The 56,238-nt window shown below is 67.7% G+C and carries 49 protein-coding genes and 1 pseudogene (2 of these 50 only partly in view); 19 read left to right on the top strand and 31 right to left on the bottom strand.

Going from position 1 to position 56,238, the window contains the following annotated elements; all coding sequences use genetic code 11:
- Positions 1-443 carry the 3' end of an esterase-like activity of phytase family protein gene (locus DFO45_RS14355; RefSeq protein WP_133865408.1) on the top strand. It extends 946 nt beyond the left edge of the window, so 443 of the gene's 1,389 nt are visible here — the last part of the coding sequence; its start codon lies off the left edge, out of view; it ends in the stop codon at positions 441-443.
- A 153-nt stretch (positions 444-596) separates the two neighbouring features.
- Here DFO45_RS14355 and DFO45_RS14350 read toward each other — a convergent pair whose 3' ends face one another.
- Positions 597-2,231 (bottom strand): glycosyltransferase family 39 protein, encoded by a 1,635-nt coding sequence (locus DFO45_RS14350; protein ID WP_245518099.1) that lies wholly within the window; start codon positions 2,229-2,231, stop codon positions 597-599.
- 344 nt (positions 2,232-2,575) lie between these two features.
- The gene (locus DFO45_RS14345; RefSeq protein ID WP_012171577.1) at positions 2,576-3,172 is read right to left on the bottom strand and encodes a superoxide dismutase; all 597 of its coding nucleotides are present in this window, start codon (positions 3,170-3,172) and stop codon (positions 2,576-2,578) included.
- A 195-nt stretch (positions 3,173-3,367) separates the two neighbouring features.
- On the opposite strand from DFO45_RS14345, the gene DFO45_RS24940 reads away from it, so the two are divergent.
- Positions 3,368-4,489: a hypothetical protein gene (locus DFO45_RS24940; protein ID WP_166657132.1), complete on the top strand. Its 1,122-nt coding sequence runs from the start codon at positions 3,368-3,370 to the stop codon at positions 4,487-4,489.
- Between the two features lie 22 nt (positions 4,490-4,511).
- Here DFO45_RS24940 and glyA read toward each other — a convergent pair.
- Positions 4,512-5,744, bottom strand: a pseudogene (gene glyA, locus DFO45_RS14330) (serine hydroxymethyltransferase); the annotation flags it as partial.
- 160 nt (positions 5,745-5,904) lie between these two features.
- A complete protein-coding gene (locus DFO45_RS14325; RefSeq protein ID WP_133865404.1) occupies positions 5,905-7,257 on the bottom strand; it encodes an L-serine ammonia-lyase in 1,353 nt (450 codons plus the stop codon).
- Positions 7,258-7,554: 297 nt separating this feature from the next.
- On the opposite strand from DFO45_RS14325, the gene DFO45_RS14320 reads away from it, so the two are divergent.
- A complete protein-coding gene (locus DFO45_RS14320) occupies positions 7,555-8,607 on the top strand; it encodes a GlxA family transcriptional regulator (RefSeq protein WP_133865403.1) in 1,053 nt (350 codons plus the stop codon).
- 29 nt (positions 8,608-8,636) lie between these two features.
- On the opposite strand, the gene DFO45_RS14315 is transcribed toward DFO45_RS14320, so the two are convergent.
- The 10 genes from DFO45_RS14315 to DFO45_RS14270 all read right to left on the bottom strand — a co-directional run bounded on the left by DFO45_RS14315 (position 8,637) and on the right by DFO45_RS14270 (position 22,236).
- Entirely contained in the window at positions 8,637-9,755 is a 1,119-nt protein-coding gene (locus DFO45_RS14315; protein ID WP_133865402.1) for an FAD-binding oxidoreductase, read from the bottom strand.
- A 571-nt stretch (positions 9,756-10,326) separates the two neighbouring features.
- Positions 10,327-11,700: an NAD(P)/FAD-dependent oxidoreductase gene (locus DFO45_RS14310; protein ID WP_133865401.1), complete on the bottom strand. Its 1,374-nt coding sequence runs from the start codon at positions 11,698-11,700 to the stop codon at positions 10,327-10,329.
- The gene (locus tag DFO45_RS14305) at positions 11,697-11,972 is read right to left on the bottom strand and encodes a (2Fe-2S)-binding protein (RefSeq protein ID WP_133865400.1); all 276 of its coding nucleotides are present in this window, start codon (positions 11,970-11,972) and stop codon (positions 11,697-11,699) included. Before DFO45_RS14305 ends, DFO45_RS14310 begins: the two co-directional genes overlap by 4 nt.
- The gene (locus tag DFO45_RS14300) at positions 11,969-12,664 is read right to left on the bottom strand and encodes an SDR family NAD(P)-dependent oxidoreductase (RefSeq protein ID WP_133865399.1); all 696 of its coding nucleotides are present in this window, start codon (positions 12,662-12,664) and stop codon (positions 11,969-11,971) included. Before DFO45_RS14300 ends, DFO45_RS14305 begins: the two co-directional genes overlap by 4 nt.
- Positions 12,657-13,682 carry an oligopeptide/dipeptide ABC transporter ATP-binding protein gene (locus tag DFO45_RS14295; RefSeq protein ID WP_133865398.1) on the bottom strand — a complete coding sequence of 342 codons (1,026 nt, stop codon included), beginning with the start codon at positions 13,680-13,682 and terminating at the stop codon, positions 12,657-12,659. The genes DFO45_RS14300 and DFO45_RS14295 overlap by 8 nt, the downstream gene beginning before the upstream one ends.
- The gene (locus tag DFO45_RS14290) at positions 13,679-15,553 is read right to left on the bottom strand and encodes a dipeptide/oligopeptide/nickel ABC transporter permease/ATP-binding protein (protein ID WP_208299798.1); all 1,875 of its coding nucleotides are present in this window, start codon (positions 15,551-15,553) and stop codon (positions 13,679-13,681) included. Before DFO45_RS14290 ends, DFO45_RS14295 begins: the two co-directional genes overlap by 4 nt.
- Positions 15,550-16,503, bottom strand: a complete 954-nt coding sequence (locus DFO45_RS14285) for an ABC transporter permease (RefSeq protein WP_133865397.1) — start codon at positions 16,501-16,503, stop codon at positions 15,550-15,552. The genes DFO45_RS14290 and DFO45_RS14285 overlap by 4 nt, the downstream gene beginning before the upstream one ends.
- Positions 16,504-16,838: 335 nt before the next feature.
- Entirely contained in the window at positions 16,839-18,365 is a 1,527-nt protein-coding gene (locus DFO45_RS14280) for an ABC transporter substrate-binding protein (protein ID WP_133865396.1), read from the bottom strand.
- 149 nt (positions 18,366-18,514) lie between these two features.
- Complete coding sequence (locus tag DFO45_RS14275) at positions 18,515-20,167, bottom strand: hydantoinase B/oxoprolinase family protein (RefSeq protein WP_133865395.1); 1,653 nt, start codon at positions 20,165-20,167, stop codon at positions 18,515-18,517.
- Positions 20,164-22,236 carry a hydantoinase/oxoprolinase family protein gene (locus DFO45_RS14270; RefSeq protein ID WP_133865394.1) on the bottom strand — a complete coding sequence of 691 codons (2,073 nt, stop codon included), beginning with the start codon at positions 22,234-22,236 and terminating at the stop codon, positions 20,164-20,166. The genes DFO45_RS14275 and DFO45_RS14270 overlap by 4 nt, the downstream gene beginning before the upstream one ends.
- A 159-nt stretch (positions 22,237-22,395) precedes the next feature.
- Between DFO45_RS14270 and DFO45_RS14265 the strand changes: the two genes are divergently transcribed.
- Complete coding sequence (locus tag DFO45_RS14265; protein ID WP_133865393.1) at positions 22,396-23,196, top strand: IclR family transcriptional regulator; 801 nt, start codon at positions 22,396-22,398, stop codon at positions 23,194-23,196.
- 6 nt (positions 23,197-23,202) lie between these two features.
- Here DFO45_RS14265 and DFO45_RS14260 read toward each other — a convergent pair whose 3' ends face one another.
- On the bottom strand, positions 23,203-25,593 hold the full coding sequence (locus tag DFO45_RS14260; protein WP_133865392.1) for a patatin-like phospholipase family protein: 2,391 nt from the start codon (positions 25,591-25,593) through the stop codon (positions 23,203-23,205).
- Positions 25,594-25,610: 17 nt separating this feature from the next.
- Between DFO45_RS14260 and DFO45_RS14255 the strand changes: the two genes are divergently transcribed.
- Positions 25,611-27,101, top strand: a complete 1,491-nt coding sequence (locus DFO45_RS14255) for an argininosuccinate lyase (protein ID WP_245518097.1) — start codon at positions 25,611-25,613, stop codon at positions 27,099-27,101.
- 113 nt (positions 27,102-27,214) lie between these two features.
- On the top strand, positions 27,215-28,327 hold the full coding sequence (locus DFO45_RS14250; protein WP_245518096.1) for an ionic transporter y4hA: 1,113 nt from the start codon (positions 27,215-27,217) through the stop codon (positions 28,325-28,327).
- Between the two features lie 53 nt (positions 28,328-28,380).
- Here DFO45_RS14250 and DFO45_RS14245 read toward each other — a convergent pair whose 3' ends face one another.
- From DFO45_RS14245 to DFO45_RS14230, 4 genes are all read right to left on the bottom strand, one after another.
- Positions 28,381-28,680, bottom strand: coding sequence for a hypothetical protein (locus tag DFO45_RS14245; RefSeq protein ID WP_012171559.1), 300 nt, complete (start codon positions 28,678-28,680; stop codon positions 28,381-28,383).
- Between the two features lie 65 nt (positions 28,681-28,745).
- On the bottom strand, positions 28,746-28,991 hold the full coding sequence (locus tag DFO45_RS14240) for a hypothetical protein (protein ID WP_043879451.1): 246 nt from the start codon (positions 28,989-28,991) through the stop codon (positions 28,746-28,748).
- Positions 28,992-29,229: 238 nt separating this feature from the next.
- Positions 29,230-29,760: a chromate transporter gene (locus DFO45_RS14235; RefSeq protein ID WP_133865390.1), complete on the bottom strand. Its 531-nt coding sequence runs from the start codon at positions 29,758-29,760 to the stop codon at positions 29,230-29,232.
- On the bottom strand, positions 29,757-30,326 hold the full coding sequence (locus tag DFO45_RS14230; RefSeq protein WP_133865389.1) for a chromate transporter: 570 nt from the start codon (positions 30,324-30,326) through the stop codon (positions 29,757-29,759). Before DFO45_RS14230 ends, DFO45_RS14235 begins: the two co-directional genes overlap by 4 nt.
- A gap of 141 nt (positions 30,327-30,467) precedes the next feature.
- On the opposite strand from DFO45_RS14230, the gene DFO45_RS14225 reads away from it, so the two are divergent.
- The 3 genes from DFO45_RS14225 to DFO45_RS25415 all read left to right on the top strand — a co-directional run bounded on the left by DFO45_RS14225 (position 30,468) and on the right by DFO45_RS25415 (position 32,701).
- The gene (locus tag DFO45_RS14225; protein WP_133865388.1) at positions 30,468-31,373 is read left to right on the top strand and encodes a LysR family transcriptional regulator; all 906 of its coding nucleotides are present in this window, start codon (positions 30,468-30,470) and stop codon (positions 31,371-31,373) included.
- A gap of 76 nt (positions 31,374-31,449) precedes the next feature.
- Positions 31,450-31,656 (top strand): hypothetical protein, encoded by a 207-nt coding sequence (locus DFO45_RS14220; protein ID WP_133865387.1) that lies wholly within the window; start codon positions 31,450-31,452, stop codon positions 31,654-31,656.
- 163 nt (positions 31,657-31,819) lie between these two features.
- Positions 31,820-32,701 (top strand): peptidoglycan-binding protein, encoded by an 882-nt coding sequence (locus DFO45_RS25415; protein ID WP_166657131.1) that lies wholly within the window; start codon positions 31,820-31,822, stop codon positions 32,699-32,701.
- 18 nt (positions 32,702-32,719) lie between these two features.
- Here the strand turns inward: DFO45_RS25415 and DFO45_RS14210 are convergent, their stop codons facing one another.
- The 5 genes from DFO45_RS14210 to DFO45_RS14190 all read right to left on the bottom strand — a co-directional run bounded on the left by DFO45_RS14210 (position 32,720) and on the right by DFO45_RS14190 (position 38,476).
- The gene (locus DFO45_RS14210; protein ID WP_133865385.1) at positions 32,720-33,781 is read right to left on the bottom strand and encodes an alpha/beta fold hydrolase; all 1,062 of its coding nucleotides are present in this window, start codon (positions 33,779-33,781) and stop codon (positions 32,720-32,722) included.
- 226 nt (positions 33,782-34,007) lie between these two features.
- A complete protein-coding gene (locus tag DFO45_RS14205) occupies positions 34,008-34,826 on the bottom strand; it encodes a class I SAM-dependent methyltransferase (protein ID WP_133865384.1) in 819 nt (272 codons plus the stop codon).
- Positions 34,827-34,833: 7 nt separating this feature from the next.
- Positions 34,834-35,736 (bottom strand): metal-dependent hydrolase, encoded by a 903-nt coding sequence (locus DFO45_RS14200; protein ID WP_012171550.1) that lies wholly within the window; start codon positions 35,734-35,736, stop codon positions 34,834-34,836.
- A 201-nt stretch (positions 35,737-35,937) separates the two neighbouring features.
- Positions 35,938-37,206: a phosphoglycerate dehydrogenase gene (gene serA, locus DFO45_RS14195; RefSeq protein ID WP_043880380.1), complete on the bottom strand. Its 1,269-nt coding sequence runs from the start codon at positions 37,204-37,206 to the stop codon at positions 35,938-35,940.
- Positions 37,207-37,459: 253 nt separating this feature from the next.
- Positions 37,460-38,476, bottom strand: coding sequence for an MBL fold metallo-hydrolase (locus tag DFO45_RS14190; RefSeq protein ID WP_133865383.1), 1,017 nt, complete (start codon positions 38,474-38,476; stop codon positions 37,460-37,462).
- A gap of 252 nt (positions 38,477-38,728) precedes the next feature.
- Here DFO45_RS14190 and DFO45_RS14185 point away from each other — a divergent pair, with 252 nt between their 5' ends.
- Both DFO45_RS14185 and DFO45_RS14180 read left to right on the top strand, forming a co-directional pair.
- A complete protein-coding gene (locus tag DFO45_RS14185; protein ID WP_133865382.1) occupies positions 38,729-39,541 on the top strand; it encodes a uridine kinase in 813 nt (270 codons plus the stop codon).
- Positions 39,542-39,550: 9 nt separating this feature from the next.
- Complete coding sequence (locus DFO45_RS14180) at positions 39,551-40,384, top strand: molybdenum storage protein subunit alpha (RefSeq protein ID WP_133865381.1); 834 nt, start codon at positions 39,551-39,553, stop codon at positions 40,382-40,384.
- Positions 40,385-40,460: 76 nt separating this feature from the next.
- Here DFO45_RS14180 and DFO45_RS14175 read toward each other — a convergent pair whose 3' ends face one another.
- The 3 genes from DFO45_RS14175 to DFO45_RS14165 all read right to left on the bottom strand — a co-directional run bounded on the left by DFO45_RS14175 (position 40,461) and on the right by DFO45_RS14165 (position 43,961).
- On the bottom strand, positions 40,461-40,814 hold the full coding sequence (locus DFO45_RS14175) for a hypothetical protein (RefSeq protein ID WP_012171545.1): 354 nt from the start codon (positions 40,812-40,814) through the stop codon (positions 40,461-40,463).
- A 226-nt stretch (positions 40,815-41,040) separates the two neighbouring features.
- Positions 41,041-41,586, bottom strand: a complete 546-nt coding sequence (locus tag DFO45_RS14170; RefSeq protein ID WP_012171544.1) for a GNAT family N-acetyltransferase — start codon at positions 41,584-41,586, stop codon at positions 41,041-41,043.
- A gap of 17 nt (positions 41,587-41,603) precedes the next feature.
- Entirely contained in the window at positions 41,604-43,961 is a 2,358-nt protein-coding gene (locus tag DFO45_RS14165) for an Orn/Lys/Arg decarboxylase N-terminal domain-containing protein (RefSeq protein WP_133865380.1), read from the bottom strand.
- 374 nt (positions 43,962-44,335) lie between these two features.
- Here DFO45_RS14165 and DFO45_RS14160 point away from each other — a divergent pair, with 374 nt between their 5' ends.
- A complete protein-coding gene (locus DFO45_RS14160) occupies positions 44,336-45,058 on the top strand; it encodes a hypothetical protein (protein WP_133865379.1) in 723 nt (240 codons plus the stop codon).
- Positions 45,059-45,164: 106 nt separating this feature from the next.
- Here DFO45_RS14160 and DFO45_RS14155 read toward each other — a convergent pair whose 3' ends face one another.
- The gene (locus DFO45_RS14155) at positions 45,165-46,109 is read right to left on the bottom strand and encodes a hydrogen peroxide-inducible genes activator (protein WP_133865378.1); all 945 of its coding nucleotides are present in this window, start codon (positions 46,107-46,109) and stop codon (positions 45,165-45,167) included.
- A gap of 101 nt (positions 46,110-46,210) precedes the next feature.
- On the opposite strand from DFO45_RS14155, the gene DFO45_RS14150 reads away from it, so the two are divergent.
- The 3 genes from DFO45_RS14150 to DFO45_RS14140 all read left to right on the top strand — a co-directional run bounded on the left by DFO45_RS14150 (position 46,211) and on the right by DFO45_RS14140 (position 47,989).
- Entirely contained in the window at positions 46,211-46,438 is a 228-nt protein-coding gene (locus tag DFO45_RS14150; RefSeq protein WP_012171541.1) for a YdcH family protein, read from the top strand.
- Positions 46,439-46,645: 207 nt separating this feature from the next.
- The gene (locus DFO45_RS14145) at positions 46,646-47,629 is read left to right on the top strand and encodes a TerC family protein (protein WP_133865377.1); all 984 of its coding nucleotides are present in this window, start codon (positions 46,646-46,648) and stop codon (positions 47,627-47,629) included.
- Between the two features lie 72 nt (positions 47,630-47,701).
- Positions 47,702-47,989: a sodium-dependent bicarbonate transport family permease gene (locus tag DFO45_RS14140; protein WP_133865376.1), complete on the top strand. Its 288-nt coding sequence runs from the start codon at positions 47,702-47,704 to the stop codon at positions 47,987-47,989.
- 54 nt (positions 47,990-48,043) lie between these two features.
- On the opposite strand, the gene DFO45_RS14135 is transcribed toward DFO45_RS14140, so the two are convergent.
- Positions 48,044-49,384 carry a dicarboxylate/amino acid:cation symporter gene (locus DFO45_RS14135; protein ID WP_133865375.1) on the bottom strand — a complete coding sequence of 447 codons (1,341 nt, stop codon included), beginning with the start codon at positions 49,382-49,384 and terminating at the stop codon, positions 48,044-48,046.
- Positions 49,385-49,720: 336 nt separating this feature from the next.
- Here DFO45_RS14135 and DFO45_RS14130 point away from each other — a divergent pair, with 336 nt between their 5' ends.
- Positions 49,721-51,484, top strand: coding sequence for a cache domain-containing protein (locus tag DFO45_RS14130; protein WP_245518095.1), 1,764 nt, complete (start codon positions 49,721-49,723; stop codon positions 51,482-51,484).
- 3 nt (positions 51,485-51,487) lie between these two features.
- Complete coding sequence (locus tag DFO45_RS14125) at positions 51,488-52,828, top strand: sigma-54 dependent transcriptional regulator (protein ID WP_133865374.1); 1,341 nt, start codon at positions 51,488-51,490, stop codon at positions 52,826-52,828.
- Positions 52,829-52,834: 6 nt separating this feature from the next.
- Here the strand turns inward: DFO45_RS14125 and DFO45_RS14120 are convergent, their stop codons facing one another.
- The gene (locus DFO45_RS14120; RefSeq protein ID WP_133865373.1) at positions 52,835-53,188 is read right to left on the bottom strand and encodes an ArsC family reductase; all 354 of its coding nucleotides are present in this window, start codon (positions 53,186-53,188) and stop codon (positions 52,835-52,837) included.
- Between the two features lie 28 nt (positions 53,189-53,216).
- Complete coding sequence (locus DFO45_RS14115; RefSeq protein ID WP_133865372.1) at positions 53,217-54,137, bottom strand: LysR family transcriptional regulator; 921 nt, start codon at positions 54,135-54,137, stop codon at positions 53,217-53,219.
- A gap of 90 nt (positions 54,138-54,227) precedes the next feature.
- Here DFO45_RS14115 and DFO45_RS14110 point away from each other — a divergent pair, with 90 nt between their 5' ends.
- Complete coding sequence (locus tag DFO45_RS14110; protein ID WP_133865371.1) at positions 54,228-55,190, top strand: NAD-dependent epimerase/dehydratase family protein; 963 nt, start codon at positions 54,228-54,230, stop codon at positions 55,188-55,190.
- Positions 55,191-55,295: 105 nt separating this feature from the next.
- Positions 55,296-56,238, top strand: the 5' portion of a protein-coding gene (locus DFO45_RS14105) for a Na/Pi symporter (protein WP_133865370.1). It continues 671 nt past the right edge of the window; 943 of the gene's 1,614 nt are visible here — the first part of the coding sequence; the start codon lies at positions 55,296-55,298; the stop codon falls past the right edge of the window.

The following is a 56,238-nucleotide window of genomic DNA, read 5'->3' as shown; positions in this document are numbered from 1 at the left end:
CGGGCAATGCCATCGGCGACTTCAACATGATCGATGCCACCAGCGGCCTTATCATCGAGCGCGACGACGTCTCCGAGGGCACGCCGTCCAAGCGCTGCCCCGAGGGGAAGGTCGCTTCCGACTGCTTCGACAAGACCGCCCAGTTCAAGCGCGTCTACAAGGTGGAGTTCAGCCCCGAGACCGCCAGCCAGCTGGTGCGCAAGGTCGGCTATGTCGACCTGATGGCGCTGAAGGACCCCAACGGCAAGGCCAAGCAGGGTGGCAAGGACGGGATGCTCGACTTCCCCTTCATCACCATCGAGAACGTGGTGATGGTGGACCCCACCCACATCGTGGTCGGCAACGACAACAACCTGCCGTTTTCGGCCGGTCGCGACCCGAACAAGGCGGACGACAACGAGTTCGTCCTGCTGGAAGTCGGCGAACTGCTGAAGGCGAAGTGATCGCTCCGGGCGGCGGGCCAAGGCGCGCCGCCCGGACATCATGCCTTCTGCGGTCGGGTTGCCCGGGGGACGCCGCGGCGGAAAACAAAAGAGCCGGAGGGCGCAGGCCCTCCGGCTCTTTTTGTTGGCGGTCCTGTCCCTGTCGGGGCGACGTCACTGCCCGCGTGCGAACACGCTCGGGAAGCTGCGGCCACGCACGTCATAGACCTTGGCGTAGGTGACGCCCTCGCGTTCCACCTTGCCGATCACCGGCGCGGGGACATTGGCGCAGTAGAATTCACCCAGCATGAGGGCGAAGTCCGCGTCCTTGGTCTCGTAGGTGGTCTCGAAGCGGGGGCCCAGCTCCTGCGCCGCCGCATTGTGCGGGCCGCAGACGGCCACCTTGAACTTGCGGCCCTGCGGCAGCGACATGCGGTGCAGGTCCACATATTCGTCGAGCTGTCCGGCCGCCTGCTTGAAGGCAAGGCCCCAGTAATCGAGCATGAACTGCGAGTCCGCGCCACGCACGCCACCCACCAGATGGTTGTAGTAGGTGTACTGATAGGGGTGGAGGCTGGCGAACTCCTTCATCGGCATGCCGAAGCCCACGAGGACGAGGGCCGCCGCCGCACCGCGCGCCACTAGGGGCGCGTTGGCGAGGAGGCGGAACAGCCACACCAGCGCCGCGCCGCCGAGCAGGGCCATGGCCGGCGTCACGAACACGAAGTGCCGGATGCCGTTGTACATGACCGGGCGCATGGCGACCGTGATGAGGACGGGGACCGTCGCCGCCGCCACCAGCAGGATGAAGCGGGCGCGCTTGTTGGCCGGTTCGGTGCCGTAGAAGGCCTGGACCACGGCTCCGGCGATGCCGCCGACCACGCAGGCGAGGAAGAGTTCCGGCATCTGGATGCCGAACAGCACGGGCACATAGGTGCGCGGCATGTCGGGCACCAGCACCGGGCGGCCGTCGAACATCTCGCGCCACGGCACTTCCCAGAAGTGGGAATAATATTCGAGGGCGCGGATGGGATTGAGCGGTTCCACCACCGCCCAGGGCCACACCACGCCGAGCACGAAGTAGGCGAAGGGCAAGCCGATGGCGAGGAGCACGGTGAAGCGCGCCAGACGCAGCGCCGCGCTCTTGAAGCCGAGCGAGCGGCTCTCGGAAGCGAGCAGGAAGGCTGCGGCGGCGAAGCAGTAGGTGGAGGCGAACACGCCCAGCACGCGGGTGCCGATGGCAAGGCCGAGGCTGAGGCCGAACCAGGCCACGGTGCGCGGGGTCGGCGAAGGATATTCGTCGAGGGCGCGTACCAGGCAGTAGAGCAGGGCAGCCATGGCGACGGCGAAGGGGGCATCCTTCGCGTTCATGAACATGTGCCCGTAATAGAGCGGGCAGATGGCCAGCAGCACCATGGCGGCAAGGCCGCCCCACGGGCCGGACAGCCGGCGGCCGGTGCGCCACACGATGGCGAGGCCTGCGAGGCCGAACGCGGCGCCCAGCAGGCGGCGGACGTTGAACACGTCCACGGGCAGCAGCTTGGCGATGCCGGCGGCGATCATGTCGAACCCACCACCGTAATAGTAGAGGTTGACGAAGGAGAACACCCGCTGGTTGGTGAAGTCCGAGCTGTAGTACTTCAGCAGCAGGTTGCCGTACTGCGAATGCGTGAAGTCATCCCACCCGAGACCGTAGTCCTTGAAGGTGAGAAGCGACACGGCGGCAACCGCGAGCAGGAACAGCAGCGCGACGGTATCCACGGGGGTGTGAGCGGGGGAGCGACTGGGACGCGGTACTTCGGTGCGCATGGAGGCGGAATCCAACTCGAACGAGACGTATCAGCCCTGAAAACGTGTCCACCGCAGGGCGCCTCGACGGCACCGCGCGTTCACATGAATGTGAGACCCGATTGATTCCCGACGCGTAAGGGATTTGCAACAAATTTATGCACCGGGGTGGAATGATACTTAACCTTCCGCTCCAAAACGGGAAGTCTTACCGGCTACGCCTAAAACGTGTGCGTCCGCGAAGGCAAAGTTTAGGCAGCGAACATCTTCGGCGTTGCATGGTAACGCGAATGTGCAGGCCCCAAAAGAAAGGGCCGGCACGCGGTTTTGCATGCCGGCCCGAAATATATCGTAAACTATGGAGTTCAGATGGCCTTGCCGTAAAGCTCCGCCACGTACTCCCAGTTCACGAGATGATCCACGAACGCCTTCAGGTAGTCCGGACGGCGGTTGCGATAATCGATGTAATAGGAGTGCTCCCACACGTCGACGCCGAGGATCGGCGTGGCGCCGGAGACCAGCGGGCTCTCGCCGTTCGGGGTCTTGGCGATGGAGAGCTTGCCGTCCTTGACCGCGAGCCAGGCCCAGCCCGAGCCGAACTGGCCGACGCCAGCGGCGATGAAGTCTTCCTTGAACTTCTCGACCGAGCCGAAATCCTCGACGATCTTCTTCTCAAGCTCGCCCGGAATGGCGCCGCCGCCGTTCGGCTTCATCCAGTGCCAGAAATGCAGGTGGTTGTAGTGCTGGCCGGCATTGTTGAAGAGGGGGGCGTTCTTGCCGAACGAGCCCTTCACGATCTCCTCGAGGGATTTTCCCTCGAATTCCGTTCCCTTTAGTAAATTGTTGCCATTATTGACGTAAGCGAGATGGTGCTTGTCATGATGGTATTCGAGGGTTTCGCGCGACATATAGGGCGCGAGGGCGTCGTAAGAATAAGGCAGGTCGGGAAGCGTGAAGGACATCTGGGGTCTCCGCGTTCGATCCGGCTGGGGTCGATGGGCCGCTGGCGTCCTGAGGTCCGCCGCACCGACCCGCCCCAACTTCGCCCTAGATAGGGCGCGAGAGGGGGTCGGACAACTTCCTTTGTCCGATTTTCTGTTTATGCGGCAAATATGTTCCCTGGCCTGTGGCCGTGGAGCGGGGCTTGGAGTGCGGACATGTGGCGTTTCCTCGTAGCTCTTGGCGGTTTCACACTGCTGGCCGGGCTTTTGGCGGTGGCTTTCGGCAGCGTCATTTTCGTCTCGACCATCGGCAATGCGCTGATTTCCACAGGCGCGATCGGTTTTACCGGGGGTGTGCTTATCCTTGCGTCCGGTCTGATCCTGCGGGAGCTTGAGCGCATCCGTGCAGTGCTTGCCGAGGGCGCCCGTCCCGCCCGCGCCGCGCCGCGTGTCGAGGCGGTGCTTGATGATGCGGCCCTGCTTGCGGTGTCCGACGCCGTCTCCGCTCCGCCGCCGCGCCGCCAGCCGCCGCCGGTTGCGCCCGAACCCGCCCCCGAGGAACGGCACGCGCCCGCTCCGGCCGCCGAAGCGCCGCCCGCGCCCGAACCCGAATATGCGCCCATGGTGCCGCCCGCTCCGGAGCCGCCGCAGCCCGCACCCGCGCCTGAACTTCCGACGCCGCGCCTGCGCAGCCCGTCCTTCTCCGATCGCCTGCGCCGTCCCATGCCGAGCCTTTCGCCGGAGCGGCCCGCACCCGCGCCCGCTTCAACGCCCGGCGCCCCCACGGATGCCGCTCCGCAGCCGGAACCTCCGGCTGTGACCGAACGGCGCGGGCGTATTCTGGGACGTCACGGCGAGGCGGAGATCGCCCCGCCCGTTCCGCGTCCGCGTTCCCTGCTGGAACGGGTGGCCCTAAGCCGTCCCGCGCCCGAGCGGCTGGAACCCGTGGCGCCGCCGGCCCCGCCCCAGCCGGAGCCCGAGCCCGCCCCGGCCGTAGCGGAAGCCGCGCCTGAGCCGGCCCCCGCGCCCGAACCCGCTCCGGCGCCTGAGCCAGCGCCCGAGCCGGTGCACGCTCCTGAACCCGAGGCGGTGTCCCATGAGACGGGGCCGGAACCGGAGCCTGCTCCGGCTCCCGATTTTGCGCCCGAGCGTGCGGCTCCCCGCGCCAGCCCCCGGCCGGAGCCGGTGGTTCTGAAGTCCGGCATCGTCGGCGGCATGGCCTATACGCTCTATTCGGACGGCTCCATCCAGGCCGAGCTGCCCGACGGCGTGGTGCGCTTCGGTTCGCTTCAGGAACTGCGCGACCATGTCGCGCGGGCGCATCCGCCCGCGCAGTGAGAACGGGGCCTTTCAACCGCCTTCAGAGGGCGGGGTAGAGCGGGAAGCGCCGGCAGAGCGCTTCCACCTCGCCCCGCACCCGCGCTTCGGTAAGGCTGTTGCCGTGATCCCCGCTCTGGGCGAGGCCCTTGAGCACCTCGGCGATCATGTCGCCCACCTGCTCGAATTCCCCGAGGCCGAAGCCGCGCGTCGTGCCTGCCGGCGTGCCGAGGCGGATGCCGGAGGTGACGGCAGGCTTCTGCGGATCGAACGGAATGCCGTTCTTGTTGCAGGTGAGGCCCGCCCGTTCGAGCGCGATCTCAGCCGCCTTGCCGGTGACGTTGAAGGGGCGCAGGTCCACCAGCACCATATGGCTGTCGGTGCCGCCCGAGACGATGGCGGCACCCTTCTCCGCCAGCCGCGCCGCGAGCGCGCGGGCGTTCGAGACCACCTGAAGCGCATAGGTGCGGAAATCCGGCTGGAGCGCTTCGCCGAAGGCGACCGCTTTCGCCGCGATCACATGCATCAGTGGCCCGCCCTGAAGGCCGGGAAAGACCGCAGAGTTGAGCTTTTTCGCCAACGCCTCGTCATTGGTGAGGATGAGGCCGCCGCGCGGCCCGCGCAGGGTCTTGTGGGTGGTGGTGGTGACAATGTGGGCGTGCGGGAAGGGGGAGGGATAGGCCCCGGCCACGATGAGCCCGGCATAATGGGCGGCATCCACCATCAGATGCGCGCCCACGGCATCGGCAATGGCGCGGAAGCGCGCGAAATCGATGATGCGCGGGTAGGACGAGCCGCCGGCGATGATGAGCTTCGGCTTGTGCGCATGGGCGAGGCGCTCCACCTCGTCATAATCGATGAGCGCAGTCTCGGGGCTGACGCCGTAGCCGACCGCGTTGAACCATTTGCCCGAGAGGGTGGGCGGGGCGCCGTGGGTGAGGTGGCCGCCGGCGGCGAGCGACATGCCGAGCAGGGTGTCGCCGGGCTGGAGCAGGGCCATGAGCACCGCCGCATTGGCCTGCGCGCCCGAATGGGGCTGCACATTGGCAAAGCCGCAGCCGAAGAGCTGCTTCGCCCGGTCGATGGCGATCTCCTCCACCACGTCCACATGCTCGCAGCCGCCATAATAGCGCTTACCCGGCAGGCCTTCCGCATACTTGTTTGTCAGCACCGAGCCCTGGGCGGCCAGCACCGCCTCCGAGACGATGTTCTCCGAGGCGATGAGCTCGATCTGGTCGCGCTGGCGGCACAGCTCGCGGGCGATGGCGTCGAACACCGCGCGGTCGGCGAAGGGGGCGGGCGCGGGCTTCACTTGCACGTTCATGGGGCGTCCTCTTCTTCTGGAAGGCATGTTCTGGAAGGCATGGCACGTCGTTCACGCCGGAGGGCCGGCGCGTCGGTCTCGTGAAGACGAAAAAATCAGGCGGCGTGCCGCCTCAGCACTCGGGCACGTTCACGGCGAGGCCTCCCTGGGAGGTCTCCTTGTATTTGGACTGCATGTCCGCGCCGGTCTGGCGCATGGTCTCGATCACCTGATCCAGCGACACGTTGTGGATGCCGTCACCCCGCAGCGCCAGCGAGGCTGCGGCGATGGCCTTGTTGGCGCCGAAGGCGTTGCGCTCGATGCAGGGGATCTGCACCAGGCCGCCGATGGGGTCGCATGTCATGCCGAGGTGGTGCTCCATGGCGATCTCGGCAGCATTCTCGATCTGCTCGGGACTGGCCCCCAGCACCGCCGCAAGGCCGGCGGCGGCCATGGAGGCAGCGGAGCCCACCTCGCCCTGACAGCCCACTTCCGCGCCCGAGATGGAGGCGTTGCGCTTGATGAGCCCGCCCACCGCCGCCGCTGTCAGCAGGAAGCAGCGCACCTGCTCGGGGCCCACATCGGGGCAGAAATCGCGGGCATAGCGCAGCACCGCCGGCACGATGCCCGCCGCGCCATTGGTGGGGGCGGTTACCACCCGACCGCCGGCCGCATTCTCCTCGTTCACGGCGATGGCGAAGACCGACACCCAGTCCATGATCTCGTGCGGCGGGCGCTGGTTGAGGCCCCGGTCGGCCTCCAGCTTCTCGCGGATGGCTTTCGCCCTTCGCTTCACCCGCAACCGGCCGGGGAGGCTGCCATCCATGGAGAGGCCGCGCTCGATGCAGCCGAACATGGCGTCCGCAATGGCATCGAGGCCGCCTTCCACCTCGGCGCGGGACCTGAGCGCGCATTCATTGGCCATCTGCACGCCCGCGACGTCGAGGCCCGTGCGGGCGCAGACGGTGAGCATGTCGGCGGCGCAGTCGAATGGATAGGGCACCTCGGCGGTGCCCACCGGCGCTTCGTTCTCGCCGTCCTCGACCACGAAGCCGCCGCCGATGGAATAGAAGACCCGCTCCTGCGTCAGGGCGCCGAGACGGTCGTAGGCGCGAAAGCGCATGGCGTTGGTGTGGCGCGGCAGCAGGGTCTTGAAGTCGAAGACGAGATCGGCTTCCGGATCAAAGGCCGCGCGCGTGCCCTCCGGCGTCTCGATGGCCTTCTCGATGGCGAGGCGGGCGATGAGGGCGGGCACGTCGTCGGGCTCCAGCGTCGCCGGCACGGCGCCGATGAGGCCTAGGCAGAGCGCCCGGTCCGTGGCGTGGCCCTTCCCGGTCCAAGCCAGGGAGCCGAAGATCTCGGCCGTGACATGTGCGGTGCCCACCGGCAGTTCGTCCCGGAAGCGCTTGGCCGCCACCATGGGGCCGACGGTGTGAGAAGAGGAGGGACCCACACCGATCTTGAAGAGATCGAACACGCTGATCATTTTTTCGACCTCTCCTTCGTTCTGCCGGGCCGCACACGGTTTAAGCGGGGCGAACCGGGCAGCCATAGGGCAGGCGGTGCGCGCCTCCACCAGAAGCCGGGGATTGGCATGCCGCTTCTGGGGATGAGGCAGCATGCCTCACCCGCGCGCTTGCATCTCGGCCAACTGCGCCTAGCATCTGGAACAAATGCGACATCCTGTTCCGATGCCCCCTTCCCACTTCCAACCGTTCAATGGTCTTCGCGAGTGCCGTTCCATTGCGCGGGCTGGCGGGACGGCCCCGCCGGAGCGGCACCCATGAGCCTCGCACCGCATTCCGTCTCGTCCCGTCCCGCCTCCGGCGCCAAGCTTCGCGTCGGCTTCCTGCCGTTGCACAACTTCACCCTCACCGCCTTTTCGAGCTTCCTCGACGTGCTGCGCCTCGCGGGCGACGAGGGCGACCGCTCCCGGCCTATCGCCTGTTCCTGGGCGGTGATGGCGCCCGGACGCCGCCCGGTGCGGGCCTCCTGCGGCATCGAAATCCAGCCGAGCGCGGATCTCTCCGATCCCAAGGGCTTCGATTATATGGTGGTTGTCGGCGGACTTCTCCACGGCATGCCGCCGCTTGCACCGGCGCTCGCCACCTATCTCCAGCAGGCGGCGCAGGCGGGCGTGCCGTTGATTGGCGTGTGCACCGGCTCTTTCGTGCTCTGCCGCCTCGGCCTCATGGCCCAGCGCAAATGCTGCGTGAGCTGGTACCACTATCGAGACTTCCTGGAGGAGTTTCCCGCCCTCGTGCCGGTGGCGGATCGCCTGTTCGTCATCGATCGCGACCGCATCACCTGCTCCGGCGGCGCAGGGGTGGCGGACCTTGCCGCCCATCTGGTTGCCGCCCATCTCGGCGCGGCAACGGCCCAGAAGGCGCTCAATATCCTGCTCATCGACCGGCCGCGCACGCCGGAGAGCGCCCAGCCCGCCCCGCCCGTGGGCGAAGGCTCGGGTGCCGACGATCGCGTATCCCGCGCCCTGCTGCTGATGGAGCAGAATCTGGCCGAGCCCCTGAGCGTGGCGGAAATCGCCCGTCGTCTGGCCGTGAGCCCTCGCCAGCTTGAGCGGCTGTTCGCCGAGCGCCTCGCGGAGACGCCGCAGGAGAGTTATCTGGCCCTGCGCTTGCGTCACGGCCGCTGGATGCTCGCCAACACGACCTTCTCGGCGGCGCAGATCGCAGCGGAACTGGGCTTTGCGGATGGCTCGCACTTTGGCCGCGCCTTCAAGGGGCGGTTCGGGGAGACGCCCGCCGCCTTCCGCAAGGCCGCTGTGCCGGCGGGCCGCAAGGGCGCACGCGAGCCGCTGCCGCGCGTCTACGACTGAGCCGCGTCGTGCCTGTTCCCGACCTCGCGTCAGGCGGCCCGCGCCGTCCAGCGGCCGATGTCGAAGGGCTCCAGCGGCACGTCGGTGCGCCCGTCGAGCACCAGTTCGCTGAGGATCGCGCCCACCGCCGGCCCGAGCTGGAAGCCGTGGCCTGAGAAGCCGAAGGCGTGGAGGAGGCGGGGCGTGGTGCGGCTCGGCCCGATCACCGGAATATGGTCGGGCATCTCGCCATCGATGCCGGTCCAGGAGCGGATGATCGAGATGCCCTTCAGTTCCGGCACCAGGTCCACCGCCAGCGCCATGGCCGCGCGTGTCTCCTCGGCCTTCGGGCGCGACCACGGCACAGCCGGGTCGCTCACCCCATAGCCGCCCCCGATGATGACATTGCCGCGCGGGATCTGCCGCAGATAGACATTGCCGCCCACCACGCCGAGGTTCGGTTCGATGAAATAGCGGATGGGCTCCGTCACCATCATATTGGGGTTGAGGGCCGAGACCGGCGTCTTCTCCCCGAACGCTTCGGCCACCGCGCCGCCCCAGAAGCCGGCTGTGTTCAGAAGCCAGCGGGCGCGGAAGGTGTGCGTGCCGGTCGTGACCTCGAAACACTCGCCGTCGAACGCATAGCGCGTGGCCTTGGTATTTTCGTGGATGACCGCGCCCGCCGCCCGTGCCGCATGGGCGAGGGCGGGGACCATGAGGCGGGGATTGGCCGCCCCGTCCTCCGGCGCCAGTGATCCGGCGATCACCTTCGGGCCGAGCCAGGGATAGTCCTCATGCAGGGCATTGCGGCCGACGAAGCGCAGCGGCAGGTTGTTGTCGCGGGCGACCTCCAGATAGGCGACGAGGTCGGCTTCTTCTTCCGGCGTCCGGGCCAGCTTCAGATGGCCGCTCACGGTGAATTCGGCGTCGGTTCCGGTGATGTCCTTGAGCTTGTGCCAGAGCGCCATGGAGCGCCGGGCGATGGGCAGTTCCGCTGGATGCCGTCCCTGCTGGCGCACCCCGCCATAATTGACGCCCGACGCCTGCCCGCCCACCAGTCCCCGCTCCAGCAGCACGCAGGCCACGCCCCGCTGCGCCAGATGCAGCGCCGCCGACGTTCCCGCCCCGCCCGCGCCGATGATGAGAACCTCGGTCTCATGGGTGCTCATGGCAGGCTCCGGGGCGGATCATGGCGCAACAGCCTCGCGCACCTGCTGGCCGTCGCCCCCCGCGCACGGCCGAACCCTCCCCCCTTGCGGGGGAGGGTAGGGAGGGGGGGTAAAACGGCCGGGGCAGGGTGCGCGGCGCGGTGGCTCTGGTGCCTGGTGCGACCAGCAAGCGGATAGGGCCTTACCCCCCTCCCCAACCCTCCCCCGCAAGGGGGGAGGGGGCTTGTCGCGCGGGATGAGGCGTAGGGCGCGAATGTGCGCGACAGCCTAGCAGCCTTCAGGTCCACCTTCGCAGTCTTGCGGTCCGGCCTCGCATTCCGTCGATCGGTTCTGGCCGGTCGACCGGCCGAACCCTCCCCCCTTGAGGGGGAGGGCAGGGAGGGGGGTAAAACGGCCTCTTCCCGGTGCGCGTCAGGGCGGATCGCGGAGCGGCTCGGGTGCGCCGGGCGTCGGGCAAGCGGAGAGGGCCTTACCCCCCTCCCCAACGCTCCCCCACAAGGGGGGAGGGGGACTGTTCCGTGGGGGGGAGGACGACGCGCAGGATGGGGGGCGCAGCGGCGTATGTCTTCCCTCATTCCGCGGCCTCCGCCAGAGGCACGGGCTTGACCGGCGGCTGGCCGCGCAGGCGGCCGATGGAGGCCACAGGCGTGCCGCGCGCGGCGGCGAGGATTTCGGCGCCAGCCGGGCCACAGACGCGGCCCTGGCAGCGGCCCATGCCGAGGCGGGTGAAGGCCTTCGCCCGGTTCAGCTCCGGCGCGGGGCCGGTGGGCGGGGCGCCGGCAGCGGCGCGCAGGTCGCCGGCCGTGATGGCCTCGCAACGGCAGACCAGCGTCTCGTCCGGCAGCGCGCGGGCGAGATCGGCGGGAAAGGGGAAGGCCCGCTCCAGGGCGGCCCGGAAGGGCAGCATCCGGGCGATCTTCTCCTGAAGCGCGTGGATGCGAGCGGCGTCCACCGCCTGTCCCGTATCCTCCAGCAGCGCCAGCGCGGCGCGCGCGCCGGCGAGTTCCGCCGCATCCGCCCCGCCGATGCCCGCGCCATCGCCCGCCAGATAGATGCCGGGCACCTTGGTGCGGCCGGCCATATCACGTTCCGGCACCCAATTGTGCTGAAGCTCATCAAAGCGGAAGGTTACGCCCGCAAGGTCCGCCAGTTGCGCCTCCGGCTTCAGGCCCCAGCCCATGGCGAGGGCATCGCAGGCGATGCGGCGCTCCCGACCGGAGGCGGTGGAGAAGGCGAGGCCCGTCACCTCATCGTCCCGGCCCTCGATGGCGCGGGGCGTGATGCCTTCGAATACCGGCACACCCGCCGCACGCACGGCGGCCACATAATAAAGGCCCTTCCAGAAGACGGCGCCGCCGGCGAGAAGGCCGGCCGCATGGCGCGCCTTGTGGGCGAAGGGCGTCGTATCCAGCACGGCGGCGGGGCGGGTGCCCGCCCTCAGATACTGATAGGCCAACAGCCACAGCAGCGGCCCCGTGCCCATCAGCGCGACCCGGTCGCCGATGGCGCAGCCTTGCGTCTTGAGCGCGATCTGTGCGGCGCCGAGCGTCGTGACGCCGGGCCGGGTCCAGCCGGGCACGGGCACCACCCGGTCCATCGCGCCGGTGCACAGGAGCGCGGCATCGAACTCAAGGCTCGCGTGCTGGCCGGCGGAGAGCGTTTCCAGACGCCGCGAGCGTGTGTCGATGTGCCAGACCAGCGTGTCGGGGCGCCAGTCGGTCTGCGTCTTCAGGCGGTCGAGCGTGCCATGGACGGCGCGGGCGCGTTTGGCCTCGAAGCCATAGAGTTTCACGGCATCGCGGGTGAGGGCCTGCGGCGGGCGCTGGTAGATGCGGCCACCGCCATCGGGTGCCTCGTCGATCCAGACGGGACGCAGCCCGGCCGCAACGAGTTGTTCCACCGCCCGCACGCCGGCCGGGCCGGCCCCGACGACGACCACCTTCATAGGCGCCTCACCACCATGCCATCCGCCGCCAGCGTGGCGCAGGCGCGCACGCGGCCGAGCCCTTCCACAAACACCCAGCAATCCTGGCAGGCGCCCATGTGGCAGAAGCCGGCGCGCGGTTCCTGTGTGAAGAGGTTCGGGCTCAGCGAGCCGGCGCCGCCGGCCAGCAGGGCGGTGAGCAATGTGTCGCCCGTGAGGGCGGAGACGGCGAGGCCATCCAGCGTGAGGGTGAGGGGCGCGCGGTCGAGATCGCGCAGGCGCTTCAGCCTCACAGCATGTCCTCCTTCTGGCAGTTCACCAGAAGCTCGGCGACGCTCGCCGTATTGGGCAGGCGCACCAGCGCCTCCACCAGCACCGCGATGTCCTCCGGCCGGCTCATGGCCTCGCGCGGCACCTTGGTGACGGCGGAGGTCATGTCCGTATCCACGAAGCCGGGGCAGAGCGCGGTGGCGCGGATGCCGTGCTCCCACCCTTGCTGGCGCACGCCATGGGTGAGGGCGACGAGGGCATGCTTGCTCATGGCATAGCCCACATTCTCATTGCGCACCCTCTTGCCCGAGAGGGACGAGACATTGATCACCCGTCCGCTGCCGGAGGCCACGAGATGCGGCCAGGCTGCGCGGATCATCCGCAGCGGGCCGAGGGTGTTGATGTCCCAGAGCGCGGAAAAGGCGCTTTCGTCGGCGTCGAGCAGCAGGCCGCGCGCGTTGATGCCGGCGGCATTCACCAGAACGTCGATACGCCCGAGGGCTGTCACCGCCTCCTCCACCCAGCGCGTCGCGCTCGCGGCATCCGCCGCGTCATAGCGGCTGGCATGGAAGCCTTCCGGCAGCTTCGCCCGTCCGATGTCGCGCACGCCGGCCGATATGGCGTAGCCGCTCGCGGCAAGGCGCTCCGCGATAGCCCGGCCGATGCCGCGCGAGGCACCGGAAACGAGGGCGACGCGGCCGTTCGGGTCAAGCATGGCTCACCTCTTCTGTGAGCGCCGGTGGGCAGGCGACGGCACGCCCGCGCCCGATGCTCACCAGCGGCGGCACCTCTTCCGCGCAGCTCGGCAGCGCGCGGGGGCACCGCGTGCGGAAGGCGCAGCCCGAGGGCGGATTGGCCGGGCTCGGCATCTCGCCGGCGAGCGTCGGCCGCCGGCCGGCCGGAGCGTGCATGGAAGGCGTCGCCGCCAGCAGCGCCTGCGTATAGGGGTGCTTGGGATTGGCGAAGAGATCGGCGGCGGAGGCCTCCTCCACCACGCGGCCGAGATACATCACCACCACCCGGTCACAGAGGTGGCGCACCACGTGCAGATCGTGGCTGATGAAGATGAGGCCGAGCCCCAGCCGGCTGCGCAGATCCTTCAACAGGTTCACCACCTGCGCCTGCACGGAGACGTCGAGCGCCGAAACCGGCTCGTCCGCCACCAGCACATCGGGAGAGGTCGAGAGCGCCCGGGCGATTGCGATGCGCTGGCGCTGGCCACCGGAGAATTCGTGCGGCAGGCGGCCCCCATGAGCGGGATCAAGGCCCACCTGCGCCAGCAGGCCGGCCACCTTCTCGCGCGCTTCTTCGGCCGAGGCGAGGCCATGGATCAGGATGCCGTCGGCGATCTGGTCACCAATGGTGCGGCGGGGGTCGAGGCTGGCGAAGGGGTCCTGGAAGACCAGTTGCATCCGCCGCCGCAGCGCCCTGAGCTCGCGGGCGGGCAGCTTGGCGAGATCCTTGCCGTCGAACAGCACGCGTCCGGCGCTGGGCGGGGTGAGGTGCAGCAGCACGCGGGCGAGGGTGCTCTTGCCGCAGCCGCTCTCCCCCACCACGCCCACGGCCTCGCCCCGGCCCAGCACGAAATCAACGCCGCGCAGGGCGAGCACCGGTGCGCCGCCGAAGAGGCCGCGGCCCTTGAAGGCGCGCTCCAGCCGCTCAGCCCGCAGCAGCGGCCCGCGGGGCGGGAAGGGAATGGGCTCATTGGCCGGGGCGGGGACGTGGATGGTCATGCCACCTCCATGTCGCGGATGCAGCGGGCGGTGCGGCCGGGGCCGACATTGCGCCGCTCGGGCGGGGCGCGGTCACAGTCGGGCGTCGAGAAGGCGCAGCGCGGCGCGAAGCGGCAGCCGGGCGGCAGAGCGGCGGGCGAGGGCACGGTGCCGGGAATGGCGGCCAGTTCCTCCGCCTCGCTCTCGGGCGCCGAGGCAAGCAGGGCGGCGGTGTAGGGATGGCGCGGACGGGCGAAGACCTCCGCCACCGGGCCTTCCTCCACCACCTCACCCGCATACATCACCACCACCTTGTCGGCGATCTGGCGCACCACGGCGAGATTGTGGGTCACGAACAGCAGGCCCATGCCGGTCCCGCTCTCGCCCTTCAGGTCCGCCAGCAGGTCGAGGATCTGCGCTTGCACGGTCACGTCGAGCGCGGTGGTGGGCTCGTCGGCGATGAGCAGGCGCGGCGTGTTGGCGACCGCCGCCGCGATCATCACGCGCTGCTTCTGGCCACCGGAGAGTTCGTGCGGGAAGGCGTTGGCCCGCCGCTCCGGATCGGGCAGGCCGACGCGCCGGAACAGGTCCACCACCTTGGCCTTCGCAGCTGACGCACCGGCCGTGCCGTGGGCGCGGATGGCCTCGGCCACCTGCTTGCCGCAGCGGTGCACGGGATTGAGGCTGGAGGAAGGGTCCTGGAAGACGATCGCGAGATCGTTGCCGCGCAGGCGCCGCATCTCGCCTTCGGTCAGCGCCAGCAGGTCCACGGCCGCGCCGTCGCGGCCCGTGAAGCGGATGGCCCCACCGGCCGGCGAGACGACGGGCGGCAGCAGGCCCATCACTGCCAGCGCGGTCAGCGTCTTGCCCGACCCGCTCTCGCCCACCAGCGCCACCGTTTCGCCGGGCGCCACCGCGAAGGAGACGCCGCGCACCACATTGAGCGTGCCGGTCGGCGTCTTGAGGGCGAGCGTCAGGTCTTCGATGGACAGGAGCGCGGGTGCGGTGGTTGCGGTTCCGGATGCGGGCAGGCGTCCGCGCCGCAGGAAGCCGGGGATGACGCCCACCGCCGCGCCGCGCGGATCGAGTACATCCCGCAGCCGGTCGCAGAACAGGTTCAGCAGCAGCACCGTGCCGGCCAGCGCGAGACAGGGCCAGAGTAGCAGCAGCGGCGCCTGTTCCATCACCGAGCGGGCGGCGCGGATCATCAGGCCCCAGGAGGGGGAGGGCGGCACCACGCCGAGGCCGAGGAAGGAGAGCCCGCTCTCCAGCATCATCGCCGCCGCCACCGTGAGCGAGAACTGAACCAGCAGCGGCGGCGCGATGTTCGGCAGCACGGTACGCAGGAGGATGCGTGGCGCGGTGGCACCGAGCGCGGTCTGCGCCGTCACATAGTCCAGCGTGCGGGCGGACAGCGTCTCCGCATAGGCGACGCGGGCATAAGCGGGGGTGAAGAGGATGGTCAGCACCAGCACCAGCGTCACCGCGCCGGGGCCGAGCAGCGTCACCACCAGCAGCGCCAGCAGCATGGGCGGGAAGCAGAGGATGACTTCCGCCAGCCGCACGCTCACGAGCTCGACGATGCCGCGGAAATAGCCGCCCACGAGGCCGAGCAGCGTACCGATAATTCCGGCGAAGGCGGCGGCGAGGAAGGAGACGGTGAGAGAGACCCGCCCGCCCCAGATGATCCGCGAGAGCACGTCGCGGCCATATTCGTCCTGGCCGAGCCAGTGCGCGGCGTCGGGGGCGGTGAGGCGGCGCGCCACCTCCTGCTTCACCGGATCGGCCAGCGGGAGGATCGGGGCGGCAGCGACCACCGCCACCACGAGAGCGAGGAGGGCGCCCGGCACCAGCAGCCGGTTCCAGCGGGGAGAGAAGGACAGCATGCTCATGCGTGGCGCACCCGCGGATCGAGGGCGGCGTAGAGCAGGTCCACCACGAGGTTCAGGAACACGAACAGGATGGAGATGGCCAGCACGATGCCGAGCACTTCGGGATAATCGCGTGCCTCCACAGAGCGTACCAGATAGCCAGAGAGGCCGGGCCAGTTGAACACATATTCAACCAGCACCGTGCCGCCGAGCAGCGAACCGAGATGCAGCGCCACCACGGTCAGCACCGGCGACAGGGCGTTGCGCAGCACATGGCGGCGGATGATGGTGCCGGCCGGCACGCCGCGCGCCTGCGCGGCCCGCACATGATCGCGGCCCAGCACTTCCAGCACAGAGGAGCGGGTGACGCGGAACACCACCGCCCCGAGGCCCACCGCGATGGTGCCCGCCGGCATCAGCAGGAGGCCGAAATGGCGCAGCGGGTTCTGGGCGAGGGGCACATAGCCGCCGGCCGAGGCCCAACCCAGTTTCTGCGCGAAGACGAGAATGGCGAGCGTGCCCACCACGAACACCGGCACCGAGAGCGCCAAGCCGGAGACGACGCTCGCCACGCGATCAAGCCGTCCGCCGGTCTTCAGCGCCGCCGCCGTGCCCAGTGGCAGGCCGACGGCGAGCGCCATGAGCGCGGCCGCGCCGATCAGTTCCAGCGTGCGCGGCAGGCGCAGGGCGATCTCGGATGCGACCGGATGCTCGTCCTGCAGGGACGAGCCGAAATCACCATGCAGGAGGCCGGACCAGTATTTGAGATACTGGGTGTAGAGGGGCAGATCGAGCCCCAGCCGCTCCCGCAGCTCCGCCACTGCGCCGGGATCTGGCGCCACGCCGCCCTGCGAGAGCAGCAGTTCAGCGGGGTCCCCCGGAATGAGGTGGATCACCAGAAACACCAGGCTGCCCACCAGCCAGACGAGGCCGATGGCGATCAGGGTGCGGCGGAGCGTGAAGGCGAGCATCGGTCACGTCCTCCTGAGGGGCGGCGAGGGGCGTGGGGCAAGCGGGGAGGGCGTGCGTCCGCAAGGGAAGAGGACTTTTACGGTCTGCGAAATTGTATTCGTGAGCGCCCGTTCACCACCCACGCGGCCGGAACGCTCCCCCCTTGCGGGGGAGGGCTGGGAGGGGGGTAGGACGGCCGGGTCCGAAGACACCATCTCCGTCCTGCGCTGAGGGCCGCGCGCGAGGGCGTGGCGTCGGGCATGGAGAGAGCGTCCGGCTCCCCTCCCGAACCCGCCCCCGAAAAGGGGGAGGGGACTGGCCCGCCCATCCATCCCGCTGTCCGCGCGCGTGTCCATCAGCCCACCGAGGTCGTCTCGAAGGTCTCGCCCGAGTAGAAGGTGAGCGCGCCGGGCATGTTGGTGAAGCCGGTCACGTCCTTGCGCATGGCGTAGCCCTGGCTGCGCAGGGCGAGGCCCACCATGGGCACCTGGTCGATCGCCACCTGTTCCAGCTGGTGATAGATGGCCTTGCGCTTGGCCTCGTCGAATTCCTCGCGGCCGGCCTGGAACAGCTCGGTGAGCTTCGGAATGGAGAGGTTGAAGCTGCGCACGTAGGAGGGCGAGAGGCTGCCGTCCACATAGGCCGAAAGGCCGTCGGGATCGTTGCTGTCCGCCGACGTGCCCATCACCGCCAGATCGTACTGGCCGCGATTGCCCAGGGCCACGCGGGTGGCCCAGTCCGGCAGGTTCAGCTCCACATTGATGCCCACGGCGGCGAGATGCTGCTGCACCACTTCCGCCGTGTCCTTGTGCATGCCGTACTGCGCCGTGGAGAGCAGCTTGCAGGAGAGCCCGCCGCCGTGCCCGGCCTCCGCCAGCAGCTTCTTGGAGAGGTCCGGATTATAGGCCCAGCCTTCCGCCAGATCGGCGTTGAAGAAGGGGCTCGCCTTCGGGATGGGCAGATGCGCCAGCGGCGCGCCGCGGCCGAAGAAGGCGCTCTTCACGATCTCCTCGCGGCGGATGGCATGGGCCACCGCCTTGCGCACCTTCGGATCGTTGAAGGGCGGGCGCGAGCCGTTGAAGATCAGCGACATGAACGGGCCGTCCACGGCATCGAGCTTCAGCTGCGCATTCTGCTCGATGCTGGTCATGGCCTGCCACGGCACATATTCGATGAGGTCCACGTCGCCGCTCTGGAGCGCCGCGACGCGCAGGTTCTCATCCGCATAGACCATGACGCGGATACCCTTCAGCTTGGGCAGGCCGGGCCGGTAGTATTTGGGATTGGCCTCCAGATCCATGGAGACGCCGCGCTCGGCATCCTTGAGGATGAAGGGGCCGGCGCCGATCTGCTGCGAGGCGGTGGAAGCCTTCGACATGATGGGCATGTGGTAGCTCGCCATCAGTAGCGGCAGCGTCGCCGAGGGCTGCTTCATGGTGAGGCGGACGGTCTTGTCGTCGGGCGTCTCGATCTTCTCGACGCCCTGCATCTCGTTGCGCAGGAAGGCGGTGGATTTCTCGCCGGCCACCTGCTCGATGGTCCACTTCACGTCCGCCGACGTGACCTTGTCGCCATTGGAGAAGGTAGCGTCGCGCAGCTTGAATACCCAGACATTCTTGCCTTCCGGCGCCCAGCTTTCCGCCAGCTCGCCGCGCAGCTTGCCGTCCGGGCCATAGGAGGTGAGGCCGCGATAGAGGGCGAGCTTCACGGTGGCGGACGCGGTGCCGGCATTGGCCCAGGGCTGGACGCTGGGTGGGAAGGAGGAGATGCCGAAGGTGAGAATGCCGGGCGTGCGTGCCTTGGCGCCGGGAATGCGCAGCAGCGGCACCATGGCCGCCGCTGCGGCGCCGGTGAGAACTGAGCGTCGGGTCAGGTCGGCCATGTCCATCGTCTCCGCGAAAGCGGGCGGGGGCGGCAACGGCGCCCGGCCCGGAATGGGACAGAAAAGGCGTCGGCGTGAAGATGCGGCGCGCCTCTCGGGCGCGCGGCCTTGAAGGAAGCGGCGGCCGGCAAAGCGGCCGCCGGAGAGGCTCAGTAGCCGTAGATCTCGCGGGCCGTCGGAAGGTCGATGACGCCTTCCTCGATGTCGCGGGTCACCGCCGCGCGGTCGCGCTCGGCGGGGGCGCCATAGCCGCCGGCGCCGGGGCTCACCACCGCGAACCACTGGCCGGCCTTGAGGGTCAGGGCATCGCGCTCGCGCAGCACGCCGGGGCCGCATTCCACGCCGCCATTGCCGCCCGCCCCGCCGCCATCGAGACCCCAACTGCGGGAGTGGATGCGGGAGACATCCACGCGCACGCGGCAGTCCTCGTCCGCCCGGTAGACGCGCCGGAGGCCAAGGCCGCCGCGATAGCGCCCGACGCCGCCCGAGCCGTCCACCAGCTCGTAGCGCAGGAGGGTGAGCGGATATTCGGTCTCCAGCGCCTCGATGGGCAGGTTGGAGGTGTTGGTGACATGGACGTGCACGCCGTCGAGGCCGTCCTTGTCATGGCGCGCGCCGCCGCCGCCGCCCATGGTCTCGAGGTACACCCAGATGGCGCCGGTGTCCTGGCGCTGGCCGATGAAGGTGGCCACCGTGCAGGCGCTGTTGGAGCAGGCCGTCACCTTGTGCGGCACCGCCTGGGCGAGTGCGCCGAGGATGAGGTCGGACACGCGCTGGCAGGTCTGCACGCGGCCGTTCACCGCGGCCGGATGCACGCAGCTCACCACACTGCCCTGCCGGGCGGTGACGGTGAGTGGGCGGGCGAGGCCCGCGTTGGGCAGGATGGTGGGGTCCACCACCGACTTCACCACATAATAGGCGGTGGCCTGCAGTGCGGTGTGGGTCATGTTGATGCCGGCGCGCAACTGGTCCGGCGCATCGAAATGCAGCGTCATGGCATCGCCCTTGACGGTGACCTCGACGCTGAGCGGCAGGGTGGTGTCGATCTCCGGATTGTCGAACACGTCCGCGAAGCGGTAGGTGCCGTCCGGAATGGCGGCGATGCCGGCGCGCATCCGGCGCTCGGCATAGTCCATGAGGGCCTCGCCCGCCGCCAGAACCACCTGCGTGCCATACTTGGCGCAGAGCGCCTGGAAGCGCTGCACGCCCACGCGGTTGGCCGCCATCTGGGCGCGCAGGTCCGACAGGCGCTCATGCGGCACCTGGCAGTTGAGCAGGATGAGATCCTGCACATCCTTGTTCAGCTCGCCGGCGCGATAGAGCCGCACGGGCGGAATGCGCAGGCCCTCCTGATAGATGTGGGCGTGGCCGCGGTCCGCGAAGTCCGAATGGTGGGCGAGGTTCACCGTCCAGGCGGCGATGGCGCCGTCGATGAAGATGGGCTCGGCGAGCACGATGTCCGGCAGGTGGGTGCCGCCGCCCGCATAGGCGTCGTTGCCCACGAACACGTCGCCCGGCTTCATCTCGGAGGTGGGGTGCAGCTTCAGGATATGCGGCACGATGCCGATGAAGCTGCCCAGATGGATGGGGATGTGCTCGGCCTGGCAGAGCGTATTGCCGGCGGCGTCGAACAGCGCCGTGGAGCAGTCGCGCCGCTCCTTGATGTTGGTGGAATAGGAGGCGCGGATCAACGCCTCGCCGGTCTCTTCCACGATGGAGGAGAGGGCGGCCCCGATCACCTCGACGGTGATCGGATCAAGGGCCGGCGCGGCGGAGGGCGCGAGAGAGGGCTTCAGGGTCATGCCGCCACCTCAAGGATCAGGTTGTGATAGGCGTCCACGCGGGCGGTCATGCCCGGCGGGACGACGGTGGTGGTGTCCATCTGCTCGACGATGGCGGGGCCGGCGAAGCGGTTGCCCGCTTTGAGCGCCTCGCGGTCATAGATGGGGGTCGGCACGTAGTCGCCCGCCTCGGGGAACCACACCGGCCGCTTGCCGATGATGGCTGCGGAGGCGTCCGGCCCCTCCAGCGGGTAGGCCTTGAGCGTCGCCTTCCTCACGAGGCCGACGGCCTCGACGCGCAGGGTGACGATCTGCACCGCTTCCCCTGCCGCGATGAAGCCGTAGCGCTGGCGGTGGGCTTCCTCGAACGCTTCCGCCAGATGCTCCAGCGTGGTCTCGGTGACGGCGCCTTCCGGCAAGGCGACGGACAGTTCGTAATTCTGCCCCGCATAGCGCATGTCCACCGTGCGGTGCATCTGCCGCGCCTCGGCGGTGATTTCCTCATGGTCGAACCAGGCCTGCGCCCGTGCGCTGAGGGTGGCGAAGGCTTCGCTCACCGGGGCGAGGGAGGAGGCTGCGAGCGGCAGCAGCTTGGTGGCGGCGAAATCCGCGCGCAGGTCGGTCAGCAGCAGGCCCATGGCGCACAGGATGCCGGGATTGCGCGGCACCAGCACCCGGCGCATGTCCAGTTCCTTGGCGAGCCGGGCGGCGTGCAGCGGGCCGGCGCCGCCGAAGGCCATCAGCGTGTAGTCGCGCGGATCGTGGCCGCGCTGCACGGAGATGACGCGGATCGCCTTGGCCATGTTGGCGGTGACGACGGAGAGGATGCCCTGCGCCGTTTCCATGACGCCGAGGCCGAGCTTGTCGGCGAGGCGGCCGATGGCGGCCTTGGCGAGATCCTGGCGCACCGGCATGCGGCCGGCGAGCAGGTGGGTGGGGTTCAGCGTCTGGAGCACCACGTTGGCATCGGTGGTGGCGGGCTCCTCATTGCCCTTGTCGTAGCAGACCGGGCCGGGGAAGGCGCCGCACGAGCGCGGGCCGACCTTCAGCAGGCCGCCGGAGTCCACATAGGCAATGGAGCCGCCGCCGGCGCCCACCGTGTGGATGTCCAGCATGGGGGCCTTCAGCGGATAGCCATGGACATTGGCTTCCGAGGTGAGCTTGCACACGCCGCCCTTCAACAGAGCGACGTCCGTGGAGGTGCCGCCCATGTCGAAGGTGATGATGTCGGGGAAACCCGCCAGCTCGCCCACTGCCTGCGCCGCGACGACGCCGGTGGAGGGGCCGGAGAGGATGGTGCGCACCGGCATGGCGGCAGCGGTGGAGAAGCCGATGACGCCGCCGTTGGACTGGGTGAGGTGCGGCGTCGCCTCCATACCCAGCGCCTCGAGGCGCGGGGACAGGCGATCGATATAGGACTTCATCACCGGGCCGAGATAGGCGTTCAGCACCACGGTGGAGAGGCGCTCGAATTCGCGGAACTCGGGGGCGATCTCGTGGCCGGAGCAGACGAAGGCCTCCGGATATTCCTCGCGGATGATCTCCACCGCGCGGGCCTCGTGCTCGGGGCGGACGAAGCCATAGAGGAAGGAGACGGCGATGGCCTTCACGCCCGCCTTCTTCAGCGCCTTGGCGGCTTCGCGCACCGCCGCCTCGTCGAGCGGCTGGTCAATCGAACCGTCATGGCGCACCCGCTCGCCCACCGCCATGCGCAGGGCGCGCGGCACCAGGGTCGGCGGCTTGTCGGCGGTGAGGTCATAGAGATCGGGGCGCTTCTGGCGGCCGATCTCCAAGAGATCGCGGAAACCGTCCGTGGTGACGAGGCCCGTGGCGACGCCCCGGTGCTGGATCAGAGCATTGGTCGCGACCGTGGTGCCGTGGCCGAAATAGGCGACGGAGGAGGCCGGCTTGTCGCCATTCTCGGGCGCGACGCGGCGCATGCCCTGCTCGACACCTTCGGCGATGCCGCGGGAGGGGTCATCGGGGGTGGAGGAGACCTTCCAGACCTCCACCCGTCCCTCGTCCTCGTCGAACAGGCAGATGTCCGTGAACGTTCCGCCCGAATCCACACCGACGCGCCAGCGAGCCATGACCGGATCCCAAAATTACCGTGTCTATGGCTTCAGCCTCCCCCTGCATGGCTTGCCTCGCAAGCGTAAAAATTCCATTCAATGTGCACGTTTCCAGTCCAGTTTCATTCAATGAAATTTTATGCTTCATTGAATGGTATAAGTTTCATTTGGCGGAATATGGCTGATAGTACATCGGCAACCGGGCGCATCTTCGCCCTTCTGAGAGCGCTTTCGCGCGGCGAACGTCAGGGCATGCGGCTCAAGGATCTGGCTGCGGCGGTGGATCTGCCGCGCCCGACCACCCATCGCCTGCTGCATGGCCTGATGGCCGAGGGCATGGTGGAGCACGATCCGCGCACCAAGCACTATCGGCTGGGCCTCGAGTTGTTCGTGCTCGCCGCCAAGGCCGGCAGCCCCCTCAACCTGCGCGACATCGGCCGTCCGGCGCTGCTGCGCCTGACGGCGGCGCTGGGGGAGACCGTCTTCCTCATGGTGCGCAACGGGTTCGACGCGGTGTGCGTGGACCGCTCCGCCGGCCCGCTGCCCATTCGCACCTTCACCGGCGACGTGGGCGGCACGGTGATGCTCGGCGTGGGGCAGGCTGCCATGGCCATCCTTGCCTTCCTGCCGGAGCGCGAGCAGGACGAGGTGATCCGCTACAACCTCCCCCGCATGCGCGCCCTCTCGGCTTTCGACGAGGGCTTCCTGCGGGCCGAGATCGCCCGCGTGCGGGACCTCGGCTATGCGGACGGCGCGGCGGGCCTCATCCCCGGCATGGCCGGGCTCGGCGTGCCCATCCTCGGGCGGGACGGGGATGCGGTGGCGGCGCTCAGCGTCGGCAGCACCACCGACCGCATGACCCCCGAGCGCAACAAGGTCATCGCCGACCTCCTGAAGCGCGAAGCCGCCGAGATCGGCGCCCGCCTCAACCCCTTCGACCCCGCCCTGCGCCGCCCCGGCGCGGCGATCATGGGGTGAGTGGGCTCAGCCGAAGATGCGATTCCATCGGCCCTTGAATCCAAGGGGCGTCACCTGCATCCGGCGCGCGGCCATTTGCTGGAGCTCCAGCCAGTTCGGCGCGCGGCTCGCGAGGGCATAGAGGCTCTCGCCCTTCGGCCCAAAGGAGGGAGCCCGCCAGATCTCATACGGCTTGCCTGTTGCGGTCATGAGATCCTTCAACACCATGCCGACCTCCGCCTCCGACAGTGTGGGATAGCCATCGCTGGCGGCGAGCATTTGGGTATACCCATGGATGTCCGTGATGGATCGCGGCGTCGCGTAGGTGCTGAGTTCCGGCTGGAGCAGTGCCACGAGGACGGCGCGATGAGGCGAAAGATCAGCCACATCGAGGGAGCGCTGCCGGCGGGGAGTCTCCAGTTCCCAGCCGGCGATCTGGTCCCGCTTCACGAGGTCGGACAGGATCGTGAAGGTGACGAAGGCCACAAGGGATTTGGTCTGCGAGAACAGGGCAGTCTTGGCCGCGAGCCAGGCTGGCCAGCCGAGATCCTGTTCGTCCATGATCTTCTGCAGCACCGCCTTCAACCGACGCTCCAGATGCAGTTGCAGCACCTGCCATTCCTCTTCCGACATGCGCGGCCAGGGCAGGAGGGGAACCTCCCGCGCGGCGCTGCCGGTCAGCGGAACGACGAGGCCGTCGGTGGGTGATTGAGGTGCGGCGCCGCGCCACTGCAGGGCGAGAACATTGCCCGGGCCGAGATCCAGGCCGTCACGCAGGAATTTCTGGCAGTTGCGCCGGCCCAACTGGAAATCATGATCGCGGAAGGACTGGCTGAGGAAACCGCCGAAGCCGCCCAGCAGGCCGGTGGCCAGAGCGAACGGTTCCTCGATCTCGTTGCCTTTGTCGTCCTTTTTCGCATCCGGCAGAACCCGGTGTGGGGCGATGAAATAGCGGCTCGCGACCGCTTCGTCGGCGGCGAGCGCCAGTTCTTCCGGCTTGAAGCGGGTTTGGGCCACAAGTGCGGGGAACAAGGCACGCGCGATGCTGAACAGGTCATCCGGCGGCGTCGCAATGGCGGAGAAGGTGGCTGGATCGGGAAAGGGATCGACCATGATCACCGCACGGGTGGCGTCCTTGGCCAGCCTGGGGTTCTGATCCCGGCCCGCCGCGAGCAGCGCACGGCGCGCGTAAGGGAACGGCTCATTGTCCATCATGCCGCCATCGACTGTGCGATAGCGGAAGGCATCCGTGACGAGATCACTGAGATAATGGGGGCTGGGTGCCCCCGTGGCCGTAATGCTGTGAGCGTTCCAGAGCCAGCTCTGCTGTTCATAGTGCTGGCGGCTGGCGCCGATCTCACGGGCGGAAAGGCCGATCGGGAAGGCGCTCGATCCGAGCGCTGCGGCAGCGTAGTTCTCCCAATCGCTGGGCGGCGAGGTCTTTCCGGCAAGGCTACCAATGCCGATCTCATCCTTCCCGTCCGGATTTATATACCGGTTGTTGTTCTTGACGACGCCGACCCCCGTCACCCGGTAATGAGCGTGGTCGGCGTGGCGCGTCATCACATGAGTGCCGCCCTTGAAGGGAATTTCGTATGTCACGCCGGTGAGGTTCGACAGCGTCATGTAGATGTCGAGCGGCTCGGCGAGATAGCGCCCGGGCGTAATGGGGCCCGAGATGTGGAGCGCCCGATCCTTGATTTCGTCCAGGATATTCGTGTTCAGCAGGGACTTGAGCTTTTCCGTTCCTGCCGTGTCCGAAGTATCCAGCAAGGCGGTTCCACCATCGGTGGCCACCATGCGCGGGCCCGTGACCCAGGTGGCGTAAAGCTGTGGCAGGACGCACTTGTGGGGCGTCCATGAGGCCGCTTTCGGGTTGGGGATCTGGTCGAGCACGCGGCGCTCGGCCTGCGTCCATGGAACGGGCTTCGGCCCATCCGCCATGGCGATGGCGCCGAGCGCGCCGGTGATGGCGCCGGCCGAGGCGCCGGATACGACCTGAATGGCAGCGCGCGGCGGCCGATCCGGCCCGTTCTCGGTCTCCCACGCATCCATGGCTTCGACGAGAAAGTCGAGCACGCCCGCCGAATAGGCGCCGGCAGAGATCGCCCCCGCCATGGCCAGCCCGATGCGGAACGTCTTTTCCTCAGCAGGAATAACGGGTTCGGTCATGAAATGGTGCTCCGAAAAGGGCGTAAGACAAAAGTAATGCAGGCAATATTTCTTCTCGAATACAGCAATCAGACGGTATGATCGGGCGGCTGGCAATATGCAAAATGCGGGCAGGCGGGAGCCACCGTCACGTGCCAGCGCCGTATCTTCCCCAGCGATAGCCCGCAGCCGGACGTTTCTCGCCCGCCGATCGCTCGCTATGCTCCGGCCAACAAACGGGAGGATGAGCCATGCGGATGGCGGCAAAGGTCGCGGGAGCCGTGATGATGAGTGCCCTCACCCTGTCCACCGGCACCGCGCAGGCGCAGGCGCAGTCGGAGGCGCGGCGCGACGAGTTCTACTGGCTCGGGGAGATCAACAAGGCCTCGCTGGTCATCAATTCCAGCCAGGGACTGCTCGATCCGGCGCTGGCGCCGCGCATCGCGCAGGGGCTCGACAAGGTGCTGAAGGACGGCGCCAGACCCGGCGCCAAACGGCCGACGCTGGTCATCACCTTCGAGCCGCTGCTCATCGAGGCGGCGGGCGTCGAGGCGACGCTCATGCATGCGGGCCGCTCCAGCCAGGACATGCTCTCGACCGTCCGCGCCGCCGTGATGCGGGACGAACTTCTCGCTCTGGCGGAGCAGTTGCGCACGACCACCGCCACCCTGCGTGCGGTGGCCGAGGCGCAGCAGGACACGATCGTCCCCAATTACACCAATGGCGTCGCTGCCCAGCCCAACAGCTACGGCCACTATCTGCTCGGCTTCGTGGCCGGCTTCGAGCGCGATGCCGAGCGCCTGCGCCAGGCCTATGCGCGGCTCGACCGCTCACCCATGGGAACGACGGTGCTGAACGGCACGAGCTGGCCGCTCGACCGCGACCGCATGGCCGCCTATCTCGGCTTCCCGGCCAAGGTGGACAATGCCTATGACGCCGCCCAGATCTCCGCCGCCGAAATGCCGGTGGAGATCGGCGCGGTGGCGACCTCCATCGCCCTGCACACCGGCGCCTTCATCCAGGACGTGATGGTGCAATATGCGCAGCCGCGCCCGTGGATCCTGCTGCGGGAGGGGGATGGCAACACCTATGTGTCCAGCGCCATGCCCCAGAAGCGCAATCCGGGCCTGCTGAACGACACGCGCGGGCAGGCCTCCATGGTACTGACGCTCGCCATGGGCCGGGCCATTGCCGCGCACAACATCCCGCCGGGTATGAACGACCCCAAGAGCGTGCGCGACAATGCGGAGGTGATCACCCGTACGGTGGCAACCCTGCGCAACCTCGACCGCATCCTGAAGGCGCTGGTGATCGACCGCGACCGGGCGCTGGAGGAACTGAACAGCGACTGGACGGCCTCGCAGGAAATCGCCGATGAACTGATGCGGACCTACAAGCTGCCCTTCCGCGTCGGGCATCATTTCGCCTCCGAGGTGGTGGGCTATGCCAAGGCCCACGACATCCGGCCGTCGGACTTTCCCTATGCCGAGGCCCAGCGCATCTATCGCGAGACGCTGGCGGAGATGAAGCTGCCAGTCGTTGAACTTCCGATGAGCGAGGCCCAGTTCCGGGCCGCGCTCGATCCGGTGGCCATCGTGCGCAACCGCGCGACCAGCGGCGGCCCGCAGCCGGCAGAGATGAAGCGGATGCTGGCGGAGACGGACCAGAACCTCGCCGCCCAGCAGCGCTGGATCTCCGACCACCGGCAGGCCATCGATACGGCGCTGGCGCGACTGGATGCCGATTTTGCCCAGGTGCTCGCCAAGGCGAAATAGCCGGTGCCACATCGCGTGCGTGCGCTCGGCCCGCGTGCACGCCGGTGCCTCCTGTCCATTGCGGACATGCGCCGTTCGTGCCCTATGGGACGCACGTGTCCAAAGGAGAAGAAATGGCCGCCGATGTTTCCGGGCCCATGCCCAAGTCCGCCTGGCTCTATCCCATCGTCGCGCTCGGCTATTTCGGGCTCGCCACGGGGCTTGGCTTCGATGAGGGCTTCACCGGCAGCATGAGCGGCATCCTGCTCGCCATCGTCCTCATTCCCGTGATCTTCGGGGCGATCTTCGCGGCGGTGTATCATGCTGAGGTGATCGGTCATGCGACCGGCGAGCCGTTCGGCACGCTGGTGCTCACCGCCGCGGTCACCATCATCGAGGTGGCGCTGATCGCCTCGGTAATGCTCTCCGACGACGGCGGCAGCCCGGAGCTGGCGCGCGATACGGTGTTCTCGGTGGTGATGACCGTGTGCACCGGCCTCACAGGCATCTGCATTCTGGGCGGTGGCCTGCGCTTCAAGGAGCAGGTCTATGAGACCACGGGCGCCGGTGCCTATCTCACGGTGCTCATCGTTCTGGTGACACTGACGCTGGTGCTGCCGAACTATACGCAGGGCACGCCGGGGCCGTTCTATTCCAGCAGCCAGCTTGCCTTCTTCAGCGTGCTGACGCTGATCCTCTATGGCGTCTTCCTCTACATCCAGATGGTCCGCCACCGCGACTATTTTATCAGCAGCAACGGCAGCGTGGTGGCGGTCGAGCATGCCATTCCCACCACGCGGGCGCTGTTGAGCGCGGGCCTGCTGTTTGCGGCCCTTACGGCGATCGTGCTGTTGTCGAAGAAGTTTGCCATCGTGGTGGAGGCGGGGCGCGAGGCGGTGGGGTCGCCGCCGGCGGTGACCGGCCTCATCGTCGCCATCCTGATCCTGCTGCCGGAATCCATTCCAGCCTTCCAGGCGGCGCGGCGCGATCAGTTGCAGAAGTCGCTCAATCTGGCGCTGGGCTCGTCTCTCGCCACCATCGGCATGACGTTTCCGGCGGTCGCCGTCGTATCGCTGGCGCTGAACAAGCCGCTCGTGCTCGGGCTTACGCCACGCGACACCGTGCTCATGGCGACGACGCTGCTCGTGAGTTCGCTGACGCTGGGCAGCGGGAGGACGAACATCCTCTACGGCTTCACCCATCTCGTCATCTTCGCGGCGTTCCTGTTTCTCACTTTCCAGCCGTGAGGCCATCCGTCGTCCGCCGCCCGGGGTACGACCCGGAGCGGCAGGCGGCGCGATCAGATGAGCGCGCGGCGCCGGAGGTAGATTTCAAGGCTGTCGGTGGCATCCGAGATGTCGCCGCGCTCGCCGCTCTGGGCCGCCGCGATCAGCGCCTTCTCGGCGGCATCCGGGCTTTCGCCGGCCTCGGCGTGGAGAACATCGGCTGCATCCCACAGCCGCTCCAGCACCCGCTCGCCGTCCGCGAGAGGGATGGGACGCGCGAGAAAGGCGCCCCAGTTGGGAGCCCGGCGGTGCGGGCTCGGCGCCTTGAGCGCCGTGGTGGGGATCTCCCCGAGAGTTCCGATATGCACAGTCATGACCAGACAACGCTCCGATCGACGAATTGTTGCTTCATGAAGAACAATTTGTTGCCGCGGTTGCGTCAGGCCCGCAGGCCGTCGTCCGCAAGCACGCTGCGGAAGGCCTCAAGACGGCCCTTGAGGGCGCTGAGGGACGCCTTGCCGCTCATGCCCGAAGCCTGGGCCTGGCCCGCCAGAAGTTCCGCCAGATCGTCACCGTCACACTCGCGGATGAAGCCGAGCGCCTCGTCGAGGGACGCCACCTCGCGTTCGCGCGAGCCGATGAGGATACGGGAGGTGCGGGTGGAGGGGTACGAAAACGAGCCCATGGTTTCAGCTCCGATCTGCGGCGGGGAACCCCGGCCGTGCATGAGATCCAACCTGAGCGCTGCCGGGGTCTTCCCCGGATCGATAGGCGGTGGGACGGAGATGCCGTTCCCGGGTGCCTGCGAGCGTTCGTATCGTTAACTTCTTCTCCACCATAAGGTTCCCGGCCACCGCACCGGCGGCCACGAAAAATTCACAAAAGCGGCCCGGCCAAGCTCCAGCCGAGCGAGCGCGGCAGCCTCAGCCTTGGCCGAAGCCGGTGAGGCCGATGGCGGCGCTGGCCGCCAGAACCGCCAGCGGATGGGCCCGCGTCTTGAGCACGGCGAGGGCCGAGGCTCCGGCAATCAGCGCGAGGGTGAGGTTCTGGACTGACGCTTCGGCGATGAGCGCGGCGCTGGCGGCGACGAGCCCCACCGTTACCGGAACAAGGCCCTGCTGGATGTGGCGCCGCCAGGGCCGGTCCTTGAAGCGCTCCCACAGGTGAAGCGCGAAGGCGGTGATGAGCGAGGAGGGGCCGAACTTCGCCAGCGATGTGACGAGAACCCCCGGCAGACCCGCCAGCCGCCAGCCGATCATCGGGACGATCATCATGTTGGGGCCGGGTGCCGCCTGCGCGAGCGCGAACATGGCGCTGAACTGCTGGGCGGTCATCCAGTGGTGCACGTCCACCATCTGCCGCTGCATTTCCGGCAGGATGGTGTTGCCGCCGCCGAAGGCCAGCACCGAGAGCTCGGCGAAGATGACGAACAATGAGAGCAGCATCGGCGTCATGACGCGCGCCTCCAGGCCATCAGGATGCTCAGGGGCGCGAGCGTGCCGAGGGTCACGAGCAGCGGCAGGCGGAGCACGGCGACGAAAAGGAAGCCGGCCAGCGCAATGGCGATGCCGGCCGGATTGGTGCGCAGCGGCGCCGCGATCTTGACGGCCGTGGCGATGAGGAGGCCGGCCGCCCCGGCGGCAAGCCCGGCGAAGAGGTGGTGCACCACCGCATCGTCCTGATAGCGGTCATAGAGCGCGCCGAGGCCGATGACGATCAGCGTGGGCATGGCAATGAGGCCGATGAGGGCGGCGAACGCCCCGGCCACGCCCCGGAACTTCAGGCCGATGGCCACCGACATGTTGATGATGTTGCCGCCGGGCAGGAACTGGCACAGGCCGAGCAGATCGGTGAATTCGGCCGGCGTCAGCCAGCGCCGATCCTCCACCATCATCCGGCGGGCGAAGGGGAGCACACCGCCGAAGCCCATGAGGCCGAGCTTCAGGAAGCCGAAGAAGAGCGCGCCGACCGACGGCGGCGGCGCGGTTTCCGTCAAGGGCGGGGTGGGGCGGGTGTCCATGGCGCGTATCCCCTGCGGCTGGATCTTCCGGCGGGTCGCGTGGGCGCCGGCTGTGCGGTGGTTCGTGGTTGGGCTCTAGTCCCGTTTCACGGCGCTGTCTAATATATGGAAGAGGCCTCCGACATATTTACAGGATATGGAATGATCGAACTGCGGCACCTGCGCTATCTCCTGGCCGTCGCAGAGGAGGGGCACATGACCCGCGCGGCTGCTCGGCTCGGCATCCAGCAGCCGCCGCTCAGCCAGCAGATCAAGGCGCTGGAGGGCATGGTCGGGACGCCTCTGTTCCGCCGGCTGCCCCGGGGCGTGGAGCCTACCGCCGCCGGACTGGTGCTGGCGGAGAAGGCGCGGCTGATCCTCGCCGATGTGGACCGCGCGCTCGATGCCGCACGCCGCACCGCGCGAGGCGAGGAGGGGCGCCTCGCGCTCGGCTTCACGTCGTCCGCCGCCTTCCACGCCCTCGTTGCGGCGCTGGTGCGCTCCATGCGCGAGGCGGCGCCCACCCTCTCCCTTTCGCTGGAGGAGGCAAGCACGCTGGAACTCATCGCGGCGCTGCGGGACGGGCGTCTCGATGCCGCCTTCGTCCGTGCGCCGGTGGCGCGGCCGGACGGCCTCGTCATCGCCCATGTGCTGGATGAAGAGATGCTCGTGGCGCTGCCCGACCATCACCGTCTCGCGGCACCCGCCCTCCGCCGTCGGGCGCTGGAACTCGCCGCATTGGAGGAGGACACCTTCATCCTCTATCGGCGCCCCTCGGGGCCGGGCCTCTATGACAGCATCATCGCCGCCTGCCAGCAGGCCGGGTTCAGCCCGCGGGTGGGGCAGGAGGCGCCGCGCCTCGCTTCGACCCTGAGCCTCGTGGCGGCGGGACTGGGCCTCTCGATCGTGCCGGCCTCCATGGCGCGGCTGGAGACGAACGGCATCATCTATCGCCGTCTGGCGCCGCCGATCCGCCTGTTTGCGCCCCTGAGCCTCGCCTATCGCGACGAGGTGCCCGAAGGCCCGCTCGCCGCCCTGCTCAGGCTGGTCGAGAGCCATCGCGCATAGGCACCCTCATCAGGCTTGTTCCTGTTTTGTTCTTATGGCATGATTTCCTCATCGCAGTTCGCTGGAGATGAGACCCATGAACCTGGTGCGCGTTCCGGAGGCATCCGACACCCTCGACATTTCCGACCTCGACGTCGATGCCGCGATCGAGGCGTGCCACGGCGACATGCGCGGCACGATCCGCGCCCTTCTCATCGCCTATGTGATGCTTGAGCAGGACATGCAGGCCAATTGCTCGCGGGGCTATGCCCGCCGCGCGCCGCATGCGGATCATAGAATATAGGGAAGTCTTACATTGTGTTGACCAATCAAATTGTGAAATGTTCTTTATTTGGTCCGGTTTTTTCTGAAGTTTGTAAGATTTATATCACGTGTTTCGTGCTATATTTCGTCGTCGGGCGCGTATTAAGGCTCGAATGTTTATATTCTTGATGTTGGAGCATGTTATGCTAGCTGTTGATGTCATCCAGAAGGTCGCCCCTCACGCCAAGCCGGAGTATGTCGCCGCATTTGCGCAGGGCGACGCCGCCTTGCTCGCGGCACAGGTCAACACGCCGCTCCGGCTGGCGCACCTTCTGGCGCAGGTGCTGCATGAGACCGGCGGGCTGACGATCGTCCGCGAGAGCGGCTCCTATAGCGCGCCGCGCATCGAGCAGATTTTCGGCATCGGCCATCACAGCGCGGCAGTGACGCCCATCGAGGCTCAGCAACTCGCCGGCAATGGGGTTGCCCTGTTCGAGCGTGTCTATGGGCTTGGCAATCCGTCCATGGCGCGGCAACTGGGCAATACCCAGCCGGGCGATGGCTGGGCCTACCGGGGCAACGGCCTGCTTCAGACGACGGGGCGCGGCCTGCACCGTGAGATGGGCCGGCTTTCCGGCGTGGGCGACCTCTTCGAGGAGGACCCGACACAGGTGATCCATCCCGAGCATGCGCTGAAGCCGGCGCTGGCGGAATGGACGCGCGGGGCCTGCAACCTGCTCGCGGACCAGGGGAATGTCCGCCAGCTCACCCGCACGATCAATGGCGGCTACAACGGCTATGCCGAGCGTATCGCGTGGCTGAACAGGATCTGGGCGGTGCTCGGGACCGGGGCTCCGTGGGAAGCCGCGGCGCCGGAATTTTCCGTGTCCGATCTCCAGTCCAAGCTCAATCGTCTCGGCTATCGTCTCACCGCGGACGGACGCTATGGCCCGAAGACGGAAGAAGCCGTCCGTGACTTCCAGTCAAAGAACGACCTGAAGACGGACGGCATTGCCGGGCCGGTCACGCTGGCAGCGCTGGAGGCCCGGCTCCTGCCCGCCCTAGCGGAACGCAGCGCCGCCTGAGACGCTTCGCCTCCAGGCCTATTGCGGGCGCTTCGGCACGCTCGCGAGGAAGGCCCGCAGGTTGTCGCTCCACAGGCGCGCGATGACCGTGGTGCCATGGCCGCGTGTCGCGGGGCTGGTGGGGATGAGCACGAGACGGGCCTGCGGCACGCGCTTCAGGCCCGCTTCCATGATGCCGGTCTCCGGCGGGTTGCGCTCGTCGTCGGCCGAACTGATTGCGAGGACCGGCGCCGAGATGCGGCCGAGATCGGCGGAAGGGTCGTAGTCGGCCGAGGCATCCCACTGATAGAGGTAGTCGTTGGCGTCCATCTTGGTCAGCGCCGCAAGCCGGCTGTCCACCACCTTGTCCGCCGCGGCGCGATCGGGACCCGCGGCCTGCAGAGCGAGGGTGCCGCCGGTGGTGGCGATGCCAAAGAAGACATTGGCGATGCGGAAGGCCTGCGGCTGTTCGGTATAATTGCCGTTGTTCCAGGCCGGATCGTTGCGAACCGCGTCGATCACCATCCGCCGCATCATCCAGTTGCGACCGGACATGGGCGCGGGCTGGGCGGCCATGGGGACGACCGCGTCGATGAAGTCCGGATGCTGCGTGCCCCAGAGCCAGGCGTGCATGCCGCCCATGGAATAGCCGAGCACGAGACGCAGGTGCCGCAGCCCCAGCCCTTCCGTCACCAGCCGATATTGGGCGTCGACCATGTCGGCGTAATTGTAACGGGGGAAGGTGCCCTTGAGACCGTCGGAGGGCTTGGAGGAGCGGCCCACCCCGATGGAGTCCGGGATGATGATGAAGTAGCGGCGCGCATCCAGCGGCTGATCCGGCCCGAACAGAGCCCCGGCGAATTCCGGTGTCAGCATGCTGGCCGAGGAGGCGGTGGTGCCGTGCAGGATCAGGACCGGCTCGCCCGAGGGATCGCCGATGGTGACGTAGCCGACCTTGAGCTCGGGCAGGACATCGCCGGTATGAAAGCGGAAATTGCGCGCCACGAAGGTTCCTTCCTTCGGTGCGGGATAATCCGCTGCCAGGACCGCAGGTGAAGCGCAAAGGCTCGCGATGGCAGCCAGCACCGTGGCGAACAGCATCGCGGCTCCTGCCCGCAGCGCGCGCGTGCGAATGGTCGAAAACATCATGCCAGCCCCGTTTGTCCTCACTGGATCTGAGGTCCGGAAACAGACGTGAGCGCAGCCGTGATGTCCAGTGCAGACGCGTCCAATCCCTGGTCAAATTCCCGAGCGGAACTGGGCCGGGCCGCAGCGGCGCCAGCCGGCTACCGAAGGCTTGGCCGGAGATGGGAGGAAACGCGAGGCCTCAGCCGGCCTTGCGATAGCGGCGGGCAACATAAATCACCTCGCCCCGTGACAGGCCCTTGTAGAGCATGGAGCCCTTGGCGCCGGCGAATTCGGACATGAAGCGCTTCATCAGGAGCGCCTTGCCGATGCGGGCCTGCTTGCGGGCATCGGCCGCGTCCAATGCCGCGACGACTCGGGGCGAGATGTTGCGCTCGGACACGAGATCCAGGCCCGGCACCGCCATCTGGCGGTCGAGGTCGGCCATGGCCGCGCGCCCGCGCATGTCGGCGAAGGTGAACCAGCCGCCCGGCTTCAGCACCCGCGCCACTTCGCTAACGAAGGCGGGCATGTTGGCGTAGCAGTGGGAGGATTCAATGTTCACCACGATGTCGAAGCTGGCATCGGGGAAAGGCAGGTGTTCCGCGTCGCCCTGCTCGAAGGCGAGGTTCGGCGTGTCGGCATTGAGCTTGCGGGCGAGGCGCACGGTCTCGGGCGAATAGTCGAGCCCGATCACCGAGGCGGGGGCGTGATAGCGCGCCACATAGCGGGCGCCGCCGCCACGTCCCGAACCGATCTCCAGCACCCGCGCGCCAGCCACCGGCAGGCCGTCCACGGCCTGCGCATAGAGGCCGATGAAGGCCCGCTCGGGTTCGTCAGCGACCTCCAGCGGGAAGGGCACGCCCTCCGGCACATAGCCGTAGTTCATGAAGCGCCAGTCGTCGTCGCGCCAGAAGCGCGAGAGCATGTTGTAGACCCCGCGCCACGCCCACTTGCGGGTGCGCGGAAAGGCGCCGCGGTCGATGCCCTCGAGCATCTGGTTGAAGAGACGGCTGGTCATGAGAGCCTCAAACGGCGGCGTTGGCCGCGCGCGGAGGCGGCATGTCCTTGGCGAGCCAGTCGCGGCCCTTGCGCATCAGTTCGGCATCGTCGCTGTTGCGGGGATCAAAGCCGGGCAGATAGTAGCGCAGCACGTTCGGCAGGCAGCGCCGCCAGTAGCCGGGCGCGACCATGGTGATCCAGAAGAAGCGCATCCAGAAGCGGAAGCCCGTCTTCACGCCGTCGTTGCGGGCATAGATGGGCACGTTGCGCAGGAAGAGAGCGAGGAAGGGGAAGAGCGTTCCGTTCATCCCCAGCACCCGCACCAGATAGCGCTGCCAGCGGCTCATGTTCGGCGTCGCCGCATTCAGCACGTCGAGGGCCACCGCCTTGTGCTCCAGTTCCTCCAGCGCGTGCCACATCCACAGCCGCCGGTAAGCGGGGGCGGCATTGTCCAGCAGGTCGGGATGGCGGAGCGTGAGCGTGGAGAGCGTCGCCGTCATGTGCTCGATGGCACAGGTCAGCGAGAGGCGGTGCAGCGGGTTGGTCACGATCTCGAAGCCCATGCGAATGGGCTTTTCCATCGCATCGACGTCATAGCCGAGCTTCTTCATGGCCCGGTTGTATTCCTCGTGCTCGCGGGTGTGGAACGCCTCCTGGACGGCATAGCCGTTGATCTCGGCGGCGAGTTCCTTGTCGGCCAGCTTGGGGCCGTAGTGCTTCAGCGAGCGGATGAAGAAGCGCTCGCCCTCGGGCAGGAAGATGGAGAGGCCATCGATGAGGATGGTCTTGATGATGTCGTCGTCGAGCCAGTGCTTCTGGGCATTGCCCATGATGTCGAAGCGCAGGTCGCGCGGGATGATCTCGTCCGGATCGCACATGTGCGCCGTGGTCTTGGAGTGCTCGTGCGCCGTATCGTGCGGCTCTGCCATCTATCCACCTGCGATGCATCCGCCGCGCGGGGCGGCTCTCCCGGCGGCACCATGGCGCAAGCGGCGGACCAGATCAACGAAGGAGGAGGGGGAGACGCCCCTCGCTCCGCCGCAGCCTTTTGCCACGCTCTCATACGAGAGAAGGCCCCCGCGTGGATGCGCGGCGGCCTTCTGGAACGGCTGTAAAGATGAGGGTGCGGCTCAGATCTTGTATTCGTAGAGCAGGCGGGCGCGGATGGTGCCGTCGATGGCGCGGATGTCCTCCAGCACGCGCTGGCTGTCCGCCTGCGAGGCATCGGCGTCGAGCACCACATAGCCGACATCGGCATAGGTCTCGTAATACTGGCCGGCGATGTTGACCGAGTGGCGGGCCAGCACCTCGTTGAGGCGGCCGAGCATGCCGGGCAGGTTGCGCTGGACCTGGATGAAGCGCGTGCCCTGCGGACGGGCGGGCAGCTGCACCTGCGGGAAGTTCACCGCGCCCATGGTGGAGCCGCTGTCGCTGTAATCGACAAGCTTGCGCGCCACTTCAGAGCCGATGCGCTCCTGCGCCTCTTCGGTCGAGCCGCCGATGTGCGGGGTGAGGATCACGTTGTCGAGGCCCTGAAGCGGGGTCACGAAGCGCTCGCCATTAGAGCCGGGCTCCTTCGGGAACACGTCCACGGCCGCGCCGCGCAGATGGCCGCTCTTGAGGGCGGCGGCGAGCGCGTCAAGGTCCACCACGGTGCCGCGGCTGTTGTTGATGAGATAAGCGCCGGCCTTCATGGCGGCGATCTCGGCGGCGCCGATGAGGCCGTGGGTGGACGGCGTCTCGGGCACGTGCAGGCTCACCACGTCGCTCTGGCCGAGGAGGTCCTGCAGCGAGCCGACGGATTCGGTGTTGCCGTGGCGCAGCTTGTCGGTGACGTCGTAGAAGATCACCTTCATGCCCATGGCTTCGGCGAGGTTCGAGAGCTGCGAACCGATGTTACCGTAGCCGACGATGCCGAGGGTCTTGCCGCGCACCTCGTGGCTGTCATGGGCCGACTTGTCCCAGCGGCCATCGTGGGCGGCCACCGAGCGGGCCGGGATGCGGCGCAGCAGCATCACGATCTCGCCGATGACGAGTTCCGCCACGCTGCGGGTGTTGGAGAAGGGCGCGTTGAAAACCGGGATGCCGTGCACGCGGCAGGCGTCGAGGTCCACCTGATTGGTGCCGACGCTGAAGCAGCCCACCGCGATCAGGCGGTCGGCGGCTTCCAGGACCTCGGCGGTGATATGGGTGCGCGACCGGATGCCGAGGATGTGGACGCCCTTCACGGCTTCCTTGAGCGCCTCGCCGTCGAGCGCCTTGGTCAGGCGGGTGACGTTGGTATAGCCGGCGTCCGTCATGATCTGGACGGCGCTGTCATTGACGCCTTCCAGAAGCAGCACGCGGATCTTGTCCTTGGCCAGCGACAGTTGCGGCGAATCGGAATGGCTGTCTTGCACGGTCTCGGCGTCCTTCAGCGATCGGAGACCCGGCGCCAAGGCCCGCATCCATGGGGTCTTGCCGGGCTTTCAGTCTCTCGCCCCGGAGGGGCGATCCTCGGGGGCGAGAACTTAGCGTTTTTGCGGTCCGCGTCTAGGCGTCCGGCGCATGGCTGCACCGGCTTCAAAACAGCTCTGCCCCAGCGTCCCGCGGGGCGTGCACAACCATGGGCGCATCCGCCGCAGGACGGTGCCAAATCACCGCTCTGACGTGTTATTCGGCGGTGGAGAGGACGAGGTTCGGGCGAACCCCGCCCATGCCATAGCTCGCGCCCGGTTCGCCGGCCGGAAAACGCGTTCCGGCGATGCCCCGCGCCTCCAGGCTCGCCGCCAGCATCGCGGGAGGATCCTCGCGCCCCTCGTCGGTCAGGCGGAAGACGCCCCAATGGATGCCCACCGCCTGCTCGGCCTCCAGATCCTCCATGATCTGCACGGCCTCGTGGGCATCCGCATGCTGCGCCTTCATGAACCAGCGCGGCTCGTAGGCGCCGATGGGGATCAGCGCCATGTCCGGTCGGCCCATGCGTGTGCGCATCTCGCGGAAGATGCGGCCGTTGCCGTAAGCGGTGTCGCCGGCGAAATAGACGAGGCGGCTGCCGGTGCGGACCATGAAGCCGCTCCACAGCGCCATGCGCCGGTCGCGTCCCGTGCGGGCGGACCAGTGCTGCGCTGGCAGGACGGTGATCTCGATCCCGCTGGCAAGCGCGACGACGTCCCACCAGTCCCCGGTCTGGCAGCGCGCGTCCGGCACCGCCCGCCGCACGATGGCGTCATTGCCGAGCGGCGTCACGATCAGCGGCCGGTCGCGGGCCTGGAGGGCGCGCAGCGTGGCCATATCCATGTGGTCGTAATGGTTGTGGCTCAGCAGCACGATGTCGATGGGCGGCAGGTGCGCGAAGGCGATGCCCGGCGGGCAGGCGCGCCTGGGGCCGGCGAAGGAGAAGGGGCTCGCCCGTTCCGACCAGACGGGGTCGGTCAGGATATTCAGTCCCTCGATCTGGATCAGCGCCGTGGCGTGGCCGACGATGGTCACGCTGAGGTCCGGCACCCGCGTGTCGGGGATCGCCTGCGGGCGGTCGGGGGCGGGCGTCCACGGCGTGGCGCGGCCCTTCATCTTCCAGCGCAGGATCTCGCGCAGGGCGCGGTCGGTGGGCGGATGATCCGGATTGAAGAAGCGCAGGCCGTCGAAATGCGCCGTCTGCGGGCCGGAGTGATAGGGATTGCGGGGCATGGATGCCTCTCATAGCCGTCCACGAGGGCCGGGGCCAATCACACGCGGGCGACCTGCGGAGCGGGGCTGATGCCGTCGCTCCGTTGCCGCTGGGGTAGTGCGCGGCCGATCCGCGCGGCGTGTTGCGCAGGGCGCGCTGTCCTGCGGCTTGCCAGCGCCGGCAACGCCGCAGTGCTCCGGAGCACAACCTCCGGGGCCTTTTTCAAGGCCACGTTCAAGCCATAAGGTCGTCCATCAACAGAAGGGGACATCATGGCCGACACCACAGCGGAGCTCGAAGCGCTTCTCATGGAACGGTCGCTGACCGATCCGCAGCTTCAGGCGGCGGCGGAGACCGCGCCGGATTTCCGCATCCTCCCCGAGGCCAGCGTCATCAAGATCGGCGGCCAGAGCGTCATCGATCGCGGGCGCGCGGCCGTTTATCCGCTGGTGGATGAGATCGTGTCCGCCCGCAAGGCGCACAAGATGCTCATCGGCACCGGCGCCGGCACCCGCGCGCGCCACCTCTATTCCATCGCCGCCGGCCTCAATCTGCCGGCCGGCGTGCTCTCCCAGCTCGGCGCCTCGGTGGCGGACCAGAACGCGGCCATGCTCGGCCAGTTGCTCGCCAAGCACGGCATCTCGGCCGTGGATGGCGCCGGGCTCTCCGCCGTGCCGCTCTATCTGGCGGAAGTGAATGCGGTGGTATTCAGCGGCATGCCGCCCTACGGCCTCTGGATGCGCCCGGCGGCACAAGGCGTGATCCCGCCCTATCGCACGGACGCGGGCTGCTTCCTGCTGGCCGAGCAGTTCGGCTGCAAGGCCATGATCTATGTGAAGGACGAGAACGGCCTCTACACCGCCAATCCGAAGACGGCGAAGGACGCCACCTTCATCCCGAAGATCTCGGTGGACGAGATGAAGGAGAAGGGGCTTCAGGATTCGATCCTCGAATTCCCCGTGCTCGATCTGCTCAAGGCTGCCCGCCATGTGCGGCAGGTGCAGATCGTGAACGGCCTCGTGTCCGGCAACCTCACCCGCGCGCTCGCCGGCGAGCATGTGGGCACCATCATCACGGCGAACTGAGGGGCGGGCATGTCCGACACCACCAACACCATCAAGCACGTCGCCTCGCCGCTCGCCCGCCAGACCCTGCTGGACGGCGATCTGGTGAAGCCGGTGGCCGACAAGCGCCCCATCCGCCTGCTGCCCTGGCTCCAGGTCGTGAAGATCGGCGGGCGCTCCATCATGGATCGCGGCGCCGAGGCGATCCTGCCGCTCGTCGACGAACTGCGCAGCCTCCTGCCGGAGCACCGGATGCTCATCCTCACCGGCGCCGGCATCCGGGCGCGGCATCTCTACAGCGTGGGTCTCGATCTCGGCCTGCCGGTGGGCTCGCTGGCCTCGCTCGCCGCGAGCGAGGCGGGGCAGAACGGCCACATGCTGGCGCTACTGCTCTCGGCGGAGGGCGTCTCCTATGTGGAACACCCGACCATCGCCAGCCAGCTCGCCATCCACCTTCAGGCCACGCGCGCGGTGGTGGGCAGCGCCTTCCCGCCCTATCACCACCACGAATTCCCCACCTCCCGCATCCCGCCCCATCGGGCCGATACGGGCGCGTTCCTCGTGGCGGACGCGGTGGGCGCGGCCGGGCTAACCATCGTGGAGGACGTGGACGGCGTCTATACGGCCGATCCCAAGGGGCCGGACGGCGCGAAGGCGGAACTGCTGCGGGAGACGACCGCCGCGGCACTGGCGGCGGCGGGTGGACCGCTGCCCTTCGACCGCACGCTGACGGAAATCATGGGCACGGCCCGCCACATCGAGCGCGTGCAGGTCATCAATGGTCTTGTTCCCGGCCGTCTCACCGCCGCGCTGCGGGGCGAGCATGTGGGTACGCTGATCCACACCGGCGCGCACGCGGGCTGATGAAAAGCAGAACGCCCCGGCTTCGTCGGAAGCCGGGGCGTCTCTGGATCGGATAAAGGCCGGATGGTCCTGCGGCTCAGGCCGCGGCCTTCTTGCCCGTGGAGATGGCAGCCTCAAGGCCCTTCACGAGGCGCTCGAAGGCCTCCGGATCGGTGCAGGCCTGCGCGAGTTCGGTCGCCCAATTGGGGTTGCGCAGCGTGTAGGTGGTGAAGGCGACGTGGGCGCCGGTCTTCTTCAGCACGTGGTCGGACACGCGGGAGGGCAGGGCCTCTTCCACGAAATAGCGCAGGCCCGGACGGCCGTTCACAAAGGCGGCAATCTCGCGCGCCGCGTCGGCATAGGCGTCGTTGCCGATCAGATCGGACACCTTGTCGATGAGCGCCAGCACTTCAGATTTCGCGTGGTGGTCCGCAGGAACGGAGCCGGCCATGGTTCAGCCTCCCTCAAGGAATGCGCCGCCTGTAGTGGCGGATCGGTTTGACCTTTTCACGGCGGCAGCGGCGCTTGTGGCCTGAAGGCCCGGCGCGATCACCCCCGGAGCGGGTCCGGAGGTGCCAGCGCTGCCGTTGGCTGGAATATTGTATAATTCCCACCAGGGGTCAAGGATGCCAGCCACCGTCCTCGGGCGGTTTGGGAAAGGCGCGGCGTGTGTGAAATCAGCGGCTTGGCGGCGGCGGCGTGGTGGCCCCAAGGCCGATGGCCCGCTGCACCATCACGGTGTCCGCCCAGCGGCCGAAGCGATAGGCGACGCCCGGCAGAATCCCGACGCGGGTGAAGCCGAAACGCTCGTGCAGCGTGAGCGAGGCGCTGTTGTCCGCATCGATATAGCCGATCATCTGGCGGAAGCCTGCGGCGGCGCAGGCATCCACCAGCCCCTGCATCAGATCGCGACCGATGCCGCGTCCCGTGTGGTCGTGATGCACATAGATGGAGTGCTTCACCGCGTAGCGATAGGCCGGACGCTTCCGGAACGGCACCACATAGGCATAGCCCACCACCTCGCCATTGAAGAGGGCGGCGATGTGGGGCAGCCGCCGGTTCTTCAGGTTCTTGCGGCGGTCCTTCAGATCGTCCGGCTCAGGCGAGCCGTCATCCACACCCTCCTCGACGCCGCGGCGGATGTGGTGACGGTAAATGGCAAGCATCGCATCCACATCCTCGTCACGGGTGGGGCGGATGACGATGGCGGTGTCTGTCTCCATGGCGTCCTGACGCAATCCTATTCACTGACCACATAGGTATAGAGCCGCACCCGGCCCGTGGCATCGATCTCGCGGTAAACGCCCTGAATTTCAACCTCGAAGCCGGGGAAGGTGTTGAAGCTCGCCTCGAACATCTTGAGATAATCAATCATGGGCTGCGCGCGTTCCGTCAGGCGCTCGCCCGGCACGATGGTGGCAATGCCCGGCGGATAGACCACGAAGGGCGTGGTGGCGATGCGGCCCGAGATGGCGTCGATGGGCAGATAGTCCACATCGTTGCGCACGAGGCAGCGGGCGGCGTCGTGGGGCGACATGGCCATTTCCGGCAGATGCTCGGGGCAGAACTGCTGGGCCTGCAGGCGGCTCACATTCGCCTCGCGGAAGAAGCGGTGCATCTCCCCGCACAGGTCGCGCAGGCGCACGCCGGCATAGCGCTGCGGCCGACGGCGGAAGAATTCCGGAATGGCGTCCTCCAGCAGCGCATTGTCGTCATGCAGGCGCTTGAAGGCGACGAGGCCGGAGATGAGCGTACCCGCCTTGCTGGCCTCGACGCCGGGGGTCAGGAGGAAGAGCAGCGAGTTGAGGTCGTTCTTCTCCGGCACGATGCGGTTCTCGCGCAGATATTGCGCCACCACCGGGGCCGGAATGCCGTGCTCCGTATAGTCGCCCGTGGTCCGGTCGAAGCCGGGGGTCAGCAGGGTGAGCTTGTTCGGGTCGGTCATGGCAAAGCCTGGCGCCAGATCGCCGAAACCATGCCACTTTGCCTCGGGCGCCAGTTGCCAGAAGGCGGGATCGGTGGCGAGCTGGTCGGTGCCCACGCTCTCCCACGGCACGTCATGGAACGCGCCGGGGCGGGCAGCATCCGGAATGGCCACGCGCTCGGGCACGAAGGGCTCGAAGAACCAGCGCCGCTCCGGCCGGCTCTCCTTCTCCTCGAACTCGCGGCGGCTGGCGCGGATCTTCTTGCGCAGCTCGATGCCGAGCCGAATGGTGTCGTCCCAGAGGACCTCACCCGAACGCCCCTTCATCATCTGCGCGCCCACGTCGAGGGAGGCGAACAGCGGATAGAAAGGCGAGGTGGAGGCGTGCTGCATGAAGCTCTCGTTGAAGCGGCGATGCTCCACGCGCCGCTTCTGGCCGGTGATGTGCCGGTCCTTCATGTGGATCTGGGACGCCTGCGAGAAGCTCGCCAGCTGCTTGTGGGTGGACTGGGTGGCGATGATGCCGGGCGAGTCCGGCCCGAGGTCGGAAAGGCCCATGGCGTAGCGGCCCGCATAGAGCGGGTGGAACTTCATGAAGCCCGCCCAGGCCTCATCGAACAGGATGTAGTCGCACAGGTGGCCGATCCGCTTCAGGATCATCTCGGCATTGTGGATGGTGCCGTCATAGGTGCACTGCTCCACCACCGCGACCCGGAAGGGGCGGGGGCGCTGCCAGGCATCGGGATCGCTCACCAGCGGATGGGTGCGGATGGCCTCGCGCAGCGCCGTCTCGTCCAGCTTGTCCCAGCGCATGGGGCCAATGAGACCCCAGGCGTTGCGCACGGTGGGCACATAGACCGGGATGCCGCCGCCGATGAGCAGCGCGCCATGGTGGGCGGCCTTGTGGTTGTTGCGGTCGAACAGCACCAGGTCGCCGTCTGTGACGAGGGCGGAGAGCGCCACCTTGTTGGAGGTGGAGGTGCCGTTCAGCACGAAATAGGTCTTCTCCGCGCCGAAGATCTTGGCGGCTTCCTTCTGCGCCTGAAGGGCGGGGCCTTCATGGGTCAGGAGGTCGCCGAGGTCGAGCACGGAATTGTCGAGATCGTCGCGGAACACCGCCTCGCCCAGATGCTCCATGAACACCCGGCCGATGGGGCTGCGGCTGTAGAAGACGCCGCCGTTATGGCCCGGGCACGTCCAGAGCTGGTTGCCTTCCTCCGCATAGTCCACCAGCGCGCCGAAGAAGGGGGTCTTCAGCGTCTCCGCATACTGCTTGAGGCGGGAGACGAGGTTCTTGGCGATGAAGGCCGGGGTCTCTTCCGAGAGGAAGACGTAGCCGTCGATGAAGTCCAGCACTTCGACCGGCAGATCCTCGAAGCGCTTGCGCCGCACCAGCAGGATGATGGGGAAGTCGAGCCCGCGCTTGCGCATAAGGTTGATGAGGGCGGCGGTCTTGCCCTCCAGCCCCTTCTTGCCCCAGTCGATGAGCATGCAGCCGATGGCGGCGTCCGTCTGCACCGCGATCTGCGCGTCATCGAGATCGCGCGCCATCACCACCTCGAAGCCGGCGCGGCCGATCTCGTCCACGATCTGGTTGAGGCGGACGCCCTCGAGGTCGTCCGCGTCGAAGGCAGGGGTCGCGAACAGGAAGGTGAAGCGGCGGAAATAATCCATCATCGTCCCCGGGGCTGAGCTCGGGGTGCAGATGTCCTGCCATTGATGACAAAGCTGTGACGCTCGGGCTCCGGTAGGTGGGAAAACAGGCCACCGTTCAGTCGTCTAACGGACGGCCCGGTCCTCTGTCGCATCGATGGTGTCGGCGCGCAGGCCGGAGTCCCATACACCCCCAACGCCGGGCTTCGTTCGGGCTGGCGGGTATGCCGGGCGCGATCGCCCTTGTCGCTTAAGGTCTTATCCGGTAAGCTTTCCTATAGGTCAGGTGCATTTCTGACCATGCATTTTTCATTCTTGGCCGACATGAAGTCGGCTTCCCCCGAACCGCGCTCACATGACGTGATCCCGTGGCTTCTCCCCGCAGGGAGGGAAACATGGTTTCGAGCGTTGGTGCCTCCTATAGCGTGCTGAGCCTGTTTCAGAGCGGCACAAGCAGCCAGTCGACCGCGAGCACTGAAGCGGTCGAGGCGATCATCGAAAAGGCTCGCCAACTGAAGGCGGACGCCAGCCCGGCCCGGGTTCAGGCTGCCAGCACCATTACGGACACGTGGATCGCCAGCTCGGAGGAGACGTCGCGTTCCAGCGTGAGCGCGTCGTCTACGGAGGTCACGGCCGAGACGTCATCCGTCGATGACAGCGAGAAACCGAGCGCCATCATTGACACGTTTCAAGCGCTGTTATCAACCGTGTGGGTGTACAATCATTTTCTGACCAATAAAGAGGGGGCGAAGGCCTCCCTGGAGTCCTATAAATCCCAACTGGCAGCTGCGACTGATCCGAAGGAACAGGAGAGACTTACAAAAATCGTCCAAGGCTCTGAGCGGATCGCGGTTCAGAATGCCGAAGCGGTTATTGACATGGGCAAGCAAATTGCCGCGTTCCGGACGGGTTATGATGTTTCCGGAAACATCTTGGAAAAACAGGATGATGGGACTTACAAGATAGGTACGTTTGTCGCCTCCGTGGAGGGGCATACCTATTTTGAGCATGATGGCTCGGGAACGGCCCGCGAATACACGTGGTCCGGTAAAGTGACCGACATTTATGACTTGGCCAAGGGCACCTCAGAATCGACAGGCGTGGGCTTCTGGGATTGATAGTGCGGCCACCGGACATCCGGTGGCGCGTCTTGACTGCTCCTTTTGGATGAGCATCCGGTGAATAAGGCACAAGGTTCCGTGCACAACGAGTGACGGCGCGCGATTATTGCTCTCGCGCGTGCCTTGCCGGATCGTCGCTGAGACCGAGCTCGGCGCAGGCCTGCTCACTCTCCCGCGCCAGTTCCTCGAACTGGGCGGCCCGCCCGTTGCTCGCCCGCCAGATGTAGCCCATGTCGCGGCTCGCCGGCCAGCCGTCGATCTGCAGCAGGGCGACGTGATCCTGCACGCGGAATTCGGATTTGGCATAGAGTTCCGGGAAGAGGGACGCGCCCATGCCCATCACCACCATCTGGCGCAGGGCATCGAGGCTCGTGCCCTCGTAATCTTCCCGCATGTCGGCGCCGCTCGCCGCCGCAAGCTCCCGCGCCCGCTCGAACAAATGGTGGCCGCGCCCAAGCGTGAGCAGGCGCTCACCCTTGAGCTGGCGGGGCTTGACGCGACCGCTTGCGGCGAGGCGGTGGTCCTTGCCGACGCCGAGATAAATGGCCTCCCGGCAGATGCGGCGGAAGGTGAGGGCGTGGCCCGAGGCGGGGGGCGGAATGAGCCCGCAGTCGAGATCGCCTGTCATCACGTCGCGCTCGATGGCGGCGGGCCGGTCCTCGCGCACGTAGATCTGGAGCGCGGGATATTTGCCGTGCAGCACCGGCAGGAGGTTCGGCAGGAAATACGGTCCGAAGGTGGGCGCGACGCCGAGCCGGATGAGGCCGCCGAGATTGTCCGCGCCGGTGGCCGCCACCGTCACGATGTCGTCCAGCGTCAGCAGCACCGAGCGCGCCGCATCCACGATGCGCGCGCCGATGGCGGTCGGCGTCACCTTCGCCCGCGTGCGGTCGAACAGGGGCGTGCCGAGCTGCTGTTCGAGCTGCGCGATCTGGACCGAGAGGGTGGGCTGCGAGACGTGGCAGCGCTTGGCCGCGGAACCGAAATGGCCGGTTTCGGCCAAGGCGACCGCATATTCCAGCTGACGGTGGGACGGACGGAAGGGCATGGCGGTTCACGATAGGTCGAGACTATGGAGAATATAGAAACTATGCATTGGACCTATCAAGTCCGATCCCGCATGCTCCTCCCCGTTGAAAGGAGGTTGTCTTGGACCAGATCCTGAAATCCCTCACGTCGCGCCACGCTTTGCTGGAGGCGGAGATCGCCTCGGAGCGCAAGCGGCCGCAGCCGGACGGGCTGCGGGTGCTCGGCCTGAAGAAAATGAAACTGCAACTGCGGGACCAGATCGATTACATCCGGCGCGAGGGTTTCGCCCCGGTGATGGTCGTCCGCAGGCGCCGTTTCGCGGGTCCTGTCCTCAAGCCCGCGCTTTGAGCCTGGAGCACGTTCCGATCTGATCGCCTCGTAACCAGATCGGGTTCCCGTTCACTCCCCGGAGGCCCGGGCCCCTCTGACGGCGCATTCCGCCGCCATGTCGGTCCTCTTCATTCCCTTGAACATCAAGGCCGGTTCCGCGGCCTGCGGTGGCTGCGTGCCGCCGCGGGTCGCGGCGTCGCGCCCGTACATCCGGAAAAGAGACCCATGGACACCCTTATGAGCCTCCTTGCGATGGAGGTGATCGGCAAGCCCGCCTGGCTGTGGGCGAGCTTCCTCGCCATCGTCTTCCTGCTGCTCGCCTTCGATCTCGGCGTCCTGCACAAGGACGACAAGGAGATTGGCATCGCCGAAAGCCTCAAGCTTTCCGCCTTCTACATCGCCGTCGCCGTCGCCTTCGGCGGCTGGATCTGGCTGTCCATGGGCGCGGAGGCGAGCCTCCAGTACTTCACGGGCTATGCCATCGAGAAGGCGCTCTCCATCGACAACGTCTTCGTCATCTCGATGATCTTCGGCTACTTCGCCATTCCGCGCGCCTATCAGTATCGCGCGCTGGTGTGGGGCATCATCGCGGTGCTGGTTCTGCGCGGCATCATGATCGGCGTCGGCGCGGCGCTGGTGCAGGAATATGACTGGGTGCTGCTGCTGTTCGGCGCCTTCCTCGTGGTCACCGGCCTCAAGATGCTGTTCACCGGCGGCGGGGAGAGCGACGTCACCGACAATGCCGCCATCCGCTTCCTCTCGCGGCGGATGCGGGTGACGCCTGAGCTGCACGGCCAGCGCTTCTTCGTGCGCCGTCCCCATCCGGTCACGGGCCGGGTGGTGCTGTGGGCGACGCCCCTTTTCCTGGCGCTGGTGGTGATCAATGTGGCGGACCTCGTGTTCGCGGTGGACTCGGTGCCGGCGATCTTCGCCATCACCACGGACACCTACATCGTCTTCACCGCCAACATCATGGCCGTGCTGGGCCTGCGCGCCCTCTACTTCGCGCTGGCCGCCATGGTCCACCGCTTCGAATATCTGAAGTACGCCCTCGCCGGCGTGCTGGTCTTCATCGGCATCAAGATCTTCTGGAGCCACTTCTTCGGCAAGCTGGACCCCGCCATCTCGCTCTCGGTCACGTTGGCCATGATCGCGGGCGGCGTCCTGTTCTCGCTGTGGAAGACCCGGCAGGTGGGCAAGACCGCCTGACGGGCGCGGCGCCCGCCGATGCGGGCAAGGCGCCACTGAACAGGTGATCACCGCGGCCGGCGGAGGGGCCACATGGCACCTTCCGCCGGCCGAAACGTGCCGCGCTCCTATCCAAGGTCACGATCCCCGCTTCCGCCCGGCCGGCTTTCGCCGGGTGGGCGCGCACAGGGCGGCGCGGTGGTGCTGGGCACGCTCGCCGCCTCGGCCTCCTACATCGCCACTCCCGCCGCCACGCGGCTCGCCTTGCCGGAGGCCAATGCGGCCTGCTCGCTCCGGGCGGCGCTCGCACTGACCTTCTCTTTCAACGTCGTGATCGGCATCCCGCTCCATGCCGCCATGGCTGAGGTCATCAACGGCTGAAAACGACAACGGCGGCCCGAGGGCCGCCGTTGCATGCGTGGGTGTTCGATCCGGTCACTCGGCCGGAGAGGTCGCCTCGATCGGCAGGTCGTCATCCTCAACCGAGATGCGGCCGGAGAGGGCGGCGGCGAGCTTGTCCTTGTCCAGTTCGCCTTCCCAGCGGGCGACGACGATGGTTGCCACCGCATTGCCGATGAAGTTGGTGATGGCCCGGCATTCCGACATGAAGCGGTCGATGCCGAGGATCAGCGCCATGCCGGCCAGCGGCACGGTGGGCACCACGGAGAGCGTGGCGGCCAGCGTGATGAAGCCGGCGCCGGTGATGCCGGCCGCGCCCTTGGAGGAGAGCATGGCCACGAGCAGCAGCAGGATCTGGTCGCCCAGGCTGAGGTGGATGTCGGTCGCCTGCGCGATGAAGAGCGCGGCGAGCGTCATGTAGATGTTGGTGCCGTCGAGGTTGAAGGAGTAGCCCGTCGGAATGACGAGGCCCACCACCGACTTGCGGCAGCCGGCCCGCTCCATCTTCTCGATGAGGCTCGGCAGCGCGGCTTCCGAGGAGGAGGTGCCGAGCACGAGCAGCAGCTCTTCCTTGATGTAGCGCAGCAGCGCGAAGATGGAGAAGCCATTGTACCGGGCCACGAGGCCCAGCACGACCACCACGAACAGGAAGGACGTGATGTAGAAGGTGAGGATGAGAAAGGCGAGGTTCGCCACCGAGCCGATGCCGTAGCGGCCGATGGTGAAGGCCATGGCGCCGAAGGCGCCGATGGGTGCGGCCTTCATGAGGATGTGCACCAGCCGGAACATCGCCTGCGAGGCGGAAACCAGCACGTTCATCACCGGCTCGCCCCGATCGCCCACGCCGGCCAGCGCAATGCCGAACAGCACGGAGAAGAACAGCACCTGGAGAATGTCGCCGGAGCCGAGCGCGCTGATCGGCGTATCCGGGATGATGTTCATCAGGAAGCCGATGATGGAGGCGTCATGCGCCTTGGCGGCGTAGCTGGCGACCGCCTTCGGATCCAGCGAGGCGGGCGCGATGTGCATGCCGGCGCCGGGCTGCACCACATTGGCGATGATGAGGCCGATGATGAGCGCGAGGGTGGAGAAGGTGAGGAAGTAGATCATGGCTTTGCCGGCCACGCGGCCCACCTTTGCCAGATCGCGCATTCCGGCGATGCCGGTCACCACGGTGAGGAAGATCACCGGCGCGATCACCATCTTCACCAGCTTGATGAAGGCATCGCCCAGCGGCTTCATCTGGGTGCCGAGGTCCGGATAGAAATGGCCGAGCAGGATGCCGATGGCGATCGCGGCCAGAACCTGGACGTAAAGGTGCTGATAGAACTTGCGCGGCTTGTGCGGCGCGCTCGCGGCGGGAATGACCGGTGCCATGGACGTCTCTCCTGTCGGTCCATCAGCGCCTTTTGGACACGGGCGCCGTGCGAACCGGATGAAGCTGAAGGGGGCAACTACCCGCCGACGATGTCGCAAGGTCCGTGCCAAGGGAGGGCTGGGTATCGCGCTCCGGCATGTCGTTGAATCTTAAGGAAGAGTTTCCGCCCGTCTCACGCCGGATTGACGCTGTGTGCGGAAAGTCGCACATTGAAGCGGGCTGGCGCGTGCGGATTTTCGCACGGGGGCCGAGGAATTCCGGTGACGACCCCTCTGCGTGATCGCCCGGGCGGTCAGGGATCCAAGGCTCGCCCGGTATCATGGCTCTTTCTGGGCGTGCTCGCCCTGGCGGGCCTCATCGGCCTCGACGCGGCGGCGCGCCGGGGGGCCGAGCGCTGGGCGCTGTCCGAGGTGCGGGTCGCGGCGGAAGCCGCTGTGGGTCTGCGGGTCGCCATGCTCCGCAGCGAGATCGAGAAGCAGCGCACGCTGCCGCAAGTGCTGGCGGAGGACCCCGGTGTGCTCGCGGCGCTCGAGCGGCCCGACGAGGCGCGCATCCTCGCCCTCGATGCCCGGCTGGACGTGCTGGCGGGAGCCACCCGCGCGGGCGCCATCTATCTGCTGGACCGCGAGGGCATGACCATCGCGGCCAGCAACTATCTCACGCCTGAGAGCTTCGTCGGCAACGATTATTCCTTCCGCCCCTATTTCCGGCGCAGCATGGAGGTGGGGCAGGCGGAGCACTTCGCCTTCGGCACTGTGAGCCACCGGCCGGGCCTGTATTTCTCCCGCCGCCTGGAGAAGGACGGCCAGCCCATCGGCGTCATCGTGGTGAAGGCCGAGTTCGACGCCGTGGAAGAGGAGTGGCGCCGCTTCGCCGAGCCGACCTATGCTGCCGACGAGCGCGGCATCGTGCTGGTGGCGAGCGAGCCGGCGTGGCGCTTCCGGGCCACCGTTCCCATCCCTGAGGACCAGCGTGCGGAAATCCGCGCAAGCCTGCAATTCGGCGACGCGCCCCTCGATCTCCTCCCCATCCGCCCGGCGCCGGACCTGCCGGGGACGGTCCTGACGCTCGCGCCGCCCTCGCTCGCAGGACAGGATTTTGTCGAGGTGGATGCGCCCGTCCCCACCACCGGCTGGACACTGCATCTTCTGGCGCCGACGGCCCCCTCGGTGGCGCTTGCCACCACGGCGGCCCGCTCGCTCGCCTTGCTGCTGGCGATCGCCGGCATCGGCAGCGTCGGCTTCTGGGTGGCGCGGCGGCGGCGGCTGGAGGAGGAGCGCGAGCAGCAGGCGCTGGCCCGCCGCGAGCTTGAGGCCCGCGTTGCGGAGCGCACCATGGAGCTTTCCGCCGCCAATGACCGGCTGCGGGGCGAGATCGAGGAGCGCCGCCGCACGCAGGTGGCCCTCAACGAGATGCAGGACGAACTGGTGCAGGCCAGCAAGCTCGCGGTGCTCGGCCAGATCGCCGCCAGCGTCGCCCATGAAGTGAACCAGCCGGTGGCCGCCATCCGCACCTTCGCGGAGAACGCCCGGCAGTTCCTTGACCGGGGCGACGAGTCGACCGCCCGCGCCAACCTCGCCATCATCGGCGATCTTACCGAGCGGGTCGGCATCATCACCGGCGAATTGCGCGATTTCGCCCGCAAGACGCCGCCCGAGATCAGCCGCGTGCCGCTACGCGAGGTGATCGACGGTGCGCGCCTGCTGGTGGGCCACCGGCTGCGCCAGGGCGACATCGTGCTGGACGTGGATCTCGGCCCCGAGGAGATTTCCGTGGCCGTCGCTCCGGTGCGTCTGGAGCAGGTGTTCGTGAACCTGCTGCAGAACGCGGCCGAAGCCATCGGCGAGCGTGCCGGAGGGCGCATCCGCATCGAGGCCCGCGCCGACAATGGGCGTGTCACGGTTACGGTTTCCGACAACGGGCCGGGCCTGCCGCAGGAGGTGCGCGAGGCCCTCTTCATGCCTTTCGTGACCACCAAGTCCACCGGCCTCGGCCTCGGGCTGGTGATCTCGCGGGACATCGTCGCCGAATTCGGCGGCACCTTCGGCGCCGGCGAAGGGCCGGGCGCCGTCTTCACTTTGACCTTGCCGAGAGCCTGATCCATGGACGTGGCCTTCATCGACGACGACGAGATCCTGCGGGCGGCCAATGTGCAGGCCCTCATGCTCGCCGGCCTCACCGTTGCGCCCTTCGGCTCGGCGCAGGCCGCGCTCGATGCCATCGACCCGACCTTTCCCGGCGTGGTGGTGAGCGACGTGCGCATGCCGCGCATCGACGGGCTCGAGCTGTTCCGCCGTCTGAGAAAGGTCGATCCGGAACTCCCGGTCATCCTCATCACCGGCCATGGCGACATCGCCATGGCCGTGGAGGCGATGCGCGAGGGGGCCTATGATTTCCTCGCCAAACCCTATGCGGGTGATCGCCTGCTCGGCAGCATCCGCCACGCGCTGGAGAAGCGCCGGCTGGTGCTGGAAAACCGCGAACTTAAGCGCGCCGCGGAGGCGGCGGGAGAGGAATTTCCCCTGCTCGGTGCCGATCCGGCCATGGAGCGCCTGCGCCAGACCCTGCGCCAGCTTGCCGATGCGGATGTGGACGTGCTGGTGGAAGGGGAGACCGGCAGCGGCAAGGAAGTGGTGGCGAACCTGCTCCATCGGTTGAGCCATCGCTCTACCCGCCCTTTCGTCGCGGTCAATTGCGGTGCGCTGCCGGAGACGATGATCGAGAGCGAGCTGTTCGGCCATGAGGCGGGTGCCTTCACCGGGGCGCTCAAGAAGAGGGTGGGGCGCATCGCCTTCGCCAATGGCGGCACGCTCTTCCTCGACGAGATCGAGGCCATGTCACCGGCCTTGCAGGTGAAGCTGCTGCGGGTGCTGGAAGCCCGCGAGGTGATCCCGCTCGGCGCCAATGAAGCGCGCAAGGTGGACATCCGCGTCGTCACCGCCTCGAAGATCGACCTGCGAGAACTGGTGCGGGCCGACAAGTTCCGCGAGGATCTCTATTACCGGCTGCACGTAGCGGCCGTGCGCATCCCGCCCTTGCGCGAGCGGCGCTCGGACATTGCGCTGCTGTTCGGCCATTTCCTCGCGCATGCGGCCAAGCGTTTCCGCCGCGAGCCGCCGCTGGTGGGGCGGCCGGTGCTCGACCGGCTGGAAGCGCACGACTGGCCGGGCAATGTGCGCGAGCTGATGCATTATGCCGAGCGTGTGGCCCTCGGCCTCGTCGATCCGCCCGCCGCCGCCGCTGTCCTGCCCGATACGAGCCTGACCCTGCCGCAGCGGGTGGAAGCCTTCGAGGCTGAGCAGATCCGCGCGGCGCTGGCTACGGCACAGGGCGATGTTCAGGCGACCGTGAAGGCCCTCGGCATCCCTCGCAAGACCTTCTACGACAAGCTGCATCGCCACGGCATCGACCAGAATGCGTTCCGCCCCGCCGGCCGGGCCTGAACCGGCTCAGGCGATGAAGGCCTCATAGTCCGCCGGCTTGAACCCGACGAGGATGCGGCCGCCCTTCTCCAGCACCGGGCGCTTGATCATGGAGGGCTGCGCCAGCATCAGGGCGATCGCCTTCTCCTGCGTGAGGTCCGCGCGGTCCGCATCGGGCAGCTTCTTGAAGGTGGTTCCGGCCTTGTTGAGCAGTGGTTCCCAACCCACGGCCCCGATCCAGCCCTCCAGCCGCTTCCGGTCGATGCCGGCGGTCTTGTAGTCATGGAAGGCGTAGGCCGCGCCCTTCTCCTCGAGGAAGGCCCGGGCCTTCTTCATGGTGTCGCAGTTCTTGATGCCATAGATGGTCAGCGTGTCCGCCACGGCGCGCTCCTTTGCTTGCGAGGGGCTCCTATAGCACGCCGGACGTGGGCTCTGTCGTGCCGTGGCAATAGGCGCCCAGCGTGCGGGCCAGATGGTCGAACACCACGCGCACACGCCGCACGCGCTTCAGGTCCTCGTGCATCACCAGATAGGTGTCGAGCCGCATCTCGAACGCCTCGGGCAGGATCGGGATCAGCGCCGGGGGGCGAGCCGCAAGATTGACCTGGCAGACGCCGATCCCAAGGCCCGCCCGCACGGCGGCGAACTGTGCGGGGTGATTGTCCGTGCGATAGGTGAGGGCGCCCGGAACGTCCGGCCCCAGCAACTGTTCGGTGGCCCGCAGGTCGGCGGCGTCGCGGTCCGGACCGATCAGCGGATAGCGGGACAGGTCGGAGAGGCGCTCCGGCATCCCATGCCGTTCCACGAAGGCTGGCGTCGCGAACAGTCCGAGGCGCACGATGCCGATGGCGCGGATGACCAGAGCGGACTGGGTGGGCCGCACCATGCGCACGGCGATGTCCGCTTCCTGCCGCAGCAGATCCTGAGTGCGGTTGGAGAGGTGGACTTCCAGCGTCAGGCGCGGGTGACGTGCCATCAGCGGTTCGATCAGGCCGGGCAGCACCTGCGTCCCGATCATGTCGCTGGCGGTGATGCGCACGGTGCCCGAGACCTCCGCGCGCGGGCCCGAGGCCGCGCGCTGGAATGCGGCGGCGGCAGCGGCCATGGCTTCCGCATGGGGGCCGAGCGTCCGGGCAGCCTCGGTGGGGAGGAGGCCGGCGGGCGAGCGCGTGAAGAGTGGCGTGCCGAGGGCCTGCTCCAGCGCCTCGATCCTTCGGCGCACCGTCGGCTGCGCGAGGCCGAGTTCCCGCGCCGCGGCAGACAGGCTGCCTGTGCGTAGGACGGCGAGGAAGGCGCGCTGGTTTTCCCAGTCCGAGGCGAGAAGGCTCATCAAAAACATACTAGCCATGCGCACGCCTTTGACAATTCTGTCAGACGTCGCGCCGGTGCACTGTGCCGTCATGAATGAAGGAGTGAGGACATGACCATCACGAACAGGACGGCGCTGGTGCTGGGCGCCACCGGCGGGGTCGGGGGCGAGACGGCGGCGGCGCTCATCCGCCGGGGGTGGGAGGTGTGTGCCCTCGTGCGCGACCCCGTAAGCGCCGCGCGGCGCTGGCCCTTCCCCGACACGGCACCTGTCTGGATCGCTGGCGATGCCATGGATGCCGGCAGCGTCCTGCGCGCGGCGGAGGGCTGTGCGGTGATCGTCCATGGCGTCAACCCGCCCGGCTATCGGGCTTGGGAGAAGCTGGTGGTGCCGATGCTGGAAAACACCATCGCCGCCGCCCGCAGCGTTGGCGCGCGGGTGGTACTGCCGGGCACCGTCTACAATTACGGCCCCGATGCCTTTTCTGATCCCCATGAAGCCGCGCCCCAGAACCCGACGACAAAGAAGGGGCGGCTGCGGGTGGAGATGGAGCAGAGGCTGGACGTTGCCGCAGCCCAGCGCGTGCCGGTGCTCATCCTGCGCTGCGGCGATTTCTTCGGGCCGCGGACCCGCAACAGCTGGTTCGCGCAGGGCCTTGTGAAGCCGGAGGGGCGTCTCAAGGCCATTGCCGATCCCGGCGCCGGCACCGGCCATCAATGGGCCTATCTCCCGGATGTCGCGGAAACGATCGTGCGCCTTCTGGAGCGTGACGACCTGCCGACGCTGGCCCGCTTCCATTTCGAAGGCTTCTGGGATGCGGACGGCCGGGGCATGATCGAGGCGATCCGCGAAGGGGTTGGCCGCGCCGTGCCGGTGAAGGGCTTTTCCTGGTGGCTGCTGCCGCTTGCGGCGCCGTTCAATACCACGCTGCGGGAACTCAAGGAGATGCGCTACCTCTGGCGGGTGCCGCTGCACATGCGCAACACGCAGCTCGTGACCTTCCTCGGAATGGAGCCGCGCACGCCCCTCCCTCAGGCCGTCCGGGCGACGCTGGCGGGGCTGCACATCTCTTGAACTGGCACATTTGGTGTGGACCTAAAGGTCAACTGGCCGTGGCAAAAACGATGGTCTAAAGAGCGCGGGACCTGAGCCGTTACCGTCATTCGCTGGGGGCAATACGTGACCATCGCCATCGGCCTCTTCGCCGGGTTGGGCTTCATCTTCATCGGAACGCAGTTTCTTACCGCTAATATGAAGCAGGTGGCAGGCCCCCGCTTCCACCGTCTGGTGGGCCGGGCCACCGGTCATCCCATTAAGGCCATGTTCGCGGGCATTGCCGCCGGCGCCGTCATCCAGAGCACCAATGCGGTGACGTTCATCGTCATCAGCCTCGTGAGCGCCGGGGCGGCGACGGTGCGCAGCGCCATGCCCATCGTCACCTGGTCGTATGCCGGCTCGACGCTGCGCCTGCTGCTCGCCTCCCTGAACATTGGCGCGGTCATTTCGACCGCCATCGGCCTCATCGGCCTCGCCTTCCTGTTCGGCTATGACCGGGACGCAAAGTACCGCAACCTCGTGGCCGCGCTGATGGGCCTCGCGCTGCTGCTGTTCGGCGTGCAGATGATGGTGCAGGCCTCCGTGCCGCTGCGGAACTCTCCAAGCGTGCAGGCGGTTCTCGCCTTTGCCAACCATTTCTACCTCTGGGGTTTCATCGCCGGCACGGCGCTCGCCGCCGTCATCCAGGGGCAGACGGTTTCCATCATCGCCCTCGCGCTGGTGGACGGCGGCGTGCTGGGCCTCGATCAGGCCTTCCTCATCGTCGTGGGGGCCAATCTCGGTGCCGGCATCATGTCCATCGTGCAGGGCTCCGGCCTCGCAGGCACCGCGCGGCAGCTCAACCTCTACCAGCTCATCCTGAAGCTGGTCGGCGTCGGCGTGATGCTGCCGCTGCTGATGATCGAGCATTACGCCCATGTGCCGCTGATCGAGGCGCTGGTGCGGGGCATCACGGGCGACGCGGCCCTTCAGGTCACCATCGTGCACTGGATGTTCCAGATCGTCTCGGCGGTGGTGGCGTCCGCGCTGAATGGCCCACTGTTCGCCTTGGTGGAGCGGCTGAGCC

This window comes from Azorhizobium sp. AG788, assembly GCF_004364705.1.
Lineage (GTDB): Bacteria > Pseudomonadota > Alphaproteobacteria > Rhizobiales > Xanthobacteraceae > Azorhizobium > Azorhizobium caulinodans.
Note: the sequence above shows the minus strand (reverse complement) of the source record. Positions and strands in the feature narration are given on the sequence as shown.

What these genes read in the sequence shown, in the direction of transcription:
- DFO45_RS14350 (WP_245518099.1), bottom strand. Translation starts at nt 2,231, where the DNA reads ATGCGCACCGAAGTACCGCGTCCCAGTCGCTCCCCCGCTCACACCCCC.
- DFO45_RS14345 (WP_012171577.1), bottom strand. Translation starts at nt 3,172, where the DNA reads ATGTCCTTCACGCTTCCCGACCTGCCTTATTCTTACGACGCCCTCGCG.
- DFO45_RS24940 (WP_166657132.1), top strand. Translation starts at nt 3,368, where the DNA reads ATGTGGCGTTTCCTCGTAGCTCTTGGCGGTTTCACACTGCTGGCCGGG.
- DFO45_RS14325 (WP_133865404.1), bottom strand. Translation starts at nt 7,257, where the DNA reads ATGATCAGCGTGTTCGATCTCTTCAAGATCGGTGTGGGTCCCTCCTCT.
- DFO45_RS14320 (WP_133865403.1), top strand. Translation starts at nt 7,555, where the DNA reads ATGAGCCTCGCACCGCATTCCGTCTCGTCCCGTCCCGCCTCCGGCGCC.
- DFO45_RS14315 (WP_133865402.1), bottom strand. Translation starts at nt 9,755, where the DNA reads ATGAGCACCCATGAGACCGAGGTTCTCATCATCGGCGCGGGCGGGGCG.
- DFO45_RS14310 (WP_133865401.1), bottom strand. Translation starts at nt 11,700, where the DNA reads ATGAAGGTGGTCGTCGTCGGGGCCGGCCCGGCCGGCGTGCGGGCGGTG.
- DFO45_RS14300 (WP_133865399.1), bottom strand. Translation starts at nt 12,664, where the DNA reads ATGCTTGACCCGAACGGCCGCGTCGCCCTCGTTTCCGGTGCCTCGCGC.
- DFO45_RS14295 (WP_133865398.1), bottom strand. Translation starts at nt 13,682, where the DNA reads ATGACCATCCACGTCCCCGCCCCGGCCAATGAGCCCATTCCCTTCCCG.
- DFO45_RS14290 (WP_208299798.1), bottom strand. Translation starts at nt 15,553, where the DNA reads ATGAGCATGCTGTCCTTCTCTCCCCGCTGGAACCGGCTGCTGGTGCCG.
- DFO45_RS14285 (WP_133865397.1), bottom strand. Translation starts at nt 16,503, where the DNA reads ATGCTCGCCTTCACGCTCCGCCGCACCCTGATCGCCATCGGCCTCGTC.
- DFO45_RS14280 (WP_133865396.1), bottom strand. Translation starts at nt 18,365, where the DNA reads ATGGCCGACCTGACCCGACGCTCAGTTCTCACCGGCGCCGCAGCGGCG.
- DFO45_RS14275 (WP_133865395.1), bottom strand. Translation starts at nt 20,167, where the DNA reads ATGACCCTGAAGCCCTCTCTCGCGCCCTCCGCCGCGCCGGCCCTTGAT.
- DFO45_RS14270 (WP_133865394.1), bottom strand. Translation starts at nt 22,236, where the DNA reads ATGGCTCGCTGGCGCGTCGGTGTGGATTCGGGCGGAACGTTCACGGAC.
- DFO45_RS14265 (WP_133865393.1), top strand. Translation starts at nt 22,396, where the DNA reads ATGGCTGATAGTACATCGGCAACCGGGCGCATCTTCGCCCTTCTGAGA.
- DFO45_RS14255 (WP_245518097.1), top strand. Translation starts at nt 25,611, where the DNA reads ATGATGAGTGCCCTCACCCTGTCCACCGGCACCGCGCAGGCGCAGGCG.
- DFO45_RS14250 (WP_245518096.1), top strand. Translation starts at nt 27,215, where the DNA reads ATGGCCGCCGATGTTTCCGGGCCCATGCCCAAGTCCGCCTGGCTCTAT.
- DFO45_RS14245 (WP_012171559.1), bottom strand. Translation starts at nt 28,680, where the DNA reads ATGACTGTGCATATCGGAACTCTCGGGGAGATCCCCACCACGGCGCTC.
- DFO45_RS14240 (WP_043879451.1), bottom strand. Translation starts at nt 28,991, where the DNA reads ATGGGCTCGTTTTCGTACCCCTCCACCCGCACCTCCCGTATCCTCATC.
- DFO45_RS14235 (WP_133865390.1), bottom strand. Translation starts at nt 29,760, where the DNA reads ATGACGCCGATGCTGCTCTCATTGTTCGTCATCTTCGCCGAGCTCTCG.
- DFO45_RS14230 (WP_133865389.1), bottom strand. Translation starts at nt 30,326, where the DNA reads ATGGACACCCGCCCCACCCCGCCCTTGACGGAAACCGCGCCGCCGCCG.
- DFO45_RS14225 (WP_133865388.1), top strand. Translation starts at nt 30,468, where the DNA reads ATGATCGAACTGCGGCACCTGCGCTATCTCCTGGCCGTCGCAGAGGAG.
- DFO45_RS14220 (WP_133865387.1), top strand. Translation starts at nt 31,450, where the DNA reads ATGAACCTGGTGCGCGTTCCGGAGGCATCCGACACCCTCGACATTTCC.
- DFO45_RS25415 (WP_166657131.1), top strand. Translation starts at nt 31,820, where the DNA reads ATGCTAGCTGTTGATGTCATCCAGAAGGTCGCCCCTCACGCCAAGCCG.
- DFO45_RS14210 (WP_133865385.1), bottom strand. Translation starts at nt 33,781, where the DNA reads ATGCTGTTCGCCACGGTGCTGGCTGCCATCGCGAGCCTTTGCGCTTCA.
- DFO45_RS14205 (WP_133865384.1), bottom strand. Translation starts at nt 34,826, where the DNA reads ATGACCAGCCGTCTCTTCAACCAGATGCTCGAGGGCATCGACCGCGGC.
- DFO45_RS14200 (WP_012171550.1), bottom strand. Translation starts at nt 35,736, where the DNA reads ATGGCAGAGCCGCACGATACGGCGCACGAGCACTCCAAGACCACGGCG.
- DFO45_RS14190 (WP_133865383.1), bottom strand. Translation starts at nt 38,476, where the DNA reads ATGCCCCGCAATCCCTATCACTCCGGCCCGCAGACGGCGCATTTCGAC.
- DFO45_RS14185 (WP_133865382.1), top strand. Translation starts at nt 38,729, where the DNA reads ATGGCCGACACCACAGCGGAGCTCGAAGCGCTTCTCATGGAACGGTCG.
- DFO45_RS14180 (WP_133865381.1), top strand. Translation starts at nt 39,551, where the DNA reads ATGTCCGACACCACCAACACCATCAAGCACGTCGCCTCGCCGCTCGCC.
- DFO45_RS14175 (WP_012171545.1), bottom strand. Translation starts at nt 40,814, where the DNA reads ATGGCCGGCTCCGTTCCTGCGGACCACCACGCGAAATCTGAAGTGCTG.
- DFO45_RS14170 (WP_012171544.1), bottom strand. Translation starts at nt 41,586, where the DNA reads ATGGAGACAGACACCGCCATCGTCATCCGCCCCACCCGTGACGAGGAT.
- DFO45_RS14165 (WP_133865380.1), bottom strand. Translation starts at nt 43,961, where the DNA reads ATGGATTATTTCCGCCGCTTCACCTTCCTGTTCGCGACCCCTGCCTTC.
- DFO45_RS14160 (WP_133865379.1), top strand. Translation starts at nt 44,336, where the DNA reads ATGGTTTCGAGCGTTGGTGCCTCCTATAGCGTGCTGAGCCTGTTTCAG.
- DFO45_RS14155 (WP_133865378.1), bottom strand. Translation starts at nt 46,109, where the DNA reads ATGCCCTTCCGTCCGTCCCACCGTCAGCTGGAATATGCGGTCGCCTTG.
- DFO45_RS14145 (WP_133865377.1), top strand. Translation starts at nt 46,646, where the DNA reads ATGGACACCCTTATGAGCCTCCTTGCGATGGAGGTGATCGGCAAGCCC.
- DFO45_RS14140 (WP_133865376.1), top strand. Translation starts at nt 47,702, where the DNA reads ATGGCACCTTCCGCCGGCCGAAACGTGCCGCGCTCCTATCCAAGGTCA.
- DFO45_RS14135 (WP_133865375.1), bottom strand. Translation starts at nt 49,384, where the DNA reads ATGGCACCGGTCATTCCCGCCGCGAGCGCGCCGCACAAGCCGCGCAAG.
- DFO45_RS14125 (WP_133865374.1), top strand. Translation starts at nt 51,488, where the DNA reads ATGGACGTGGCCTTCATCGACGACGACGAGATCCTGCGGGCGGCCAAT.
- DFO45_RS14115 (WP_133865372.1), bottom strand. Translation starts at nt 54,137, where the DNA reads ATGAGCCTTCTCGCCTCGGACTGGGAAAACCAGCGCGCCTTCCTCGCC.
- DFO45_RS14110 (WP_133865371.1), top strand. Translation starts at nt 54,228, where the DNA reads ATGACCATCACGAACAGGACGGCGCTGGTGCTGGGCGCCACCGGCGGG.